Annotated in this window: 44 protein-coding genes and 1 pseudogene (1 of these 45 running past the window's edge); 42 read left to right on the forward strand and 3 right to left on the reverse strand. The window is 38.6% G+C overall.

All coding sequences use genetic code 11. The annotated features are described in order from the left end of the window. Positions 1-238: 238 nt before the first annotated feature. On the reverse strand, positions 239-1,063 hold the full coding sequence (locus tag AC6I5C_RS16145) for a universal stress protein (RefSeq protein WP_497906047.1): 825 nt from the start codon (positions 1,061-1,063) through the stop codon (positions 239-241). A 151-nt stretch (positions 1,064-1,214) separates the two neighbouring features. Here AC6I5C_RS16145 and rimP point away from each other — a divergent pair, with 151 nt between their 5' ends. From rimP to infB, 3 genes are read left to right on the forward strand one after another with little or no spacing between them, the layout of a single operon-like run. Next, on the forward strand, positions 1,215-1,679 hold the full coding sequence (gene rimP, locus AC6I5C_RS16150) for a ribosome assembly cofactor RimP (RefSeq protein ID WP_497906048.1): 465 nt from the start codon (positions 1,215-1,217) through the stop codon (positions 1,677-1,679). 12 nt (positions 1,680-1,691) lie between these two features. Beyond that, positions 1,692-2,924, forward strand: coding sequence for a transcription termination factor NusA (nusA, locus tag AC6I5C_RS16155; protein WP_053978104.1), 1,233 nt, complete (start codon positions 1,692-1,694; stop codon positions 2,922-2,924). A 29-nt stretch (positions 2,925-2,953) separates the two neighbouring features. Further along, entirely contained in the window at positions 2,954-5,824 is a 2,871-nt protein-coding gene (infB, locus tag AC6I5C_RS16160) for a translation initiation factor IF-2 (protein ID WP_497906049.1), read from the forward strand. Positions 5,825-5,897: 73 nt separating this feature from the next. Here infB and AC6I5C_RS16165 read toward each other — a convergent pair whose 3' ends face one another. After that, complete coding sequence (locus AC6I5C_RS16165) at positions 5,898-6,284, reverse strand: SPOR domain-containing protein (RefSeq protein ID WP_497906050.1); 387 nt, start codon at positions 6,282-6,284, stop codon at positions 5,898-5,900. Between the two features lie 294 nt (positions 6,285-6,578). Here AC6I5C_RS16165 and AC6I5C_RS16170 point away from each other — a divergent pair, with 294 nt between their 5' ends. From AC6I5C_RS16170 to tsaB, 39 genes and pseudogenes are all read left to right on the forward strand, one after another. After that, positions 6,579-7,871 carry a cytochrome c3 family protein gene (locus AC6I5C_RS16170; protein ID WP_497906051.1) on the forward strand — a complete coding sequence of 431 codons (1,293 nt, stop codon included), beginning with the start codon at positions 6,579-6,581 and terminating at the stop codon, positions 7,869-7,871. Between the two features lie 29 nt (positions 7,872-7,900). Then, positions 7,901-11,080, forward strand: a complete 3,180-nt coding sequence (locus AC6I5C_RS16175) for a TAT-variant-translocated molybdopterin oxidoreductase (protein ID WP_497906052.1) — start codon at positions 7,901-7,903, stop codon at positions 11,078-11,080. A 33-nt stretch (positions 11,081-11,113) separates the two neighbouring features. Next, a pseudogene (nrfD, locus tag AC6I5C_RS16180) lies at positions 11,114-12,535 on the forward strand (NrfD/PsrC family molybdoenzyme membrane anchor subunit); the annotation flags it as partial. A gap of 39 nt (positions 12,536-12,574) precedes the next feature. Beyond that, positions 12,575-13,114, forward strand: coding sequence for a DUF3341 domain-containing protein (locus AC6I5C_RS16185; RefSeq protein WP_053992935.1), 540 nt, complete (start codon positions 12,575-12,577; stop codon positions 13,112-13,114). A gap of 83 nt (positions 13,115-13,197) precedes the next feature. Further along, a complete protein-coding gene (locus AC6I5C_RS16190) occupies positions 13,198-13,755 on the forward strand; it encodes a c-type cytochrome (protein ID WP_307901289.1) in 558 nt (185 codons plus the stop codon). Positions 13,756-13,779: 24 nt separating this feature from the next. Then, entirely contained in the window at positions 13,780-15,141 is a 1,362-nt protein-coding gene (locus AC6I5C_RS16195) for a quinol:cytochrome C oxidoreductase (protein ID WP_076663080.1), read from the forward strand. Positions 15,142-15,169: 28 nt separating this feature from the next. Next, a complete protein-coding gene (locus AC6I5C_RS16200; RefSeq protein ID WP_053978112.1) occupies positions 15,170-16,240 on the forward strand; it encodes a cytochrome c oxidase subunit II in 1,071 nt (356 codons plus the stop codon). A gap of 24 nt (positions 16,241-16,264) precedes the next feature. Continuing rightward, positions 16,265-18,055: a cytochrome c oxidase subunit I gene (locus AC6I5C_RS16205; RefSeq protein WP_497906053.1), complete on the forward strand. Its 1,791-nt coding sequence runs from the start codon at positions 16,265-16,267 to the stop codon at positions 18,053-18,055. Positions 18,056-18,131: 76 nt separating this feature from the next. Next, complete coding sequence (gene ruvB, locus AC6I5C_RS16210) at positions 18,132-19,154, forward strand: Holliday junction branch migration DNA helicase RuvB (protein WP_053978114.1); 1,023 nt, start codon at positions 18,132-18,134, stop codon at positions 19,152-19,154. A 16-nt stretch (positions 19,155-19,170) separates the two neighbouring features. Next, positions 19,171-19,902, forward strand: coding sequence for a hypothetical protein (locus tag AC6I5C_RS16215; protein WP_497906054.1), 732 nt, complete (start codon positions 19,171-19,173; stop codon positions 19,900-19,902). Between the two features lie 57 nt (positions 19,903-19,959). Next, the gene (locus AC6I5C_RS16220) at positions 19,960-21,294 is read left to right on the forward strand and encodes a cytochrome P450 (RefSeq protein WP_497906055.1); all 1,335 of its coding nucleotides are present in this window, start codon (positions 19,960-19,962) and stop codon (positions 21,292-21,294) included. Positions 21,295-21,608: 314 nt separating this feature from the next. Continuing rightward, positions 21,609-22,133, forward strand: coding sequence for a hypothetical protein (locus AC6I5C_RS16225; RefSeq protein ID WP_497906056.1), 525 nt, complete (start codon positions 21,609-21,611; stop codon positions 22,131-22,133). 140 nt (positions 22,134-22,273) lie between these two features. Beyond that, on the forward strand, positions 22,274-26,260 hold the full coding sequence (locus AC6I5C_RS16230) for a hybrid sensor histidine kinase/response regulator transcription factor (RefSeq protein ID WP_497906057.1): 3,987 nt from the start codon (positions 22,274-22,276) through the stop codon (positions 26,258-26,260). 180 nt (positions 26,261-26,440) lie between these two features. Next, a complete protein-coding gene (locus AC6I5C_RS16235; protein WP_497906058.1) occupies positions 26,441-27,532 on the forward strand; it encodes a ScyD/ScyE family protein in 1,092 nt (363 codons plus the stop codon). Positions 27,533-27,625: 93 nt separating this feature from the next. Continuing rightward, positions 27,626-28,549 carry a tRNA epoxyqueuosine(34) reductase QueG gene (gene queG / locus AC6I5C_RS16240; RefSeq protein WP_497906059.1) on the forward strand — a complete coding sequence of 308 codons (924 nt, stop codon included), beginning with the start codon at positions 27,626-27,628 and terminating at the stop codon, positions 28,547-28,549. A gap of 53 nt (positions 28,550-28,602) precedes the next feature. After that, positions 28,603-30,906 (forward strand): NADP-dependent malic enzyme, encoded by a 2,304-nt coding sequence (locus AC6I5C_RS16245; protein WP_497906060.1) that lies wholly within the window; start codon positions 28,603-28,605, stop codon positions 30,904-30,906. Positions 30,907-30,963: 57 nt separating this feature from the next. Beyond that, a complete protein-coding gene (gene ruvA / locus AC6I5C_RS16250; protein ID WP_053978119.1) occupies positions 30,964-31,545 on the forward strand; it encodes a Holliday junction branch migration protein RuvA in 582 nt (193 codons plus the stop codon). A gap of 7 nt (positions 31,546-31,552) precedes the next feature. Beyond that, on the forward strand, positions 31,553-38,833 hold the full coding sequence (gene sov / locus AC6I5C_RS16255; protein WP_497906061.1) for a T9SS outer membrane translocon Sov/SprA: 7,281 nt from the start codon (positions 31,553-31,555) through the stop codon (positions 38,831-38,833). Positions 38,834-38,930: 97 nt separating this feature from the next. Next, complete coding sequence (gene gcvH / locus AC6I5C_RS16260) at positions 38,931-39,311, forward strand: glycine cleavage system protein GcvH (protein WP_497906062.1); 381 nt, start codon at positions 38,931-38,933, stop codon at positions 39,309-39,311. Between the two features lie 73 nt (positions 39,312-39,384). Then, positions 39,385-39,666: a VanZ family protein gene (locus tag AC6I5C_RS16265; RefSeq protein ID WP_497906063.1), complete on the forward strand. Its 282-nt coding sequence runs from the start codon at positions 39,385-39,387 to the stop codon at positions 39,664-39,666. Between the two features lie 62 nt (positions 39,667-39,728). Next, positions 39,729-40,454 carry an energy transducer TonB gene (locus tag AC6I5C_RS16270; RefSeq protein WP_497906064.1) on the forward strand — a complete coding sequence of 242 codons (726 nt, stop codon included), beginning with the start codon at positions 39,729-39,731 and terminating at the stop codon, positions 40,452-40,454. A gap of 110 nt (positions 40,455-40,564) precedes the next feature. After that, entirely contained in the window at positions 40,565-41,362 is a 798-nt protein-coding gene (locus AC6I5C_RS16275; RefSeq protein WP_497906065.1) for an energy transducer TonB, read from the forward strand. A 111-nt stretch (positions 41,363-41,473) separates the two neighbouring features. Next, entirely contained in the window at positions 41,474-43,585 is a 2,112-nt protein-coding gene (locus tag AC6I5C_RS16280) for a gliding motility protein RemB (protein WP_497906066.1), read from the forward strand. Positions 43,586-43,683: 98 nt separating this feature from the next. Next, a complete protein-coding gene (locus AC6I5C_RS16285; RefSeq protein WP_497906067.1) occupies positions 43,684-43,887 on the forward strand; it encodes a hypothetical protein in 204 nt (67 codons plus the stop codon). A gap of 123 nt (positions 43,888-44,010) precedes the next feature. Further along, on the forward strand, positions 44,011-44,898 hold the full coding sequence (gene cyoE, locus AC6I5C_RS16290; protein ID WP_497906082.1) for a heme o synthase: 888 nt from the start codon (positions 44,011-44,013) through the stop codon (positions 44,896-44,898). Further along, entirely contained in the window at positions 44,899-45,480 is a 582-nt protein-coding gene (locus tag AC6I5C_RS16295) for a cytochrome c oxidase subunit 3 (RefSeq protein ID WP_497906068.1), read from the forward strand. A gap of 137 nt (positions 45,481-45,617) precedes the next feature. Next, positions 45,618-46,598 carry a cytochrome c oxidase subunit 3 gene (locus tag AC6I5C_RS16300; protein ID WP_053978127.1) on the forward strand — a complete coding sequence of 327 codons (981 nt, stop codon included), beginning with the start codon at positions 45,618-45,620 and terminating at the stop codon, positions 46,596-46,598. A gap of 19 nt (positions 46,599-46,617) precedes the next feature. Continuing rightward, complete coding sequence (locus AC6I5C_RS16305; RefSeq protein WP_053978128.1) at positions 46,618-46,998, forward strand: cytochrome C oxidase subunit IV family protein; 381 nt, start codon at positions 46,618-46,620, stop codon at positions 46,996-46,998. Between the two features lie 69 nt (positions 46,999-47,067). Continuing rightward, on the forward strand, positions 47,068-47,784 hold the full coding sequence (locus AC6I5C_RS16310; protein WP_497906069.1) for a hypothetical protein: 717 nt from the start codon (positions 47,068-47,070) through the stop codon (positions 47,782-47,784). Next, a complete protein-coding gene (locus AC6I5C_RS16315; RefSeq protein WP_497906070.1) occupies positions 47,774-48,523 on the forward strand; it encodes an SCO family protein in 750 nt (249 codons plus the stop codon). Before AC6I5C_RS16310 ends, AC6I5C_RS16315 begins: the two co-directional genes overlap by 11 nt. 30 nt (positions 48,524-48,553) lie before the next feature. Further along, positions 48,554-49,099 (forward strand): DUF420 domain-containing protein, encoded by a 546-nt coding sequence (locus AC6I5C_RS16320; protein WP_497906071.1) that lies wholly within the window; start codon positions 48,554-48,556, stop codon positions 49,097-49,099. 2 nt (positions 49,100-49,101) lie between these two features. Continuing rightward, positions 49,102-49,326: a hypothetical protein gene (locus AC6I5C_RS16325; protein WP_497906072.1), complete on the forward strand. Its 225-nt coding sequence runs from the start codon at positions 49,102-49,104 to the stop codon at positions 49,324-49,326. Between the two features lie 132 nt (positions 49,327-49,458). After that, a complete protein-coding gene (locus tag AC6I5C_RS16330) occupies positions 49,459-50,160 on the forward strand; it encodes an ABC transporter ATP-binding protein (RefSeq protein ID WP_053978133.1) in 702 nt (233 codons plus the stop codon). Further along, positions 50,153-51,397 (forward strand): ABC transporter permease, encoded by a 1,245-nt coding sequence (locus AC6I5C_RS16335; protein WP_076663097.1) that lies wholly within the window; start codon positions 50,153-50,155, stop codon positions 51,395-51,397. Before AC6I5C_RS16330 ends, AC6I5C_RS16335 begins: the two co-directional genes overlap by 8 nt. A 1-nt stretch (position 51,398) precedes the next feature. Further along, positions 51,399-52,658 (forward strand): ABC transporter permease, encoded by a 1,260-nt coding sequence (locus AC6I5C_RS16340; RefSeq protein ID WP_053978135.1) that lies wholly within the window; start codon positions 51,399-51,401, stop codon positions 52,656-52,658. A gap of 44 nt (positions 52,659-52,702) precedes the next feature. After that, entirely contained in the window at positions 52,703-53,863 is a 1,161-nt protein-coding gene (locus AC6I5C_RS16345) for an efflux RND transporter periplasmic adaptor subunit (RefSeq protein ID WP_497906073.1), read from the forward strand. A gap of 50 nt (positions 53,864-53,913) precedes the next feature. Then, on the forward strand, positions 53,914-55,254 hold the full coding sequence (locus AC6I5C_RS16350) for a TolC family protein (RefSeq protein WP_497906074.1): 1,341 nt from the start codon (positions 53,914-53,916) through the stop codon (positions 55,252-55,254). A 5-nt stretch (positions 55,255-55,259) separates the two neighbouring features. After that, entirely contained in the window at positions 55,260-56,540 is a 1,281-nt protein-coding gene (locus AC6I5C_RS16355) for an efflux RND transporter periplasmic adaptor subunit (protein ID WP_497906075.1), read from the forward strand. Positions 56,541-56,554: 14 nt separating this feature from the next. Further along, complete coding sequence (tsaB, locus tag AC6I5C_RS16360) at positions 56,555-57,226, forward strand: tRNA (adenosine(37)-N6)-threonylcarbamoyltransferase complex dimerization subunit type 1 TsaB (RefSeq protein WP_497906076.1); 672 nt, start codon at positions 56,555-56,557, stop codon at positions 57,224-57,226. Positions 57,227-57,228: 2 nt separating this feature from the next. Here the strand turns inward: tsaB and AC6I5C_RS16365 are convergent, their stop codons facing one another. Continuing rightward, positions 57,229-57,671 carry the 3' portion of a mechanosensitive ion channel family protein gene (locus AC6I5C_RS16365; protein ID WP_497906077.1) on the reverse strand. It continues 370 nt past the right edge of the window, so only the last 443 of its 813 coding nucleotides appear in the window; its start codon lies beyond the right edge, outside the window; the stop codon is at positions 57,229-57,231.

Consider the following 57,671-nt stretch of genomic DNA (forward strand, 5'->3'; position numbering starts at 1 on the left):
CATTGAATTGCTGGGGGCTTTTTGTTTTTGGGTACCTCGCCAAAACAATACCCTTCAAATAATACAAAACCCCTACTGTTAAAGTTTGGGTTTTGCATTGAACGTCTTTATTGCTTTAAAGGTGATTTTAATGTGCTTTTGAAGGCTTTAATATAACTAAGGGTATTTCTCTTCTATAGACAAATAAAAACTTCAACGAATATTCAGTTTAGATAACTCCTTAAATAGGGCTGCCTATTTATATTTTGAAAGTAATTACGGGACGTTTTGCGTGGTTGACCAAATCTTCACTTATCGAACCATTAAAGAAATGGGCAATTCCTTGTCTGCCGTGTGTGCTGATTCCAATTAAGTCGGCATTGATTTCCTTGGAGAAATTAAGAATGCCATTTTCTACTGAGGAGTCGTTGTAGATGTTCAAGGTGTAATTATCGAATTCATAATCTTTGATGAAATCCAGGATACGCTGTCTGGCTTCAGATGTGGGTATGAAATTGTTTGCGGTATTCACCATTAACAAATGCATTTTTGCATTAAATTCTTTTGCAAATGTTACCGCTTGCTTGTAGGTTTCTTTGTTGTCATTTTTAAAATCCGAAGCGAAAACAAAATTTTCCACCATGAAGTTGTCATGATTATTTTTAATGACCAAGACAGGAATGTCTGAAGTACGTACCACTTTTTCTGCATTAGAGCCTATAAACATCTCTTTAATGCCTGAAGTACCATGGGATCCCATAATGATTAAATCGGCATTAAACTCATGCCCTTTGTCTACTAAATTGCTAAATGTGCCATCGGTTTGGACGTTTTCATAAACTGTTATGCCTTCTAGGTAATCTTTTGAAAGAAGTTCCTCAAATTTTTGGTGCGCCAATTTCATAAAAAACATGGCTTCCGGGAGCTCACTAGGGGTATTCATAACGTCTACTTGTTGCAATGGAAGCTCAAGCATATGGAGCAAATAAATTTCGCCATCTCGGCGTCGGGCCAATTGGGCTGCGACTTTCAAGGCGTTTTCGGCTTCGGAAGAAAAGTCGGTAGGGACAAGTATTTTTTTCATTGTTAGCATGTTAGTTGTTCTTCCTATAAAATTAAGAATAAAATTCGACATGCTATAGGTTGTGAAAATCAATATAAATGTTGTATATTTGCCGCGTTGTATGAGAAAGAATTAACGAGGGGACAAGGGGTCCCCTCTTTTTATACTGAAAATGTTTAAAGACACTGTAAAGGAATTATTGGACAAGGCATTTCAAGAACGCGAGGACTTGTTTTTGATTGATTTTGATATTGTTGGTGACAACAACATCAAGGTTGTGATTGATGGCGATGAAGGGGTTCTTGTTGAAGATTGCATTTTTGTGAGCAGAGCTGTAGAGCATAATTTGGACCGTGAGGAGCAGGATTTCTCGCTGGAAGTGACCTCGGCAGGGGCTACTTCTCCTTTTGTGCACAAGAGGCAGTACAATAAGAATGTTGGAAGAATTTTGGAAGTTAAAACCAAGGAAGGTCAAAAGTTGGAGGGCACGCTTGCAGATGTGGATTCAGAAGGGATCACCTTGGAATGGAAAGAAAGAGAAGCTAAGGCTGTTGGAAAAGGAAAAGTAACAGTTAAAAATGAAGCTCAACTAAAATTTGACGATATTTTAGAGGCAAAAGTTATTATAAAATTTTAATTCATAGAAGTTATGGAAAATGTTGCGTTAATTGATTCTTTTTCAGAATTTAAAGACGACAAATTAATTGATCGTGTAACGTTGATGGCGATTTTGGAGGATGTGTTGAGAAATGCGTTAAAGAAGAAGTATGGTGACGATGACAACTTTGATATAATTATAAACCCAGATAAAGGAGATTTAGAGATTTGGAGAAACCGTGTGGTAGTGGCCGATGAGGATGTTGAGGATCCAAACCAAGAAATTGCTCTTTCAGAAGCTCGTAAAATTGAACCAGACTTTGAAGTAGGTGAAGATGTTGCCGAAGAAGTTAAGTTGATTGACTTAGGAAGACGTTCAATTTTGGCCTTGAGACAAAATCTTATCTCTAAAATTCACGAGCACGATAACACTAATATCTATAAGCAGTTCAAGGAATTGGAAGGCGAAATCTATACGGCTGAAGTGCATCATATCCGTCATAGAGCAATTATTCTTTTGGATGACGAAGGAAATGAGATAATTTTGCCAAAAGAAAAGCAAATTCCATCTGATTTCTTCCGTAAAGGAGAAAACGTTCGTGGAATTATTGAAAGCGTGGAATTGAAAGGTAACAAACCTGCCATTATCATGTCTAGAACGGCGCCTGTATTCTTGGAAAAACTGTTTGAACAAGAAATTCCTGAGGTATTTGACGGTTTGATTACTGTTAAAAACGTAGTGAGAATTCCTGGTGAAAAGGCTAAAGTGGCAGTTGATTCTTATGATGATAGAATTGACCCAGTTGGAGCTTGTGTAGGGATGAAGGGATCAAGAATCCACGGTATCGTTAGAGAATTAGGGAACGAAAACATCGATGTAATCAACTATACCAACAACATTCAATTGTTTATCACCAGAGCGTTGAGCCCTGCGAAAGTAACTTCAATTAAAGTAAACGAAGAGACTAAGCATGCTGAAGTTTTGTTGAAACCAGAAGAAGTAAGCAAGGCAATTGGACGTGGTGGCCACAACATTCGTTTGGCAGGTCAATTAACAGGTTATGAGATTGATGTGTACAGAGAAGGAGCAGAGGAAGATGTGGAGTTGTCAGAATTCTCAGATGAAATCGAAGGATGGATCATTGAAGAATTCAGCAAAGCGGGATTGGATACTGCTAAGAGTGTCTTAGAAGAAGATGTTCAAGACTTAGTGAAGAGAACAGATTTAGAAGAAGAAACAATTCTAGAAGTAATCAGAATTCTTAAGGAAGAATTTGAAGAATAAAAGATATAAGTTTATATTACAGGCAATTTATGGCTCAAACAATTAGATTAAATAAAGTATTACGAGAACTCAATATTTCTATTGACCGTGCAGTTGATTTTTTGGAATCGAAGAACGTAGACATAGAGAAGAGTCCGAATACGAAAATTTCAGAAGAAGTCTATGCAATCCTTTCCAGCGAGTTTCAAACGGATGCTAGTAAAAAAGTGGCATCTAAAGAAGTAAGCGAGGCAAAGCTGAAGGAAAAAGAAGAACTCCGTGAAATACGTGAGCGCGAGTTGGAAGAGAAGGCTAGAAAGGCGGAGGAAAGTAGACAACAAGTGGTTAAGGCACGAGTAGAACTAAGCGGTCCAAAGCAAGTAGGGAAAATAGATTTGGACGCTCCGAAGCAGGAGGTACAACCAGAGGAACCTAAACCAGAGGAAGCTCCTAAAAAAGAGGAAGAAGCACCTAAGGTTGAAGCTCCAAAAGTGGAAGAGCCTAAAGTGGAAGCGCCAAAGGTCGAAACTCCAAAAGTGGAAGAAACCCCTAAGGAGGAAGTAAAGGCTGCAACGCCACCTCCGGCACCAACTCCAACGCCAACTCCAACTGAAGCAGTAGCTCCTATAAAAGAGGAAAAAATATCCAAACCTGAGCCAAAAAAGGATATTCAACCTAAAAAAGAGCCTGTAAAAGAGAAGAAGCAAGTACAAGCTGATAAGCCAAAAGAATTCCCAGAAGGACGTGTTGAAACCAAATATCAAAAACTTACAGGTCCTAAAATTGCCGGTGAAAAGATAGACTTATCTCAATTTGAGAAGCCTAAAAAGAAAAAAGAAGATAAAAAGCCTGCTGCAGCTTCACAAGATGCGAACAAGAAAAAAAGACGTCGCATCAGTAAAACTGGAACAGACACAAGACCAAATAACTTCCAAAATAACCGTGGAGCCAACCAAAAACCAGGTGGAGGCTTTAAAGGCAAAGGAAAGCGACCTACCGTTGTAAAGGAAGAGCCTAGCGAAGCAGAAGTTCAAAAGCAAATTCGTGAAACTCTTGAAAAACTTCAAGGGAAATCAACGAAAGGTAAGGGTGCCAAGTATCGTAGAGAGAAAAGGGAGCACCATAGGGAGCAGACCGAGAAGAGTCTTGAACAACAACAAGCAGAAAGCAAAATCCTTAAAGTAACTGAATTTGTTACGGCAAGTGAGGTTGCCACGATGATGGATGTTTCTGTTACTCAAATTATTTCTGCATGTATGTCTCTTGGTATGATGGTAACCATGAACCAACGTTTGGATGCTGAAACTTTATCGGTTGTAGCGGACGAATTTGGATACCAAGTAGAATTTGTTACTGCAGATATCGAGGAATCTATCGAAGAAGAAGCAGATAGACCAGAAGACTTGAAGCCACGTGCTCCAATTGTAACAGTAATGGGACACGTTGATCACGGTAAGACCTCTTTATTGGATTACATCCGTGAGGAAAACGTGATTGCGGGAGAGTCTGGAGGAATTACACAGCACATCGGAGCTTATGGTGTAACCTTAGATAGTGGACAAAAAATCGCATTTTTGGATACTCCAGGTCACGAGGCCTTTACGGCAATGCGTGCTCGTGGAGCGCAGATTACAGATATCGCGATTATCGTGATTGCTGCGGATGATGATATCATGCCACAAACCAAAGAGGCCATTGCCCACGCACAAGCGGCTAATGTGCCAATTGTGTTTGCAATCAATAAAGTTGATAAGCCAACAGCTAACCCAGACAAGATTAAAGAAGGTCTTGCCAATATGAATTTATTGGTGGAAGATTGGGGTGGGAAAATCCAATCGCATGATATTTCTGCTAAAACAGGTCTTGGAGTTAAGGAATTATTGGAAAAAGTATTGCTTGAAGCCGAATTGCTAGAGCTTCAGGCTAACCCTAACAAAAATGCTACCGGTACTGTAGTGGAGGCATTCTTGGATAAAGGTAGAGGATATGTATCTACTATTTTGGTGCAAACGGGAACCTTGAAAATTGGAGATTATGTATTAGCAGGTCGCCATAGTGGTAAGGTGAAGGCAATGCACGATGAAAGAGGAAAAGATGTAGTGGAAGCGGGACCATCAACCCCAGTATCTATTCTTGGTTTGGATGGAGCGCCTCAGGCAGGGGATAAATTCAACGTATTTGAGGACGAAAGAGAAGCTAAGCAAATTGCAGCAAAACGTACTCAATTACAGCGTGAACAATCTGTAAGAACTCAACGTCATATTACTCTTGATGAAATTGGACGTCGTATTGCTCTTGGAGACTTCCAGGAATTGAACATCATCTTAAAAGGAGACGTGGATGGTTCTGTAGAAGCCTTAACGGATTCGTTCCAAAAATTGTCTACTGAAGAAATTCAAGTGAATATCATACATAAAGGTGTTGGAGCCATTACAGAAAGTGACGTGTTATTGGCAAGTGCTTCAGATGCGATCATTATAGGATTTAACGTTCGCCCAATGGGTAACGCTAGACAGATTGCTGATAAGGAAGAAATCGACATCAGAATGTACTCGATCATTTATGATGCCATCAATGATCTTAAGGATGCAATGGAAGGTATGTTGTCTCCAGAGCTTAAAGAAGAGATTACAGGTACCGCCGAAATTAGAGAACTGTTCAAAGTTTCTAAAGTGGGAACTATTGCAGGATGTATGGTAACCAACGGAAAAATCTTGAGAAATGCAGGTGTGCGTTTAATTAGAGATGGCGTGGTGGTTTACACTGGAGAATTGGCTTCCTTGAAACGTTTCAAAGATGACGTTAAAGAAGTAAGCAAAGGATACGATTGTGGTATGCAGGTTAAAAACTATAACGACATTAGAGAAGGGGACATTATAGAAGCATTCCAAGAAGTAGAAGTGAAGAAGAAATTGAAGTAAAATTCAATTTGAAATTATATAGAAATAAAAAAGCGACCAAATGGTCGCTTTTTTATTATCGTGTGTTTTGAGATTATTTAATCTCGCTTTTTGGTTGGAAAATAAAAGCATTGGGGTAGTTAGCCTTTACTTTTATAAGGGCCTTATCAGCTTCCAAACGGCTTCTAAATGCACCTACCTGGATTTTGTAATGTGGAGTGTCATATTCCATACTTACTGGGATATCTTCATAAGTATCGTGAAACTCTGATCTTGCTTTCTCCGCACCTGCACGGTTACCCGAAAATATTTGAATTTTATACAGCTTAACGGTGTTAACATCCTTTTTGAATTCCAAAAGTTTGGTAATTTCATTGCTCTTGTCCACCGTTACAATTCCTTGTTGTGCATGTATGTAGGAAACAGCTCCTAAAAATAAGCAGAAACCTAGTAGTGCTTTTTTCGTATTTTTGTGAGTCATGATTCTAAAATAGTTTAAAATGAATGGTTTATTTGGGTGTAAATGATTTAGTATTATGGATTTACTTGCGGCTAAAATATGAAAATATTTTCTAGAAACAGGTCGTCTTATACATTATTATACATGGGTAATTTAGCTTATTTAGAATGCGTATAAATTATCAGTTAACACTTCTGTAACATTTTTAGAATCCACTTTAAATGTTACTTTTGTGCGAGATTTTTATAACTGTATTTTTTTCTTTTTTAAATGAAAAAATCATACCAAAGTTTGGAAGATAATTCAACTATTAATATGAAACAGGTGATATACCGTAAATTGACCTCAAAGATTATTCGATTAGGGTTTCTTGTTCTACTCACACTTTCAGCCTCTTTAAGGGCGCAAGAAGGAGACCCTGCAAAGGGGAAATCCTTGTTCAATACTAACTGTGCAGCTTGTCATAATTTAGACAAGCAAATGACAGGGCCGGCCTTGAGACACGTTGAAACTAGATTGGCTGATGAGCAAGGTTTGGACCGTGAGTGGCTTAGTGCTTGGATACGTAACAGTGCTGGATTGATTAAGTCTGGAGATGCATATGCTAATCAAATTTTTGCAGAATTCAACAATACGCCTATGACGGCGTTCGCTACTTTAAGCGATCAAGATATAGCAGATATCTTAGCGTATACCGCGCAAGAGAAGGCGCCTGCTGCTGGTGGGCAAGATGGTTCCGTTCAGGTGCAGGTGCAGCCAGCTGAGCCAGGTATTTCAAATGAAATTATTTTAGGTGCTTTAGCATTGTTGTTTGCCTTGTTGGCAATGGCTTTGATTTTGGTAAGACAGACCTTAAATAAGTTTGCTGAAGCTAAAGGTGTAGATGTAACTGGTGGAGAAACTAGATTGCCATTATGGAAAGCGTTTGTTAAAAACCAATTCTTGGTTTTGGTAACTGCTATCTTTTTATTGTTGGCTAGTGCTTACTTTGTGTACGGTTACTTAATGCAGGTAGGGGTAGATCAAGGATACCAGCCAGTGCAGCCAATACACTTCTCGCACAAAATTCACGCAGGTGATAACGGTATCGATTGTAAATACTGTCACTCTTCTGCTCGTGTAAGTAAAACTTCAGGGATTCCATCTCTAAACGTTTGTATGAATTGTCACAAGTCTATCTACGAATATAACGGGGAAACTACTGTAGAACACAGCAAAGAGTTTTACGATGGTGAAATCCAAAAACTATATGCAGCTGCAGGATGGAGTGATGCTGACCAAAAATATACTGGTGAGTCACAACCTGTAAAATGGGTGAGAATTCACAATCTACCAGATTTTGCATATTTCAACCACTCGCAACACGTTTCTGTTGGAGGAATCCAATGTCAAACTTGTCACGGACCAGTTGAAGAAATGGAAGTAATGTACCAACATGCTCCTTTAACAATGGGTTGGTGTATCAACTGTCACAGAGAGACAGAGGTGAAAGTTCAGGATAATGAGTACTATGCTAAAATTCATGAGCAATTGTCTAAAAAGTACGGAGTGGAAAAACTTACTGCTGCTCAAATGGGTGGTCTAGAATGTGGTAAGTGTCATTATTAATTTATTAAGAAGTAATTCAATTATATAATATGTCATCAAACAAGAAATACTGGAAAAGTGTTGAAGAGCTTAACGAGAATAGCTCTATTGTTGAGACGCTAAAACAAAACGAATTTGTTGAAGAGATCCCGACTGATGAGTTTTTAGGAGATAAGGCCTCCTTGGAGAGTTCTTCTACAACACGTCGTGATTTCTTAAAATACGTTGGCTTTAGTACAGCTGCTGCTTCATTGGCAGCTTGTGAAGGGCCGGTAATTAAGTCTATCCCTTATGTAGTGCAACCAGAGGAAATCATTCCTGGTGTTGCCAACTACTATGCAACTACCATTGCAGATGGATATGACTTTGCAAGCGTTTTAGTTAAAACCCGTGAAGGTCGTCCAATTAAAATCGAAAACAATGCTTTAGCTGCTGTAAATGGTAGTGCCAATGCAAGAGTGAACGCATCTGTTTTAGGATTGTACGATAGTTTAAGGGTGCAAGGACCAATGAAAGGTGATGCTGCGATCACTTGGAATGAATTTGATGCGCAAACAAATCAAAAACTTAATGAAGTTAAAGCTTCTGGAAAACAAATTGTGTTATTGACTCAAACGTTTGCCAGTCCTTCTACTTCTGCGTTGATTGCTGAGTTTGCTGCCAAGTTTGGAAACGTTAAGCACGTACAATACGATGCGGTTTCTGAATCTGCTGCATTAGATGCTTACCAAGCTAAATACGGTGAAAGAGGTCTTGCTAACTACGATTTTTCCAAAGCGTCAACTATTGTTTCAATAGGTGCGGATTTCTTGGGAGATTGGCAAGGTGGAGGATTTGATTCTGGATATGCAAAAGGACGTGTACCTAACCACGGTAAAATGTCTAGACATATTCAATTTGAATCTAACATGTCGTTAACTGGTGCCAACGCTGACAAGCGTGTACCATTAACACCTACACAACAAAAACAAGCTTTAGCAAAACTTTATACATTAGTGGTTGGTGGCTCTGTATCTGCAGACTTACCAGAAGCCGTTGCTCAAGCAGTTGCAAATGCTGCTGCTCAAATTAAGAGCGCTGGTGCTAATGCTGTAGTTGTAACAGGACTTCAAGATGTAAATGCTCAAACTGTAGTATTGGAAATCAATAGCCACTTGAAGAGTAAAGCATTCGATCCTAAAACAACTATCAAAACTAGACAAGGTAGCGATAAGGCAGTAGCTGCTTTGGTAGCAGATATGAAAGCTGGTAAAGTTGGAGCTATCATCATGAGTGGTGTAAACCCAATGTATACCTTACCTAATGCTGCTGATTTTGCTGAAGGATTAAAACAAACAGATTTGTCAATTGCATTCTCTTTGAAGAAAGATGAAACGTCTGCGTTGACACAATATATCGCTGCAGCACCTCACTATTTGGAGTCTTGGGGTGATGTAGAAATGAAGAAGGGACACTACGGGTTAACACAGCCTACTATTCGTCCTTTGTTCGACACAAGACAATTCCAAGAAGCTTTATTGAAGTGGAATGGAAGTGCAACAACTTACCACGACTATATCAAGCAAACCTGGAATACGAGTGTATTGGGAGGAGCTTCTTTCAGTCAAGCATTGCATGATGGTGTGTTTACTACTAACCACAGTGTTGTAGTGGAAACTCCAAAAGGTGCTCACCATGAAGACAAAACGTTCGTTGGAGGTATTATTGAAGATGTTGCTGAAGGATTAGGTCTTAAGAAAGAAGAAGAAGGTACTGCAGAAACTACTACAGCTACTTCTGGAGCTGCCGCAGCAAGGGCTTTGGCAGGTGCATCTTCTCAAGGAATGGAATTGGTATTCTATTCTAAAACTGGAATGGGAGACGGTCAACAGGCCAACAACCCTTGGTTGCAAGAGTTCCCAGATCCTATTTCTCGTGTGTCTTGGGATAACTACCTAACGGTATCTAAGGCAGATGCAGAAAGCTTAAACTTGAAAAACGTACACGTAGCTACTGGAGCTTTGGATGGTAGTTATGCAGATGTAACCGTAAACGGAACTACCTTGAAGAACGTTCCTGTGTTGATCCAACCAGGACAAGCTAAAGGAACTGTTGGTTTGGCATTTGGTTACGGTAGATCTGAAGGATTGAAAGAAGAAATGAAGACTGGTGTTAATGCCTTTACTTTGTACCAAGATTTCAATACTGTTCAAAATGTAACGATTGCCGCAGCTGCAGGAATGCATGAGTTTGCATGTATCCAGTTGCACAATACTTTGATGGGACGTGGAGACATTGTTAAGGAAACTACCTTAGAGATTTTCAATACGAAAGATAAATCTCATTGGAATGCCATTCCTATGGTGTCTTTGAACCACGAAGAAACGCCTGTAACATCTCCAGATGTTGATTTATGGGATGAGTTCGATCGTTCTATTGGGCATCACTTTAACCTTTCTATCGATTTGAACGCTTGTACAGGGTGTGGGGCTTGTGTAATTGCATGTCACGCTGAAAACAACGTTCCTGTGGTAGGTAAAGAAGAAGTACGTCGTAGCCGTGATATGCACTGGTTACGTATCGATAGATACTATTCTTCTGAAGACTCTTTCGAAGGGGATAATGAGAAGAAAGACAATATCGCTGGACTTGGAAGTTCATTGACAGGATTTGGAGAAATGGAGCATCCAGCCGACAATCCTCAAGTTGCTTTCCAGCCAGTAATGTGTCAGCACTGTAACCACGCACCTTGTGAAACTGTATGTCCTGTTGCGGCAACATCACACGGTCGTCAAGGACAAAACCACATGGCTTATAACCGTTGTGTAGGTACTCGTTACTGTGCAAACAACTGTCCTTATAAAGTACGTCGATTCAACTGGTTCCTTTACAATGGAAACGATGAATTCGATTATCATATGAATGACGATTTAGGTCGTATGGTATTGAACCCAGACGTAGTGGTACGTTCTCGTGGTGTTATGGAAAAATGTTCTATGTGTATCCAAATGACACAAAAAACTGTTCTTGACGCTAAACGTGATGGACGTGTGATTAAGGATGGTGAATTCCAAACAGCATGTTCTGCAGCGTGTAGCAGTGGCGCTATGGTATTTGGAGATATCAATGATAAGGATAGTAAAGTAGCCCACCTTAAAGCGGATAACCGTATGTATCACTTGTTAGAGCACATTGGAACAAAACCAAACGTGATCTACCAAACTAAGGTGAGAAACACAACAGAAGCATAATAAAACAAACTAAGAAATAATTATAAAAGGATTATGGCGTCTCATTACGAAGCACCTATTAGAAGACCTTTAGTTACAGGCGAGAAATCATACCACGATGTAACCGTGGATATCGCCAAGCCAATTGAAGGTAAAGCAAACAAACAATGGTGGATAGTTTTTAGTATTTCACTTGTGGCTTTCCTTTGGGGAATCGGGTGTATTTTATATACAGTATCCACAGGTATTGGTACTTGGGGATTAAACAAAACTGTGGGCTGGGCCTGGGATATTACCAACTTCGTTTGGTGGGTAGGTATTGGTCACGCAGGAACTCTGATCTCTGCAGTATTATTGTTATTCCGTCAAAAATGGAGAATGGCAATTAACCGTTCTGCAGAGGCGATGACTATCTTCTCGGTAGTTCAGGCGGGATTGTTCCCAATCATTCACATGGGACGTCCATGGTTAGGATACTGGGTATTGCCAATCCCAAACCAATTTGGATCGCTATGGGTTAACTTTAACTCTCCGCTTCTTTGGGACGTATTCGCGATTTCAACGTATTTATCGGTATCATTGGTATTCTGGTGGACTGGTTTATTACCTGACTTCGCAATGATCCGTGACCGTGCGGTGAAGCCTTTCCAAAAGAAAATTTATTCATTATTAAGTTTTGGATGGACAGGTAGAGCTAAAGACTGGCAACGTTTTGAAGAAGTATCTTTGGTATTGGCTGGTTTGGCAACACCACTTGTACTTTCTGTACACACCATCGTATCGTTTGACTTTGCAACATCGGTGATTCCTGGATGGCACACCACCATCTTCCCTCCGTATTTCGTTGCGGGTGCGATTTTCTCTGGATTCGCGATGGTAAATACCCTTCTTATCATCATGAGAAAGGTATGTAACCTTGAAGATTATATTACTGTACAGCACATCGAATTGATGAACATCGTAATCATGATTACGGGCTCAATCGTAGGTGTGGCTTATATTACTGAGTTATTTATTGCATGGTATTCTGGAGTGGAGTATGAGCAATATGCTTTTTTGAACAGAGCTACAGGTCCTTACGCTTGGGCATACTGGATGATGATGTCTTGTAACGTATTCTCTCCACAGTTCATGTGGTTCAAGAAACTTAGAACAAGCATCATGTTCTCTTTCTTTATCTCTATTGTGGTGAACATAGGAATGTGGTTTGAGCGTTTCGTAATTATCGTTACCTCATTGCACAGAGATTACCTTCCGTCTTCTTGGACGATGTTCTCACCAACATTTGTGGACATAGGGATCTTTATTGGAACTATTGGATTCTTCTTTGTATTGTTCTTGTTATACTCTAGAACATTCCCAGTAATTGCGCAGGCAGAGGTTAAGACAATCATGAAGTCATCTGGTGAGCGTTACAAGAAGATAAGAGAAGCAGGTGAAAGCCTAGTAGGAACAGGAGCGGACGCACGTACTTCTGGAAGTCAAGTTAACAACTCTAAAAACTAATTGCAGCATATGGAATCTTCATCAAAAGTAATTCACGCAATATATACCGACGACGATGTGTTGATGTCGGCAGTGAAGAAGGTAAGAGCTGAGAAACATCATATAGAAGAAGTTTATACGCCATTTCCGGTTCACGGACTAGACAAGGCGATGGGATTGGCACCAACTCGTATAGCTATTGCAGCGTTTATTTACGGATGTATTGGTTTAACGGTAGCCATCACTATGATGAACTTCATCATGATCGAGGACTGGCCACAAAACATTGGTGGTAAACCTAGTTTTAGTTATATAGAAAACATGCCGGCATTTGTGCCTATCATGTTTGAGTTGACCGTATTTTTTGCAGCTCACTTAATGGTAATCACGTTTTACCTACGCAGTAGAATGTGGCCATTCAAGAATGCTGAGAACCCGGATCCAAGAACTACAGATGACCATTTCTTAATGGAAATCCCAGTTCACGGTAATGAAGCTGAATTGGAGCAACTACTTAAGGAAACCGGTGCAGTAGAAATTAATATAGTTAACAAAGACGAAGCACATTAATATGAAATGAACAGAGCGTTTTGGAAGTTTCTTAAACGCTTTGTGAGTTGCATCTGAGGACAATAAAAAACAGAAATTTACAGATGAAAGGCTTAATAAAAATAACAGTTTTATCAATTATAGCAGTGGCGTTTGTGTCTTGTAAGAAAGATTCAAGACCAAACTACCAGTTTATGCCAAACATGTACGAGTCGGTAGGATATGAGACCTATTCAGAGTCTGATGCCTTTGCAAACGGAGTGGAAGCTCAAGTTCCTGCAGAAGGAACCGTGGCAAGAGGTTACTTACCATTCGACTTTGACAACACTGCGGAAGGCTATGCCCTAGCAAAAACTAATTTAATGAGTCCTTTGGATTCTACTCAAGTAGATTTGGCTAAAGGAAAAGAACTATACGACATCTACTGCGGAATCTGTCATGGTAATAAAGGAGATGGCCAAGGTAACTTGGTAAAGCGTGAAAAGATATTGGGTATCCCTAGATACGACGATGCTGGACGCGCCATCACAGAAGGTAGTATCTACCATACTATTTACTACGGTAAAAATGCGATGGGTTCATATGCCAATCAGTTAAGTGAGGAAGAGCGTTGGCATGTAGTTGCTTACGTTTTAGACCTAAAAGCGAAATTAGAAAAATAAGATTGATAAAGATTATATAAAGACATGTACACATTCTCAAATAGATTAAAGACATTCTCTATCGCATTAATGATTATCGGAGCGATAGGAGTTGTTATTGGTTTTATGACATCTCATAAATCTTTTGAAGAGGTAGAAGCCATAGTTGCTGCTGAAAGTGCCCACCACGGTGGAGGACATGATGCCGAAGCAGCTCATGTAGCACCTGCAGCTTCACATGACACACATGCAGCTGAAGGACATGCCGGTGAAGAAGTTCACCATGAAGATGCACATAAAAAGCATATAGAGCATGTGCAACACCAAATTGCCAACAGACCTTGGTCTGCGCTTTACGTAGCAGCATTCTTCTTTATGATGATTGCACTTGGAGCTTTGGCGTTTTATGCTATCCAGTTTGCGGCTCAAGCAGGTTGGTCTCCAGTATTGTTCAGAGTGATGGAAGGTATAACTGCCTATCTATTGCCTGGAGCAATAATCGTAGTATTGATTGGTGTAGCCTCTGGAACTATTGGACATTACAATCTATTTGTATGGATGGATCCTGAAGTTGTAGCTCACGATAAATTAATCCAAGGTAAAGCTGGATGGTTGAACACATGGGGCTTTGCTATTAGAGGATTTATCTTTATTGCAGGATGGTCTTTATACCGTCACTTTGCACGTAAATTCTCTATTGCTCAGGATAATGCCGATGATAACAAAAACTTCAAAAAGTCCTTCCGTATTTCGGCAGCGTTCTTAGTATTCTACATTTACACAGAATCTATGATGTCTTGGGATTGGATCATGAGTGTTGACCCACACTGGTTCTCTACATTATTTGGATGGTATGTGTTTGCTAGTATGTTTGTAAGTGCGATTACCGTAATTGCTATGATTACACTTTATCTTAAAAACAAAGGGTTATTACCATTTGTAAATGATAGCCACTTGCATGACTTAGCTAAATTCATGTTCGGTATTTCTATTTTCTGGACGTATTTATGGTTCTCTCAGTTCATGTTGATTTGGTATTCTAACATTCCAGAAGAGGTAACTTACTTTGTAACTCGTTTAGAGGATTACAAATTACCATTCTTAGGTATGGTTGCCATGAACTTCTTGTTCCCATTATTATTGTTAATGAACAGCGATTACAAACGTATTCCTTGGTTTGTTGTTATGGCTGGTGTAGTTATCCTTGCAGGTCACTACCTAGATATTTTCAACATGATCATGCCAGCAACTGTGGGTGACAGATGGTTTATTGGAATTCCAGAAATTGGTTCAATATTGTTATTTGGTGGATTGTTCATCTTTGTGGTATTTACCGCCTTGACAAAAGCACCTTTATTGGCCAAAGGAAATCCATACATAAAAGAGAGTGAACATTTCCATTATTAATATAACTAAATAAAGAAGAGAAACGACAATGACTGCTTTTTTAACAATTATAATAGTACTATTTATAGCTATTGCAATTTGGCAAATGGTGAAGATATTTGATTTGGCCCAAGTGGGTGCTTCAAATTCTCAAATTGCCGATGATAAGGACAACAAACTTAATGGCTATTTAATGATAGGTTTCTTAGTCTTCATTTATGTTATAACGATCGTGAGTATCGTTAAATGGGGAGACTTACCATTATTGTCCAATTCTGCCTCAGAACACGGACCACAAATCGATAACTTAATGACCATTTCATTGGTAATTATCTTTATCGTACAAACCATTACTCAGTTCTTATTACACTACTTTGCCTTTAAATACAAAGGTGAAAAAGGAAGAAAGGCTTTATTCTATGCCGATAACAACAAATTGGAAGCTATCTGGACTATTATTCCTGTAATTACTTTGGCAGGTTTGATTATCTACGGTTTGTTCACTTGGACAAGCATTATGAATGTAGATGAAGATGCCGATCCTTTAGTAGTAGAACTATATGCACAACAGTTTAACTGGAAAGCACGTTACGCTGGTCAAGACAATGTATTGGGTATGGCTAACGTAAGATTGATTGATAACGACCGTGCCAACATCCTTGGTTTGGATGAAGCAGATCCAAACGCTCAAGATGATGTAATCACTACAGAATTGCACTTACCGGTTGGAAAACCTGTATTGTTTAAAATGCGTTCTCAGGATGTATTGCACTCTGCCTACATGCCACACTTTAGAGCACAAATGAACTGTGTTCCAGGTATGATTACTCAGTTTGCATTCACTCCAACAATCACGACTGCTGAAATGCGTCAAAACCCAGATATCGTTGATAAAGTGAAAAACATCAACGACATTAGAACAGAGAAAAGTAAAGAGTTAGTTGCTGGTGGCGATGAAGCTTTAGATCCTTATGAATTTGATTATTTGCTATTGTGTAACAAGATTTGTGGAAAATCTCATTACAATATGCAAATGAAGATCATTGTTGAAACACAAGAGGAATATGACGCTTGGATTAAGGAGCAAGCAACTTTTAAGAATACTATAACAGCTAACTAAAAAAGATTAAAACGATATAAGATTATGTCAGCACACGCAGATACTCACGCTCACGACGATCACGGGCATCATCATAAAGAGACTTTCGTAACTAAGTACATCTTTAGTATGGACCATAAGATGATTGCCAAGCAGTACTTGATTACAGGTACTATCATGGGAATTATCGGAATTGTTATGTCGCTTATGTTCCGTATGCAAATTGCATGGCCGGAAGAACCTAATGTGCTTTTTGAAGCATTATTAGGAAAATGGGCACCTAATGGTGTTATGGATGCCGATATTTATTTGGCTTTGGTTACTATTCACGGAACCATCATGGTATTCTTTGTATTAACTGCTGGTTTGAGTGGTACGTTCAGTAACTTGTTAATTCCATTGCAAATTGGAGCAAGAGATATGGCCTCAGGATTCCTTAACATGGTATCTTACTGGTTGTTCTTCTTGTCAAGTGTTATCATGGTATTGTCTTTGTTTGTTGAAGCTGGACCAGCTGCAGCAGGATGGACTATCTACCCGCCACTTTCTGCTTTACCAATGGCGCAAGGAGGTTCTGGAGCAGGTATGACACTTTGGTTGGTAGCTATGGCTATTTTCATTGCATCTTCTTTGTTAGGATCTTTGAACTATGTGGTAACTGTTATCAACTTGCGTACAAAAGGAATGTCTATGACACGTTTACCGTTGACTATTTGGGCATTCTTTGTAACTGCTATCATCGGTATTATTTCATTCCCTGTATTATTATCTGCAGCTTTGTTATTGATCATGGATAGAAGTTTTGGAACATCATTCTTCTTATCTGATATCTTTATCCAAGGTGAAGTATTGCATTACCAAGGAGGTTCTCCAGTATTGTTTGAGCACTTGTTCTGGTTCTTAGGTCACCCTGAGGTATACATCGTATTATTGCCTGCATTGGGGATCACTTCTGAAATTATCTCTACCAACTCACGCAAGCCTATCTTTGGTTACCGAGCGATGGTAGTATCAATCTTGGCAATTGCATTCTTATCGACTATCGTATGGGGTCACCACATGTTCGTATCAGGTATGAACCCATTCTTAGGGTCTGTATTTACCTTTACAACATTATTGATTGCAATTCCATCGGCTGTAAAAGCATTCAACTATATCACAACGCTTTGGAAGGGTAACTTGCAAATGAACCCGGCAATGTTGTTCTCTATTGGTTTGGTATCTACGTTCATCACTGGAGGTCTTACCGGAATCATCTTAGGGGATAGTGCTTTGGATATTAACGTTCACGATACATATTTCGTAGTGGCTCACTTCCACTTGGTAATGGGGATCTCTGCATTGTACGGAATGTTTGCTGGTATCTACCACTGGTATCCAAAAATGTTCGGACGGATGATGAACAAAAACTTGGGTTATATCCATTTCTGGATTACTGCTATCTGTGCTTACGGAGTATTTTTCCCAATGCACTTTATTGGAATGGCAGGTTTACCAAGACGTTACTATACTAACTCTAACTTCCCATTGTTTGACGATTTGGCAAACGTAAACGTAGTAATTACTGTGTTTGCTTTAATTGGTGGAGCGTTCCAGTTGGTATTCTTGTACAACTTCTTTAGCAGCATGTTCTTTGGTAAGAAAGCTGAACAAAACCCATGGAAATCCAACACCCTTGAATGGACTACTCCAGTAGAGCACGTTCACGGAAACTGGCCAGGGGAAATTCCTCACGTACACCGTTGGGCATACGATTACAGTAAGCCAGGTCACGATTTGGATTTCGTACCTCAAAACGTTCCATTAATGGACGGAGAAGAAGAATTACAACACTAAGAGAATTCAATTCTTATAAATCATATCAAGCCTTTCTGAGTTTTCAGAAAGGCTTTTTGTTTATCTTTGCTTTTGTATGAATGACAATTTAAACCCCTCCAATGAACACTTTTCCCCAGAGGAAATGGATGTTGAAAAGGCCTTGCGCCCCTTGTCCTTTGATGACTTTACAGGACAGGATCAAGTATTGGAAAACCTCAAGATTTTTGTAAAGGCAGCGAACCTTAGAGGTGATGCTTTAGACCATACCTTGTTTCATGGCCCTCCCGGACTTGGTAAAACGACCTTGGCACATATTTTGGCCAATGAACTTGGGGTAAGCATCAAAGTAACTTCTGGCCCTGTTTTGGACAAGCCTGGAGATCTTGCTGGCTTGTTGACCAACTTGGATGAGAGGGATGTATTGTTTATTGATGAAATCCACCGTTTGAGTCCTATTGTGGAAGAGTATCTGTACTCGGCCATGGAGGATTATAAAATTGATATCATGATTGAATCTGGCCCTAATGCCAGAACCGTTCAAATCAACTTAAATCCGTTTACACTTATAGGTGCCACTACAAGATCTGGATTATTGACATCGCCCATGCGTGCCCGTTTTGGTATTAGCAGTAGACTTCAATATTATTCTACGGAATTGTTATCTACCATTGTTGAACGTAGTGCCAATATCTTAAATGTGCCAATTTCCATGGAAGCAGCTATAGAGATTGCGGGGAGAAGTAGAGGAACACCTCGTATTGCCAACGCATTGCTGCGTAGGGTACGTGATTTTGCCCAAATAAAGGGAAATGGTAGGATTGATATAGAAATTGCCAAATTCAGCTTAAAAGCCCTTAATGTGGATGCCCACGGACTCGATGAAATGGATAACAAGATCTTGACCACCATTATCGATAAGTTTAAAGGCGGCCCTGTTGGAATTACCACTTTGGCAACGGCTGTAAGTGAAAGTGGAGAAACTATTGAAGAGGTCTATGAACCATTTTTGATTCAGCAAGGATTTATCATTCGAACCCCAAGAGGGAGAGAAGTCACCGAATTGGCCTATAAACATCTTGGAAGAGTTAAAGGTGGTATTCAAGGGGGATTATTTTAAAAGATTAGAACGGAGGATGCAAAAACCTGATAAGTTCTTTCTAATTCTTGCTCTGATTTTAGTAGTTAGTTGCTCACCTAATGGAAAAGAGACAAGAATCTTGCAGTTCAATGCTATTTTAGGAAAAGAAAATGTTTCTACTTTAGATTTTTTGGTTTCCGATTTTGAAAATGATTTTCTGCGGAGGCAATATCCTAATCTTAAAACAGAAAAAGCCTACCGACAGTTTTTGACTGAATTACGCGATAACAAAACTGTGGAATGGAAGAGTGTGTCTCAAATTGCAAAGGCTAAATTTGATTCAGGTGATTTAAGACTTGAGATTTATGAATTTCCTGACTCGGTCTGGATCCTAGATAATAGTTCTTTTGACAAAATTGGGTCCGATTCAATAGCTTATTTAGAAAGTTCTTTGCCATATATTAAATCAAGGTTTAAGTTCACTGATGAAGAAGGGAGAACTGAATATACTTATTCAAGAACTTACGGTGAGATATCTCCAAATTCAAATTATGACTCAATCATTAAAAGAGAAATTAATAGCCCTAGATTTAACTATACAGGTAAATACTTTCAAGCATTAGAATTAATAAAAAACACGAGTGATTTTCAAGGGAAATTGTTTGAAGTCAAGGAAAGTGTAGGTATTATGGATGCAAGTGAAATGGCAAAAATGATGTTGAGCTATGACATTGATTTAAACGACGAATTGAATAAAAGATTAATAATACTTGAATTGGCATATTAAGAAAGGCATCGTCATAATACAATAAATAAATTATTTGCTTTACTCAAATTGATTTCCATGACTAAGTACACATATCCCAATAGAGTTTCTTTTTTAAAGTTTGTGTTGAAGTCATCGGAAATTGCCAAGAATCCAATTCCATTTCATAAGAAAATGTTTGCCGCTAGTGGAGAATCTTTCAGCATTAAAACGCCTTTCAATCCACCAATTATCTTGACTAAAGATGCAAAGATCGCCAAGCATATTCTTCAAAAGCAGCACAAACTGTATGAGAAGTCCAAACTGCAAACCCAGTTTTTGTCGAAATATGTGGGGTATGGACTTTTAACGTCTACGGGAAGTTATTGGCTCAAGCAACGTCGGCTAATTCAACCTGCATTCCATAAAGATAAATTAAAACAGTTGGTGGCCATTATTGATACCACCATCAATGAGCAGGTCAACAGTTTTCCAACGGATAGGATGGAAGAATTATACCCGTTGATGAATACTTTGGCTTTTGAGGTGGTTGCCAAATCACTTTTTAATTTTTCTGCCGATCAAAATACCCTAAACCGACTTCAGTTTATAATTGCCGAACTTCAAAACTTCATTGTTAAGGAAATACGCCAACCCCATAAACGTTTGTGGTATCACTTAAAAGGGGAGATGAAATATCACCAGAAGTTGGTTAAAGAGAGTAGGGAGATCATTGAAAATATAATTATCCAACGAAGAGCGTCAAAGGAACAGCATGATGACTTGTTGGACATGTTGTTAAAGGCAGAATATGAAGATGGCTCACACATGAGCAACAACCAACTGATTGATGAAATATTGATTTTGTTTGTGGCTGGCCATGAAACTACTGCCAATGCTTTGACTTTTACATTGTTTTTATTGGCGACAAATCCTAACGTATTGGAAACGGCAAAAGCCAATTCAATGCCTATTCCTGAGGCTGTCCAAGCTTTTGATGCCCTTCCGAAACTTACATACATTAAACAATGTATTGAGGAGAGCATGCGTTTATACCCATCAGCTTGGATTACCGATAGGGTAGCTTTGCAAGATGATACTTTAGGAGAATTTCATATCAAAAAAGGAACCTTGCTAGGCGTTTCTATCTATGAAATGCACCGAAACCCAATGTATTGGGATACTCCAGAAGTGTTCAATCCTGATAGGTTTTCAGAGGAGAATAAAAAGGCAACAGCCTTGGCGTATATGCCTTTTGGTGCTGGTCCACGTTTGTGCATTGGGAACAATTTTGCCATGTTTGAAATGATGTTGGCCATTAATGCCATCCTTCAAAAATTTGAAATCTCTACGACTCAAACGGAGGTTAAAATCAATCCACTTATCACCTTAAAACCTGTGGATGTTGAAATGGCGTTTCAGCCGATTCATTGAAAAGCTTAATTAGCGAAGCTATATTTCCACACGACTATAGATTTTCAATTAAATGATTGAAAATTACAATTTATTGAAGATTTTATCATAGTCAATTCCCAAGCTTGATTGTAATTTTATCTTAGAAAATGGCTAGTAAAGCTTAACGGCTTTTTCGGTGTTATTTCTTCCTAGGCACAGCATTATTACATTGCTAATCATCATAATATTGCATTTTAGGTTTGTTTAAGCCGATAATGTTTTAATCCTTTTTTAGGTGTAATTGTTAAGAATCATCAATCAAAATAAATCATTCAATCAAAAAACGAACAATTATGAAAAAAATCATTATCGGCTTAATGTTTATTGGTTTCGCCCACCAAATGAATGCCCAATTTGACGAAGGAGTGCATGGCATTCACCTAAAACAAGTGGAGATATCCACAATCAATGCAGATTATACTAAAAAGGTTATTGACAACAATGCGGCAAAAGCCGTAATCAACCTTCAGAAAGAAGTTGCCAGGTTTGATATTGCTAGCTCAGAATTCTATGGAAAAGGATACGATATCTATCAATTGAAGTTTGAAGACCAAGAGTACCGAAAGGGAAAAATTTATGCCACTTTTGATGAAGATGGAAAAATTCTAAGATCATTTGAAAAATTTAAGAACATCTTATTGCCTTTATCGGTAAGGAGTACAGTTCATGAACTGTATCCAGAATGGGAGCTTAAAAAAACGTCTTATGAAGTATCCTATTATTATAATGCGGAGGCAGAAAGAACCTATTACGTACAAATCATGAAGGATAAACAGAAAAAAATACTTCGACTAGACACGTCTGGAAGATTATTTTAATTTGTGATTAGCTTGAAAAATCGCCTTGTTTGCTTGGCGATTTTTCTTTGTGAGTTCATTGTTAAAAGTGAATGTTCAATATTTTGTATATTTAGTAGTTGCCCCTTTTAGTTTTTTAAGACGATAAAAATGTATGGATAATGTGGGCTAAACGAAAAACTTTCCTTGTAATTCTGATTACCGCAATTTGGTTTCAGGTTAGGGCTCAAACGGTTAAAAATGATTTTGAGTCCACTTATTTTGAAATTGAAAATGAACCTTGGGCATATGTTCATGATATGTTTAAAGGCCAAGATGAATTTTTGTGGTTGGCCACTTCACTAGGACTTTACAGATTTGATGGAAGAGAGTACAAGCGGTATGCACAAAATACCCACAATCCCAATGCTATCCCAAGTAATTTTATTTATGCTGTTTGTGAAGACAAAAATGACCGTATTTGGGTAGCCGGTTTTGATTTTGACTTAGCTTATTTGGATAAAGGTAGTGATGCTTTCACAAAAGTAGAACTGGAGGGCTTTAAGGAATTAGGAGGGCAGGTTTGTAAAATTATTGCTACTAAAGAACATCAATTGTTGCTTCTTACCAGGGGAGCAGGCTTGATAGAATTTACCAATATTGGCACTCCGGAAAGTTCATTGCATTATTACTTTAAAGACATTAATTTTCTTTCAGTCAAAATTGATGAAGAAGGTAAAATTTGGCTAGGTACGGGTCAAGGGTTGTACTCTATTTCAAATTCCAATGACATTGAAAGAACTTTTAAGCAAGAACTGGATCTTAAAGGAGGAATTCATTCTATAGAAATTGAACAGGATAAGTTGCTCTTGGGAACAAATACAGGCTTCTTCATCTACAATCAACAAACTTCTACCCTAAAAGAAATTGAACTGCCATTTTATCAAAATAGCCCAGGTATTGTAAGAAATGGAATTGTTCATATTAGTGACAGTAAATTTTGGATTTCCATTGGTTGTAAAATTTTGGAGTTCGATGCCAAGACAGAGAGTTTTAAGGATAATATTACCACAAAGAGTAACAACTTACCCTTCGCAGGTTATGGTAAGTTGTTAAATTTTGGAAATAATCAAATTGTATCTGTGTTTCGAAAGGGGGTGTATTTGTTTGATTTGAACCAATCCTTTTTTGGAAATATTGGAATTTATGACCTCAATGATGAATTCTCAGAATGGGGGGCCTTACTTTCTGTATTGGGAGATTCTGGTGATCTATGGTATGGAAAATTTGAGGGAGGATTGAGCTTAAGGCGTGATGGGGAGGAATACTATTTTAGTCTAGATGAAGTACATGGCAAACAGCAAAGGGGATATCCCCAAGTAATGTGCTTGGCTAAGGATCTTACTACCAACAGGATATGGTTTGGAGGAAATTTTGGATTGGGATATATAGATTTGCATACATTTAATCCTGAATTTCCTAAACTGCATATTTTTTCGTCTTCGAGTAAGGGGATGTTTTATCTCCCTGTTTATAGAGTTACCTGTATTCAGGTAGATTCAAATGGGGTAGTTTGGATTGGTGCTTCGGGGCAAGGTGTTTACAATATCCTTGAAATAGGTAAAGAGAAATTTGAATTTAATCACCTAGATGCAACTTCAGAATCCATAAAAAATGCACATACCAATTTCCCTACGTCACTTTTGGTGCAAGATAATGCTGTTTGGGTAGGTACTTTAGGAGGGGGACTCTTGTATTTGGAAAGATCACCTGATTATAAATCGGCCAAAATAGTCAATCATTATACAAAAAGTGAAAATCAAAATTCCATTTGTTCCGATTATATTTTGGATATGGGGCAGGATAATGAAGGCGCTATATGGATTTCTACTTATGGTGGGCTCAGTAAATATTTGGGAGGTGACAAGTTTAAGTCCTGGACAGAAATCCCCAATGTGAATAATGTTGTTTTTCCAAGCTTGTTAAGCGACAATCAAAACAATATTTGGCTGACAACCTATGGAGAAGGATTGATTAAATACAATCCCAAAACAGATACATTTCAGCAATACAGCGCTACAGAGGGAATCAAAAATTTTGATTGGTCTAAAGGAAGATTTAAAAGCCCAGACGGCCGATTGTATTTTGCAGGAGATTTTGGGGTTACTTATTTTTATCCAGAAAAAGAGCTAGAGAATAGTGTGTATAAGGATATTTATTTGTCAAATGTCAAGGTAGGACAGGGAGAAGAACAGGTGACATTCCATAATGACGGAACGACGCCTAACATAAAACTTAAATATGATGAATTTCCCTTGCAGTTGCATTTTTCAACACTAGGATATTCTTTAGAAGCCTTGGGAAATCTATATTATCGTATCAATCCAGGAACTGAGGGTTGGAGTAAAATGGTAGGCACCGATTTACAACTTATAGACTTGCCTGCAGGAAGCTATTCCTTGGAAGTTAATGGAAGTGATTTTAATGGCCTGTGGGATAAACCTCCTTTTACAATACACATGGATATTGCCGGGCCTTGGTGGAGTTCAAATTTGGCAAAGGTTGTTTATTTTTTACTTTTTATTTCTGGCATTTTTTGGTTGTATCGATTCTTACTCTCAAGAAAATTGGCCCTAGAGGAATCTAGAAGATTGAAGGAGGTCAATGATTCCATGGCACATTTCTATTCTGGGATTACCCATGATTTTAGAACGCCTATCACGGTAATTTTGGGGATTACAAAATATTTGAAAGAGATGATTCCTAAGGCACACACGTCCAATTTGAATTTGATAGAAAAAAGCGCTTCCAATTTGGTACATATGGTAGATAATATTATCGAACTATCAAGAAATGAAAAGGGTTTGATGGACCAGCAAATGGTTCAGGGAGATATAATTCCTTATATACTTTATCTTTCCTCCAGTTACCAAACTTTGGCAGAATTGAAGCATATCAATTTCGACGTAGAAATAAAGCAGCAATCCATTGTCATGGATTTTGATAAAAACTATATCAAAAGCATTTTGGGAAATCTTTTATCCAATGCTATAAAATTTACACCCAATGCAGGGAAGGTGTCTTTAGTTTTAGCAAGACAAATTAATAAGTTGAATATTACTATTACTGATTCTGGAATAGGAATCCCTTTCGAGGAACAGAGCAAGATTTTTGAAAAATATTACCAATCCAAAAATGCATATAAAATATCAGAAAAAGGTTCTGGAATTGGATTGTCATTAACAAAACAATATGTTGGAATTTTAAAAGGGACTATTAATTTGGAAAGTTTGCCAGGTGTTGGAACGAAGGTGGAATTGTCGCTTCCAATTCATAATACAGCCCAGCATATTCATGAACCTTTGGAATGCAGTGAAATTCAACATAGAAACGAAAATTTAAAACAGTTCCAGGAATTGGATAGGCAAAAGCCAAATATTTTAGTAATTGAGGATCATGAAGATGTAAGGAGTTATTTGCGGTTAATTTTGAATAAAACATATGATGTAATCATGGCCATCGATGGAGAAGAAGGAATTGAGTTGGCAACTAGCTATATTCCAGATCTTATCATCTGTGATGTTATGCTGCCAGATATAGATGGTTTCCAGGTTACCGAAAATTTAAAAGAAGGAACCAAAACAGATCATATTCCAATTGTCATACTTACAGCAAAGGCAGGTCATTCCAGCAAATTGAATGGTTTTCATAGAGGGGCAGATGCCTATTTAACGAAGCCATTTGATGAAAAGGAGCTTTTTGCTGTTATAGAAGGCCTTATTAAAACAAGAGAATGTTTGGAGAATAAGACTGTTGGTTTAATGCCTTCTCAAAAAAATGGACCTTTGGGAAACTCACATCTTAATTTTGTGGAAGAGGTTAACCAAACCTTGTTAAGCAATTATCAAGATACCCAGTTTGGACCTAAGGAATTGGCTGAACATTTGGCCATGAGCGATTCGCAATTGTATCGAAAAATAAAGTCGGCCTTCAAGGTGTCTCCTGTGCAATACATTCGTTCCTATAGACTTAAACAAGCCAAAATGTTGTTGGGAAATACCAGTAAGTCAATTACGGAAATATCATATGAAGTTGGCTTTAATGATGCGTCCTATTTCTCCAAGGTTTTCAAGAATGAATTCGGTGAAACGCCTACAAAATTTCAGTGAGCAAGATTGAAAAGTAGGGCCTTTCATAAAACTATTCATGAAAGTTGAATGATTCGTACTAATAATTGAATGAAATTTCCAATTTAAGGAAAGGGGCAAAATGTATCTTTAGTACAATTTCTCTCTAAGGTCTTTAGGTAATGATTGATAGCAATAAGTATAACTTTAAAACGTATCATTATGTTAACCAAATGCCTTTCATTAAAAGCTCCAACTGATTTTTTTAAGAACACTATCCTGACTGTTACCAAGCTTATCTCTTTTTTGGTGCTAGTTGGATTGTTGTTTTCGTGCAGTTCCAATGAACTAACAGATGAGGAACCTGAATCGGTTTTGTCTGCTTCTTCAGCTAAAGCTTCTTCTTCCCCAGGTGTTCCCCAATTGATGTATGAGGGAATTGTGGGTGGTGCAGGAAGTGCCATTGGACCCGGTGGCGATTTATTCGTAACTGAAACCGTTACGGGAGAAATCTCTCGTTTTAACTTAAAGACTTGGGAAAAAACAACATTTGCCAGTGGCTTGCCCACCATGATACCTGCCGTTGGTATAGGAGGTGCCATGGACATTGCCTTTATTGGAGGAACAGGCTACGTGATAGTATCTTTAGTAGGACCTTTTTTCGGGACTCCCGATGTGGTTGGAATTTACAGAATCGATGGCCCAAATAGTTTTACGGTGATTGCAGACCTTGGAGCATTTTCCGAAGCAAATCCACCAAACACAAGCTACTTTTTGCCAATGGGTGTTCAATATGCTATCGACACTTTTCAAGGGGGGCTTTTAGTAACCGATGGCCACCATAACCGCGTATTGCATGTCACCACCGATGGAGAGATTACGGTAATGCGGGCCTTTCCTAATATTGTTCCTACAGGCTTGGCAGTTTCTGGCAACAAAATTTATATGGCAGAGACTGGCCCAGTGCCTCATTATCCTGAAGATGGCAAGGTGGTTTATTTCACGGAAAATTCCACTTATGCACCGCCGGTAGCTTCAGGTTCTTCAATGTTGGTAGATGTAGAGTTTGGACTTGGCCAAAGTTTGTTTGCTCTCTCTCAGGGAACCTGGAATGGTCTTGGAGAAGGTTCCGAGGCTTTTGAAAATACGGGAGCTTTGGTTAAAGCTAATCAAGATGGAACGTTTAGCGAAATAGCCACAGGTTTAGATAGGCCAACATCTCTAGAAATTGTAAAAAATACAGCTTACATGATAACTCGCGATGGAGAAATTTGGTCTGTTGAAGATATCGCAAGTGGACCTTATGGTAATTAGAATGAGTTAATACAGATAGACTTTTCAATAATAAATGATATTGCCGACTTATGTCGGCTTTATTGTTTAGTTTTTTCGCTGTACATTGGCTAAATGAAATCCCTGCAATCCTATACAAAAAGTATTAAAGACGAAGCCAAACGACTTGGTTTCTTGTCCTGTGGCATTAGTAGGGCTGGGTTTTTGGAAGACGAAGCTCCTCGATTGGAACAATGGCTTAACAGTAACATGCAAGGTGAAATGCGTTATATGGAAAACCATTTCGATAAGCGCTTGGATCCTACAAAACTGGTTGAAGGAAGTAAAAGTGTCATTTCCTTACTGTTGAATTATTTCCCCGAAAAAACACAGGAAGATACCTCCTTTAAGTTATCCAAATATGCTTACGGAACCGATTATCATTTTGTCATCAAGGATAAATTAAAACAATTACTTGAGTTTTTAAATGAAGAGATTGGCGAAGTCAATGGACGTGCTTTTGTAGATTCTGCTCCAGTCCTTGATAAGGCCTGGGCCGCCAAATCTGGGTTGGGATGGATTGGAAAAAATAGCAACCTCCTCACCAAACAAGTTGGATCCTTCTATTTTGTTGCAGAACTGATTGTAGACCTTGAGTTGGAATATGACGCGCCAACAACCGATCATTGCGGAAGTTGTACCGCTTGTATCGATGCCTGTCCTACGGAAGCCATTGTCAATCCCTACGTGGTAGATGGCAGTAAATGCATTTCCTATTTCACTATCGAACTTAAAGACAACATTCCTACAGAATTCAAAGGCAAATTTGACCATTGGATGTTTGGTTGTGACGTTTGCCAAGACGTATGTCCTTGGAACCGATTTTCAAAACCTCACAGTGAGCCGCTTTTCAATCCACATCCAGATTTACTATCCATGACCAAAAAAGATTGGGAAGAAATCACTGAAGAAACCTTCAACAAAGTCTTTAAAAAGTCTGCAGTTAAGCGTACTAAGTTGACTGGATTAAAAAGAAATATTCAGTTTCTAAAAGATTAGAGTTTCATCTACAGGATTATTACATTTGTAATTCATATTAATCCAAATTTTATATGAGTAAACAAAGCAAACGCCGTGAGGCTTTGGTGTATCATGCCAAGCCAACTCCTGGGAAAATTCAAGTAGTTCCTACAAAAAAATACGCCAGTCAAAGAGATTTGTCCTTGGCCTATTCACCTGGAGTAGCGGAACCATGTTTAGAGATCGCTAAAAAAACAGATAACGTTTATAAATATACCGCCAAAGGAAATTTGGTAGCCGTAATTTCCAATGGAACAGCCGTTTTGGGACTAGGTAATATTGGCCCAGAAGCTTCCAAACCCGTGATGGAAGGTAAAGGATTGTTGTTTAAAATATTTGCTGATATCGATGTGTTCGATATTGAGGTAAACACTGAAAATATTGACGAATTTATCCAAACCGTAAAAAATATTGCGCCTACTTTTGGAGGAATCAACCTTGAAGACATCAAAGCGCCAGAAGCTTTTGAAATAGAGCGTCGCCTAAAGGAAGAGTTGGATATTCCAGTGATGCACGATGACCAGCATGGAACGGCAATTATTTCTGCAGCAGCATTAATCAATGCCTTGGAATTGGCAGAGAAAAAAATAGAGGAAGTTAAGATTGTAATCAGTGGAGCTGGAGCAGCTGCTATTTCCTGTTCTAGATTGTATCAGGCCTGTGGAGCTAAACTTGAAAACATGGTGATGTTGGATAGTAAAGGTGTGATCAGAAAAGACCGCTCAAATTTAACTCCTGAAAAGGCCGAATTCGCGACACATAGAGCCATTGATACTCTTGACGAAGCTATGGTAGATGCCGATGTGTTTATAGGACTTTCTACTGCCGATATTGTTTCGCCAGAGATGTTGAAATCAATGTCAAGCGATCCTATTGTGTTTGCTATGGCCAACCCAGATCCTGAAATTGCTTATGATTTGGCCATTGATACACGAGACGATATTATCATGGCCACAGGACGTAGTGACCATCCTAACCAAGTAAACAATGTGCTTGGGTTTCCATTTATTTTTAGAGGAGCTTTGGATGTGCGTGCCACAAAAATAAACGAAGAAATGAAAATGGCTGCCGTAGTGGCTTTGGCAAAATTGGCCAAAGAACCGGTGCCAGAACAAGTAAATATAGCCTATGGCGAGACTCGTTTGGCTTTTGGTAGGGAATATATTATTCCAAAGCCATTCGATCCAAGATTAATTGCAGAAGTACCGCCAGCCGTGGCAAAAGCCGCGATGGAGAGTGGTGTTGCCAAAGAACCTATTATCGATTGGGATAAATATAAGGAATCCCTAATGGAGCGTTTAGGTTCGGATAATAAAGTGGTTCGATTATTATTGAATCGCGCCAAAATGAATCCGAAGCGTGTGGTATTTGCAGAGGCAGATCAACTGGATGTGTTGAAAGCAGCACAAATTGCCCACGAAGAAGGGATTGCCTTTCCAATACTTTTAGGGCGTAGGGAAGAAATTGAAAAGTTAAAGCTAGAGATCGATTTTGATGCAGACGTGCCAATCATCGATCCAAAGTCGGATGAGGAGTTAGACCGCCTAAACAAATATGCCGAGGTCTATTGGCAACAGCGCAAACGTAGAGGGGTGACTTTGTATTCTGCTCAAAAAGTAATGCGCGAACGCAATTATTTTGCGGCTATGATGGTAAACGAAGGCGATGCCGATGCCCTTATTTCTGGGTATTCACGTAGTTATCCTTCGGTTGTGAAGCCTATGCTGGAACTTATTGGAATGGCCAAAGGCGCTACCCGCGTTGCTACTACCAACTTGATGATGACACGCCGTGGCCCAATGTTTTTGAGTGATACCGCAATCAATATGGATCCATCTTCAAAAGATTTGGCGAAGATTGCCCAAATGACGGCTAAAATTGTGAAAATGTTTGGAATGGAGCCAGTAATGGCCATGATTTCCTATGCCAACTTTGGTTCTTCCAAAAATGAACGTACCACCAAGGTAAGGGATGCCGTAGAGTATCTTCATAAATATTACCCAGATTTAATTGTTGACGGGGAATTGCAGACGGATTTTGCTCTTAACAGTGAAATGTTGCAGGATATATTTCCGTTTTCAAAATTAGCTGGTAAAAAGGTAAATACACTTATTTTTCCAAATCTTGAAGCGGCCAACATTACCTATAAACTTTTGAAAGAGCTGAACCAAGCAGATTCCATTGGGCCTATCATGATGGGGATGCGTAAACCAGTGCACATTTTGCAATTGGAGGCCAGTGTGGATGAGATTGTCAATATGACGGCCATAGCAGTTATCGATGCCCAGCAAAAAGAAAAAAGGGAGCAGGAACTCAAGGCATCAGAAGAAAAGTAACCTCCTCTCATTGTAAATAATTTTATTACATTTGAGAGGTTTAAATGATGCTATTTAATGATTACACATATTCAGGGGAAACTTGTTGAAAAGAATCCAACCGATGTCACCATAGATTGTAATGGAGTGGGCTACCTACTCCATATTTCTTTACATACCTATTCAAAAATTCCAGATCAAGAAAATTTGAAGTTATATACCCATTTGCAGGTAAGGGAAGATGCCCATACCCTTTATGGGTTTTCTTCTATTTCTGAAAGAGAGATTTTTCGTTTGTTGATCTCTGTAAGCGGGATTGGAGCCAATACAGCAAGGACCATGTTATCTTCCTTAACACCCAAACAAGTAAGGGAGGGAATCGCTACTGGAGATGTAGCCTTGATTCAGTCGATTAAGGGAATTGGAGCCAAAACAGCACAACGAGTTATTTTGGACTTGAAAGATAAAATTTTGAAAGTCTATGATATTGATGAACTTTCGGCGCCTCAAAGCAATACCAACAAGGATGAAGCGTTATCAGCATTAGAAGTTCTAGGATTTAATAAGAAGCAGGCTGAAAAGGTCGTAGACAAGATCATTTCAGACCAACCAGATGCGAGTGTGGAAAGCCTTATCAAGGAAGCTTTAAAAAAATTATAATAGAGATTTGAGTACAAATAACCCGATTTATACTATTTCAACCCGATCATACCTGCTTTTTAGTATCGTAATGCTCTTTAGCCTTTTCGGTTTTGCGCAGGAACCAGAAGAACAAGATACAACCAAAACAGGTTTTTCCATGGGAAGGATGACGCTTCCCAATCCCAATAGCATTGTTTCAAAATATACTTATGACCCTGTAACAGACCGTTACATCTACACTGAAAAAGTGGGGAAATTCAACATTAATTACCCCATTATATTAACGCCTGCGGAATATTATAAGTTGGTGTTGCAGGAACAGCAAAAGGGATATTACAAACAGAAAATTGATGCGGCAGAAGGTAAAAAAGAGGGAAGTGAAGAAGAACAAAAAAATCTCTTGCCAGAATTTTATGTGAATTCGGGCTTTTTTGAATCGGTGTTTGGAGGAAATACTATTGAAGTAGTGCCTCAAGGATCGGTAGAAATGGATTTGGGGGTACTCTACACAAAGCAGGACAACCCAACGTTTTCGCCAAGGAACAGAAGCAACTTTACTTTTGATTTTGACCAAAGGATCAGTTTGAGTTTATTGGGTAAAGTGGGGACAAGACTTCAAGTTACAGCCAATTATGACACCGAGTCTACCTTTGATTTCCAGAACTTGATAAAATTGGAATACACGCCTACCGAGGATGATATCATCAGAAAAATTGAGGTTGGTAATGTGAGCATGCCTTTAAACAGTTCCTTGATTACGGGAGCGCAGAGTTTATTTGGGGTAAAAACCGAATTGCAATTTGGGAAAACTACCGTAACCGCTGTATTCTCTGAGCAAAAATCACAATCTCAGTCCGTAGTGGCACAAGGGGGAGGTACTTTGGAAGAATTTGAATTCTTTGCAAGGGACTATGATGAAAATCGCCACTTCTTCTTGTCTCAATATTTTAGGGAACACTACGATGAGGCTTTAAATAGATATCCTTACATCAACAACAATATCCAAATTACAAGAATAGAAGTTTGGGTAACCAACAGAAGTAATCAAACGGATAATGTTAGGAATATTGTGGCCTTCCAGGATTTGGGAGAGTCGGATGTTATAGGGCTTGCTTCGCCACCTGCGGGATTTGTGAATGTGCCTGGAGGGGCATATCCGGATAATGGAAACAACGATTTTGATCCTTTGAATATTGGAGGTGCGGGGTCTCAGTTAACGGATGCGGTAAGGGATATCACCACGGTTGAACAAGGTATTTTAACACCTGCCAATGAAGGTTTCGATTTTGGTAAATTGGAAAATGCCAAGAAACTTCAGCAGGGGTCTGACTATATTTTGAATACACAATTGGGGTACATTTCCTTAAACCAAAGATTGCTTAATGATGAAGTGTTGGCAGTCGCTTTCCAATATACAGTGGGAGGACAGGTGTATCAAGTAGGGGAATTTGCCAACGATGGAGTAGAAGCTACAGATGTTACCCAGGATGCAAACTCAGAAAACCAAATAGTAAATAACAACAGTTTGGTGTTGAAAATGTTGAAGAGTGCCATTACTAGTGTAGAGCAGCCTATTTGGGACTTGATGATGAAAAACATCTACGATACTGGAGCATATCAATTGAGTCAGGAAGATTTTAAACTGAACATTTTTTACACGGAAGCTTCTCCAGTCAACTACATTTTACCGGTGGACGGAACTACTTTCCCTCCATTCCATAACAACACGACAGATCCAACAGACGATACGGCAATAAGTGAAACCCCTTTAATTAGGTTATTCCATTTAGACCGATTGAATTACAATAATGATCCACAACTGGATGGGGATGGGTTCTTCGATTTTGTGCCAGGGCTAACCGTATTGACACAAAATGGAAAAATCATCTTCACCAAAGTAGAGCCTTTTGGACGCTACCTATTTGATGTCTTGGATGATGATAACAATCCAAACAACAACGATGCAGATTACGAACAGGATACATACACAAACCCTAACCAAGAGAAATATGTATACGATATTCTCTATAAGCAAACCAAAACGGCTGCCTTGGACGAGTCTGAAAAGAACAAGTTCCAACTTAAAGGACGATTTAAATCTTCCGGCGGGGATGGTATTCCATTAGGAGCTTTCAATGTGCCAAGAGGTTCGGTAGTGGTAACTGCAGGTGGACGTGTGTTAGTGGAAGGAATCGATTATACGGTGAACTATCAATTGGGGCGTGTTCAAATTTTGGACGAAGCCTTAAAAGCGTCGAATACGCCTATTAATGTGTCCGTTGAAAACAATGCGGTTTTTGGACAACAGACAAGACGTTTTGCAGGGGTGAATGTAGAACATCAATTTAATGAGAATTTTGTCTTGGGAGGAACATTCTTGAATTTAAGTGAGCGCCCAATTACACAAAAGGCAAATTACAATACAGAGCCTATTAACAATACTATTTTGGGACTAAATGGAAACTATTCTACAGAAGTGCCATTTTTAACTAGAATGGTAAATAAGTTGCCAAACATAGATACCGATGTGCCATCCAATATGTCGGTTAGGGGAGAATTTGCTTACTTGTTGCCAGGGGCTCCAAAAGGCACCGATTTCAATAATGAAGCCACTTCATATGTAGATGATTTTGAAGGGACACAAGGTGCCATCGATTTATTGTCGCCGTTGACATGGTACTTGTCGAGTAGACCTGTTGGACTAGGACGCAATTATCCCGGATTTGGTGGAGAAGATGACAATGGGTTACAAAATGGTTTTGACCGTGCCTTTTTGAACTGGTATACCATTGACCCTATTTTCTATAGTACACAGAGACCTACCGGAATTAACGATGACGATATCTCTAACCTTTATACGAGAAGGGTATTTATAGATGAGGTATTCCCTCAGGTAGATTTGGTACAGGGCCAAAGTACGGTAATCTATACCTTGGATTTGGCTTACTATCCTTCGGAAAGAGGGCCATATAACTTTGAAGCTTCTGCTGCCGATGGTGAATTGGACAATCCAATTAATTCTTGGGCGGGGATTACTAGACAGATTACCTCTACCGATTTTGAGCAGGCGAACGTTGAATACATCGAATTCTGGGTTCAGGATCCTTTCTTGGACAATCCTTCAAACCCAGGAGGAACCTTAAGTATCAACCTTGGGAATATTTCTGAGGATATTCTTAAGGACGGTAAAAAGCAATTTGAGAATGGCTTACCGGAAGATGGAAATATAGATTTTCTTCAAAATAACTTGTCAGTTGACAAGCCATACGTCGTTCCGCAGAACCAATCCTTGATCTACACATTTGCCACAACAGGTCAGGAGCGTACCAACCAAGATGTTGGGTATGACGGTTACGACGATATTGAAGAAGCCCAAATGTTAAGTGAGTTGGGTGTAGCTGGAAACTTTGGGGAAGACCCTGCGAAGGATAACTATACTTACTTCCTAAATACGGATGGAGATATTTTTGAGCGCTATAAAAAGTATAATGGTACCGAAGGGAATTCACCGGAAACGTTTACTGATACCAATAGAGGTTCAACAACCCAACCAGATGTAGAGGATATCAACAGGGATAATACCATGAACACGATCAATAGTTATTTTGAGTATAACATTGATATCAAGCCTTCCACCTTAAACGAGAACAACGAAAAAATCAACGATATCAAAACCCGTGAAGTAACCTTGCCTAATGGTGAAACTAGAGAAGTGGTTTGGTATCAATTTAGAATTCCAATCAATGCTTCTGATAGAGTTGCCGTAGGAGGAATTACCGATATTAGATCGGTGCGTTTTGCTCGTATGTATTTAAAGGAATTTACCCAACCAACGGTATTGCGTTTCGCAACTTTGGATTTGGTACGTAGCGATTGGCGTCGTTTTACAGGAGATTTGGATAATGACCCTACCAATGAAAGCCCGAACTTAGAATTCAGTACAGGTGTTGTTGGACTTCAAGAAAATGAAGGGAATTATGTGTTGCCTCCTGGTGTGGAATTGGAAGAGTTGAACAACAACAATAATATCGTTCGCCAAAATGAGCAATCTCTAGTTGTAAAGACTTGTCAATTGGAAGCTACAGATTCCAAAGGGGTATTCAAAAACATTAATATAGACATGCGTCAGTATAAAAAACTGAGAATGTTTATGCATGCTGAAAATGGGGAGTCTGGTACCTTGAATGATAACGATTTGGTCGGATTTATTAGAATGGGTAACGACTTCACCGACAACTTCTATCAAATTGAAGTACCATTACAGGTGTCTTCTGGAGGAATTTCTGCAACTGCAGTATGGCCAGAGGAAAACGAAATCAACTTGCCATTGGAGTTATTGCAACAAATCAAGTCTAAAGGAATTTTTGACGGAACTTTAAGTAATGACGATCCAACATTCTATGACGTTATTGATGGTTCGGTGAGTGAAAACCCAGTGTCTGAATTTTCAGAATATACATCTGGACAACAGCGTATCGCCATAAAAGGTAACCCTAATTTCGGAGACATTAGAGTGTTGATGGTAGGTTTAAAAAATATTACATCGGCCCAAACAGGAGGTTCAGGTTATGATGTGTGTGGAGAGGTTTGGTTTAATGAATTGCGTCTATCCGACTTGCATAATGAAGGTGGTTGGGCTGCCGTGGTAGGTGTAGATGGTAACGTGGCAGATTTTGCCAATGTAAGTGCTACGGGTAGACAAAGTACTTCTGGTTTTGGTTCGGTAGAGCAAAGACCAAATGAAAGAAGTAGGGAAGATGTTCAGCAGTACAATGTAGTGACCAATGTAAATCTTGGGCAATTGTTACCTAAGAAATGGGGTATTCAAGTACCGTTCAACTATGGGCAGGAAGAGGAATTGATTACACCAAAATACGATCAGTACTATAATGACCTTACTTTGGAATCACGATTGGATGCGGCCACTTCAGAAGAGGAGAAAAAACAGATAAGAGAGCAATCTGAAGATTACACAAGGCGTAAGAGCATCAATTTTATTGGTGTGAAAAAGCAAAGGGCAGCCGAGGCGAAACCGCATGTGTATGATCCGGAGAACTTGACTTTCAACTATTCTTATAATAAAGTTGAACACCGCGACTTTGAGATTGAGAATTCCTTAGACCAAAGAGTAAGGGCTGGGGTGAACTATAATTATAATTTTACGCCTAAGAAAGTGGAGCCTTTCAAAAAGAACGATTCCTTGTTTACTGGGAAATATTGGAAGATACTGAAGGATTTCAACCTAAATATGATGCCTACCAGTTTCTCGGTGAATACAGATATCATTCGCCAGTTCAACAAACAAAAATTTAGGGAAGTTGAACTTACTGGAAACAATATTGGTATTGATGAACTTTATCGAAGAAACTATACCTTCGATTTTCAGTATGCCTTAAATTATGCTGTGACCGATAATTTGAGTTTCAATTTTAATGCTTCCAATAACAATATTGTTAGGAATTACTTTATCGATGATCAAATAAACGGAAGGCAAGATCCAACTTTAAATGTTTGGGATGGCTTCTTTGAATTGGGAGATCCGAACATTCAGAACCAACAGTTCCAGTTGAACTATGAAATTCCGTTGAACAAAATTCCAACCCTGAGTTTCTTGAATGCCACGTATTCCTATACGGGAGATTTCCAATGGCAAAAAGGATCTGATTTGAATACCAATTTTGAGTATACCGATGAAGATGGCGTGACTAGCTATTACGATTTGGGGAACTCTATCCAAAATGCCAATACCCATGCTCTCAATTCTTCGCTTAATATGGAGAAGCTTTATAGCTACTTAGGTTTGGTGAAGAAAAAATCTAGGCGTACAACTAGACAGCCGCAAACTAGAGATAAGGATGGTAAGCGTGTGGTAAATGGCGCCGATGCCCGTAACCAGTCCAACAAGAAGCAAAGTAAAGTAGTAGGTGCTGCCGTGGATGTATTGACCATGGTGAAAAGAGTTCAGATAAATTATTCTGAAAATAATGGTACCTATTTGCCGGGATATACGAGAACCCCTGGATTTATAGGAACCACCAAGCCTACTTTTGGATATACTTTTGGAAGCCAAAGAGACATTAGGGATATGGCCGCCCGAAATGGTTGGTTAACCGTATTCCCTAACTTCAACCAACAGTATACCGAATTGACCAATCAAACTTTGGATTATTCTGCCAATGTAGAATTGATACCAGATTTAAAGATTGATATCACTGGGGGGAGATTGTATTCTGAAAACATGACCGAGAACTTTAGGGTTGAAGATATGGACGCTGATGGAGAATTGGATTATAACTCTTTAATCCAAAATTCCTATGGAAATTTCAACATTACTACCTCACTTATTAAAACAGCCTTTAGTACCAGTGATGAAACTCAGTCGGATGCCTTTAACGATTTTAGAGCAAACCGTATGGTGATTGCCCACAGATTGGCGCAGGAGTTTTATGGTAACAATACGTATGAATTGGATGCAGAAGGCTATCCATTAGGTTTTGGTAAGAACAGTCAGGCAGTATTATTGCCGGCCTTTGTGTCTGCCTACACAGGATCCAATCCAGATAATGTAAAACTATCGGCGTTTAGGGATTTCCCAATTCCAAACTGGCAGTTGAAGTATACCGGGTTTATGAAGATGAAGTGGTTCAAAAAGAACTTCAAACGTTTCTCAATTACCCATGGTTACCGTTCCAGTTATACAATTAACCAGTTCCGCACCAATCTAGATTATGTGGCTGCCGATCCAACCTTGGATTATGATAGTCAGGATCCAGATGTGTTCAATCAGTCGGGCAACTTTAAGAGCAGAACCTTATATAGTAACATCAACTTGGAAGAGCAGTTCAGTCCGCTTGTGCGTATTGATTTTGAAATGAAAAATTCGGTGAAGATTCTTGGAGAAATTAAGAAAGATAGAATTTTATCTCTGAGTTTCGACAATAATTTGATGACCGAAATCCAAGGGAAGGAATATATTGTGGGGCTAGGGTACCGCTTTAAGGATGTGCGTATTCGTTCCAAACTTGCAGGTCCGCAACAAATCATTAAGAGTGATTTAAACATGTCCTTGGATGTGTCGGTAAGGGACAACAAGACTATTATAAGGTATTTGGATTTGGACAATAATCAAGTTACCTCTGGACAAACTTTGTGGGGCGTGAAGTATAAGGCCGATTATGCCTTCAGTAAATACTTAACAGGAATTTTCTATTTCGATTATTCGTTCTCAGACTACGCGATTTCAACAGCCTTCCCACAAACAACCATTAGGTCTGGAATCACGCTGAGGTATAATTTCGGAAATTAATCCAGCGAAGCCGCTTTCTATTGAAAAAAATCAGATAAAATTAGGAGATTCAGGTTTTAAAAAATTATTTTTGTGCCAATTAATTATTACACACAAAATGAATATACCGGCAGATTTAAAGTACACTAAAGACCACGAATGGGTTAAAGTAGAAGGCGATGTTGTAACTGTAGGAATTACAGATTTCGCGCAAGGCGAATTGGGAGATATTGTTTACGTAGAAGTTGAGACATTGGACGAAACTTTGGAGGCAGAAGAAGTTTTTGGAACTGTAGAAGCCGTTAAAACTGTATCTGATTTGTTTTTGCCAGTATCTGGTGAAATCATCGAATTTAACGATGCCTTGGAAGATGCTCCTGAGTTGGTAAACAGTGATCCTTATGGAGAAGGATGGATGATCAAGGTAAAATGTTCAGACCTTTCGCAATTGGAAGGATTGATGACTGCTGACGATTATAAAGCGCTCATCGGTGCCTAAGCCCATTGCGTTAATACTACTGCTTGCTTATGTGGTAGCATTAACTTCTTTGAGCCTGGTAAACATTCACAAAATGCCAAGTCTGGGCTCATCCTTTGATGATAAGTTGTATCACCTTGGAGCGTATACCGTTTTTATGTTGTTGGGGTTTAACTTTTTTAGGCAAACCCAAGTGAAACATAAAATTTTAATTTCAGGGACAATAATTGTGCTTTATGGCATTATTATTGAGGTATTACAACAAACATTGTCAACTACAAGAACCTTAGATGCCTACGATATGTTGGCCAATTTTGTAGGGGTTGTAGTGGGCATAATCATCATAAAGCTTATGGTGAACCTTAAGTTAAATTAAAATAATCGCTTGCTTTTTTAACTATTAATTGGTTATTTTAGCATTCTTAAATGTTTTAAGATATGGAACCGAAAAAAACTACCAAGGCCGACGTAGGCAGAAATAGCTCGATTTATTTCGCAGTGGGCTTGGCTTTAATGTTGTTGCTAACCAATTTGGCAATTAACTACAAAACGTACGACAAGGCTGCAATTGACATAGGTCAGTTGACCATGGACGAGGAATTGGAGGAAGAAATCCCAATTACCGATCAGCTTAAAACACCACCGCCACCACCGCCACCACCACCAGCAGCTCCTGAAGTTATTGAGGTAGTAGAGGATGAAGTGGAAGTTGAGGAAACTGTAATCGAATCTTCTGAGACTAGTCAAGAAGAAGAAATCGTAGAAGTTGAAGAGGTAGTTGTAGAAGAGGTAGAAGAAGAAATCGAGGTTCCTTTTGCTGTAATTGAAAACGTACCAGTTTTCCCTGGATGTGAAAAAGAAAAGGGGAACAATGCTAAGAAGGCATGTATGTCTGAAAAAATCAGCCAGTTTGTAAACAAGAAATTCAACACAGATTTGGCGAGTGAACTTGGTCTTTCAGGAAGACAACGTATCAACGTAATTTTCAAGATTGACAAAAATGGTGAGATTACCAATGTTATGGCGAGAGCACCGCACCCAGGTTTGGAAAAAGAAGCAAAACGTGTTATCGGTTTGCTTCCTAAAATGAAACCAGGTATGCAAAGAGGTAAGGCGGTAACTGTACCATACTCGTTACCAATCTTGTTCCAAGTTCAGGATTAAGAAGAGAAATTTCATAATATTAAAAATCCCGTCTAAGTTTTAGGCGGGATTTTTGTTTTTGGTATGCTTCTTGTGTTTTGGCATAATATTAACATCTTAAATTCAATATTATGAAAAATCTTAACAAAGAACGTTGTCTTGCTGGCCAGAGCAAAACAACCGTGACAAAATCACAAAAGCATGAGGTAAATTTACAAAAAAACTCTACCCTATATTTTCAGATAGGGTTAATTCTATGCCTTTTGGGCGTGTATGGTCTTTTTGAAATGGAATTTGAAACCAAGATTCCAGGGTATGAAAAGGCTATGGTTGATGAGGAGGCCCCGATTGAATTCGTGATGCAGAAATTTAAAGTTTATGAAGAACCTGTACCACAAAAAGACGAGAAGTCAAAAGTGAAATCTAAATTGATTACAGAACCTCCTAAATTAGTTGATGATTCAACTGTTGATCTTCCGGTTCAAAATGTTATAACTTCAGATCAGAATGTAAGTGATAAGATTTTTGATCCAGGAGCTATTGATGTAGTTAAGATTGATAAAAACGTTGTTATTCCTTTTGGTAAAATCGAGGATGTGCCTGTGTATCCTGGGTGTGAAAAAGCTAAAGGAAATGATGCCCGTAAAAAGTGTATGTCTGAGAAAATTGCCAAATTAGTAAATAGAAAGTTTTCACCAAATATTGCTGAAGAGTTGGGGCTTCACGGCATACAAAGGATTTACGTTGAATTTAAGATTGATAAAACTGGACAGGTAAATGGTATTAGGGCAAGAGCGCCTAGGCCAGAATTGGAGGATGAAGCCAAGAGAGTGATTAATAAAATTCCTTTGATGACTCCTGGTAAGCAAAGAAACCAACCTGTAGATGTGTTATATTCTTTACCTATCACATTTAAGGTTCAAGATTAAATTGTTGTTGTTTTGTTTATTCAACCGTTACTCTTTGTTGGGTAACGGTTTTTTAATGGGCTTTTTTTGAAAAAGTAGTATATTTCGGCCATCAAAGGCCGACCGAATTTTATGAAGCGCATCACTCTATGTTTTTTTATGTTTTTCTGTGTATATGGATTTTCCCAAAATACAGAAAGCTATCAAAAATCCCCTGTTTTTCCTGGATGTGAAACCGAATCCATAGACAATCTCAAAGTTTGTTTCAACAATAAAATCAACCAGTATATTTTCGATAATTTTCAGGTTCCGGATATAGTACAGGAAGAGAACTATCAAGGGGACATTAAAATTTTATTTGAAGTGGATGCCAAAGGGGTTTTCAAAGTATTGTATGTAGATGCTGTGTATGAAAGTTTAGAGGCTGAAGTGAAACGTATATTTGGCGAACTGCCAAAAATTGCTCCAGGGACTCATAATGGTAATCCAACCTATTTTCAATATTCTATATCGGTAAAAATTCCTTTGGTCAATCCTCAGAAAATTTCTAATGAGGCTTATGCCTCGGCAGAACCGGTGCATAGCATCACCGATTTAAATGAAACCGTTTCCAAAGAATACGATAGTATCAATAATGACATTGTACCCTACGAAAAGCTGGAATACAGCAGTCAGTTAAACATTCCTTTTACGCATACCTATTATGCCCGTTTTGATGGACAAATGAATGTCTTGGGAACTAACAGCCATACGGCAGCTAAGCCTTTTGTGTATGCTGAGGTAGCTCCGTATTATGATTTTAAGGCTGAGAAGGAATCCTTGGCCAAAGGAAGTGATGGTTGGTGGGGTAGAAAACTATGGGATGAGCATTTGGTTCAGGTACAGGGAAAGGACTATTGGTTTATTATCGATCCTATTTTTGACCTACAAGTTGGTAAGGACACTGAGGCCGATTTCAATTCTACTTATAACAATACACGTGGATTGATTGTGCAGGGAGGTTTAGGGAAGACCTTGAACTTTTCAACTTCAGTTTATGAAAGTCAAGGGCGGTTTGCGCAATATTTTAATGATTATGCCGAAAGCTTAAAAGCTTTTGGGCCCGATCCTGCTATTGTTCCAGGAAGAGGTATTGGAAAAGCGTTTAAGGATGGTGGTTATGATTACCCTGTGGCCGAAGCTTACTTGTCCTATGCCCCTGCAAAGTTCATTAATATACAGTTTGGGCATGGAAAGAATTTTATAGGAGATGGGTATCGCTCCCTTTTCCAAAGTGATGTGGCGAGTCCGCATACCTTTTTTAAGCTGAATACGAAGTTTTGGAAAATAAAGTATACCAATACTTGGATGTGGTTAAGGGATGTGCGACCAGAGATTATTGAGGACAAATCCTTTTTGACCAAATACATGGCCAACCACTATTTGAGTTGGAATGTTTCCAAACGATTGAACCTAGGTTTTTTTGAATCTGTATTATGGACCGATACCAACGGACGTGGATTTGATATCAATTATCTTAACCCAATTATCTTTTTCAGGGCACTTGAATTTGAATCTGGTCAAGGAGCAGGTAATGCTATTGTAGGGGCTTCGGCTAAATATAAATGGAACAATAAGGTGAATCTTTACAGTCAGTTTATTTTGGACGAATTCTCCTTAGGAGCGGTGAAAGGCGGAAACAAAAGTTGGAAAAACAAATTCGGATATCAAATTGGGATAAAATATTTCAATGCCTTCAAAGTGGATAATTTAATGCTGCAGTTGGAGTATAATAGAGTAAGGCCTTATACCTATTCGCACAACACCATAGTATTGAACTATGGACATAACAATCAATCTATGGCCCACCTTTGGGGCGCCAATTTTAGTGAGCTTGTCGTTATAGGTCGTTATAATTACAGACGTTGGTTTGCCGATGCGAAATTCATCATTGGAAAACGCGGGTTCGATTACAATACAGAGGAAGACAGTTTTAGCTACGGAGGCGATATCTATCGTAATTACAATGAGCGTCCATTTGATACAGGGGTGGAAGTAGGGCAGGGGATTACAACCAATAGTTTCAATGCTGAATTGCAAACAGGATACATTATCAATCCAGTGAGTAATTTGAAGTTGTTCACCAATATTACTTTTAGAAACTTCAATCCAGAAACCAATTCAGCGGATTTGGCCAATAGGGATACCTTTTGGTTTAGCTTAGGCGTGAGAACAGATTTGTTCAATTGGTATTACGATTTCTAATTTTTTTTGTATCCTTGAAAAAGTAATTTTATTCTCTTATGATAAAACTAACCAACGCTTCCTCCTCAACGCTGAAAAAGCTAATTTTCGGCGTCGTTATGTTTAATATTCTTGTGGTGTCTCCTTCCAATTTTGAAGAAGGCAATTCAAAGCTCATCATTTCGTTTCTGTCTTTAGTATTTGTATTGGGTATTTCTGCTCTTTTGATAAAGCGAGGTGAGCTCCCTAAAGCTAGATTGAAGCCAATGCTTGTTTTTGTTGGTTTTTCTTTTATGTTGATGATGACAAAAATGTGGTTATAGAACCTTCCGATTCGCCATTCTAAAGGCTTCAAAATAAACCAAAGAACGGCATTGTCCAATAAGAATTAATAAAGTATCTTTGCCCACGCAAAAATTACAGCGACAAATTTTACGGGTTTGAGTATTAAAAATTCTTCAGTTTCAATAAGTTCAGTATTTTCTGATTTTAAGGAAATCACTAAAATAAGACTTTCGGTTAGTGTTGTTTTTTCTTCCATAGCAGGGTACTTGTTGGGTGCCGAAAGTATAGAATTGACCACTTTGATACTTCTGGCCTTTGGCGGGTATTTTATGGTGGGAGCTTCCAATGCGTTCAACCAGATTATTGAGCGCGATTTGGACGCCAAGATGGACCGTACTAAAAACAGGCCGATTCCTGCGGGACGTATGTCGGTAAATACAGGGTTTGCAATTGCGGTGTTGTTTACCATTTTGGGAATAATCACCTTATATATTATCAATCCAAGAACGGCCATGTATGGGGCCATTTCCATTTTTTTATACACCAGTGTTTACACGCCATTAAAAACCAAAACACCATTGTCGGTTTTTGTTGGGGCAATTCCTGGGGCCATTCCTTTTATGTTGGGGTGGGTAGCCGCTAGAAATCACTTTGGAATTGAGCCAGGTACTTTATTTGCCTTGCAATTCTTTTGGCAGTTTCCACACTTTTGGGCTATTGGTTGGTTCTTGTTTGACGATTACAAAAAGGGAGGCTTTTTTATGTTGCCAACAGGAAAACGCGATAAAGGAACTGCAGTGCAGATCATTATGTATTCCATCTGGACTATTTTGGTGTCGATTATTCCGGTGTTTGGATTTACAGGCGATTTAAAACTTTCCGTTGTAGCCGCAATTATTGTATTTCTGTTAGGCGGTCTAATGTTGTATTATGCCTTGGATCTATTTAAGAAAAGAACCGTCCAAGCAGCCAGACAATTGATGTTGGCCAGTGTATCATACATTACTTTATTACAGATAGTATACGTTTTAGATAAATTTTTGAGATAAATGGATTTAACCGAAGGAACCTTTCAGGAGAAAAACGCAAGAGCTAAAAAAATGATGCTATGGTTTGGTATCATTTCATTGTTTATGTCTTTTGCAGGATTAACCAGTGCCGTAATTGTTAGTAAAAGTCGCCCGGATTGGCTGAATGATTTTCAGTTGCCGAGTGCTTTTATAGTGAGTACAGTGGTTATCGTGTTAAGCAGTATCTCTTTTGTTTTAGCAAAGCGAGCCTTAAAACAAGACAATAGAAGTCTCGCGACTCTGTTTTTATGTTTAACATTTGTCCTTGGAGTGGTGTTTATTTACAGTCAATTTTTAGGTTTTTCCCAAATTATTGGCTTGGGGTATAATTTTACAGGTCCTACCAGCAATGTTACCATGAGCTTTGTGTACATCATTGCCGCAGCTCACATTGCGCACGTAGTGGCTGGCTTACTTTCAATTTTGGTGGTAATTTATAACCATTTTAAACAAAAGTATTCTTCAAAGGAAATGCTAGGGGTGGAACTGTCTGCAACTTTCTGGCATTTTGTAGATATCTTGTGGATATTCCTATTTTTATTTTTAAATTATATAGGATAGTATATATTTGACTTTTATCCCGTTTTAGGAATTCCCTTTCTTTATCAAGCATTTGTTTTGAAAATATGAAAGCGAAGTTTCGTTAGATGGATAAAATGATTATTTTTGTGCAAATTTTAACAAAATAAACGCTTAATATGAATACTACAGTAGTGAATACTGGTACAGAAGGCAAAACTTGGGGAGGTGGAAATGAGCCTCTTAAGGCAAGTTATGGTAAAATGATGATGTGGTTTTTCATCGTTTCGGATGCTTTAACTTTTTCTGGATTTTTGGCAGCTTATGGATTTTCAAGATTCAAATTCATCGGAACTTGGCCTATAGCGGATGAGGTTTTTACCCACGTTCCGTTTTTACACGGGCAAGAATTGCCTATGATTTACGTTGCTTTCATGACCTTTGTTTTGATTATGTCTTCCGTGACTATGGTATTGGCTGTAGATGCAGGTCACCACATGAAGAAGTCTAAGGTGACTTTCTATATGTTCTTGACCATTATTGGTGGTTTGATCTTCGTTGGATCTCAAGCTTGGGAATGGGCTACCTTTATTCAAGGAGACTATGGAGCAGTTCAAACTAAAGGAGGAAACATTCTTCAATTTGTAAATGCTGAAGGAGAGCGTGTAGCATTGCGTGACTTTGTGGTGGCTGAACACTCTGAGCGTACAACTCATGAAAATAAAAATGGACTTTGGTTTGTTGGAGAATCTTCTTTGCCTACCTATACTGTAGAAGAAGTAGTAAAAGGATTGGAGTCTCACAGTGATATTTTGGTAAGAACCCAAACACTTGATGAACACGGACACAAGACAGTGTTGACAAGAGAGGAGTCTTTAAAAGCGCTTAAAACTAATGGTAAAATGGTGGTTGAAGGTGCTAACTTGCACGTAAATGAGTACGGGTCACCGTTATTTGCTGATTTCTTCTTCTTTATTACAGGATTCCACGGTTTTCACGTATTCTCTGGAGTGGTTCTTAACATCATTATTTTCTTCAATGTTATATTGGGAACTTATGAGAGAAGAGGAAGCTACGAAATGGTGGAGAAAGTTGGACTTTACTGGCACTTTGTAGATTTAGTTTGGGTATTTGTATTTACATTCTTCTACCTAGTTTAATTTAGATAAAATAGTTACAATGGCACACGCACATAAATTAGAGATTTTAAGAGGATTAGTTAAGTTTAAATCCAACACTCAAAAAATTTGGGGAGTATTGGTGTTACTTTCCATTATTACAGCTGTTGAAGTTGTTTTAGGTATCTATAAGCCAGAAATGTTTATGGGGAAAGTAATCGGGATGAAATTACTAAACTGGATTTTCATCATCTTGACACTTGTAAAGGCTTATTACATTACTTGGGACTTCATGCACATGAGAGATGAAACTTCAGGTTTGAGAAGAGCTGTGGTATGGACAGGAGTATTCTTGATTTGCTACTTAGCGTTCATTCTTTTAACCGAAGGTGATTATATTCAAGGGGTATATTCATCAGGGTATATCAAAAGTGATTTTTAAGAACGTTGCTTAACGTTAAATAGATACAAAAAAGGCGGTTATTCAACCGTCTTTTTTATTTTTGCACCCATGAAAAACAATCAAGTAAAGCGTAATCTGGTATTGGGAATTCTCTTCTTGCTGCCAGTAATGTTTGTTCTGGTTTTATCGCTTTCAAACGATAATTACAATACTTTGGAAATCGTTCATGAGAATGTTCAGGATTTACCGCAAAGAAGCGATTCCGACATCCAATTGAAGGATCATTTAACGGTTTTGGGATTCTTTGGAAAGCATCCAAAGGAACAATCTACGCCAGCCTTAAACCTGAAGGAATTGATCTATGACAAATTCAAAGGTTTTAAGAAGTTTCAAATTGTCATATTGGTAACGCCAGAGGCCAAAACTGAAGCAGAAGAATTGTTCAAGGAAATTGCCAGTTATGAAGACATGCGCTTTTGGCATTTCATAACACTTGATGAAGCAAGTATCCAAACTGTTTTCCAAAGTTTGAAATCGGATATGGGATTGAATGAAAACCTTTCTACGGAGCAAGTATTCATTGTAGATACCGATTTGAAACAACGTGGAAGGACTGACGATCGTGAAGATTGGGAAAAGAAAAAGAATTTAGCACCCTACCCGTTATACTCATACAGTGCCATTGAAGTTGCTGAGTTGAAAAATAAGTTAAGTGCCGAAGATTTACGAATTTTGTTTACTGAATACCGTGAGCGCAGAAAGGGGAACTACGATTCTACCCAAAGACGTGCCAACGATTTAAAAGAACATAAAGATGAGCAATAAAACAAACTATTCATACGTAGGGATTGCCTTTATCATTTTGGTTTTTGGAATCATTTTTGTTCCAAAAATTGTCGATAGGATTACAAATGAAGATATCACTAGAAACGAAAGTAGAAGTGATCAGACCAAAACCAAAGAGAAGGAGGTTGCAACTTCCGAATTGGCTTTTTTGAACATTAATGGCGAGCCTAAAAAAGTGCCAGATTTCAGTTTTGTCGATCAAAATGGAAATCAAATTACCAATAAGGATTACGAAGGAAAGGTGTATGTAGTAGAATTTTTCTTTACAACTTGCCCGTCCATATGTCCAAAAATGAACAAAAACTTGGTTCAGATTCAAAATGAATTCAAGGAATTTGAAGATTTTGGCGTTGCATCTTTTACCATCAATCCAGAGCACGATACTTCTGAAGTTTTGAAGGCTTATGCCGATAATTATGGCATCACAAATCCTAACTGGCATTTAATGACAGGCGATAAAGATGCTATTTACGAGTTGGCGAATGTAGGCTTCAACCTGTATACCGGGGAAAATGAAGAAGTAGCCGGTGGTTTTGAACATTCTGGGAATTTTGCCTTAATCGACAAAAATGGATTTATCCGTTCAAGAGTGGTTGCTGGAAATCCTTTGATTTTTTACAACGGGATAATTTCTGAAGCAGAACAAAAAGACGATGAAGGCCAAGAGCAACAAATTACAATGCTTAAGGAAGACATTGCACAATTATTGAAGGAGTAAATAAATATAGCTATCAATTACGAAATAGATATGAGTAATCAACAAGTCTTGGAAGAGAAAAAATATAATAAGTGGATTGTTATTTTATCGGTTGCAATTCCGTTGGCTGTGGCGGCCCTTTTTGGTGTGAACCTTCGAAAAATGGGCTTTGATGTTGAGCCTTTAACCTTTTTGCCTCCTATTTACGCAGCTATCAATGCGGTAACCGCTTTGGTTTTGGTGTTAGCATTTTTGGCCATTAAAAATAAAAAGGTAAGCTTGCATGAAGGTTTAATGAAGTTTGCCATTATTCTTTCCGTACTGTTTTTGGTAATGTATGTAGCCTATCATATGACGAGTGATTCTACAAAATTTGGAGGGGAAGGAGTTATAGCTTATGTCTACTATTTCATTCTAATAACCCATATTATTCTTTCAATAGTGATCATCCCTTTTGTGTTGATTACCTATGTTCGAGCTATTACCAATAATATTGAAAGGCATAAGAAAATTGCAAAAATCACGTTTCCTATGTGGTTATATGTGGCTGTTACAGGAGTCGTGGTATATATAATGATTTCACCTTATTACGCGTAGTTATGAAGTCTAGATGGACCATCCTCTGTATCGCTTTTTTGTTGTCATTGAACTCTTTTGCGCAATGTGCGATGTGTCGCGCTGTTTTGGAGAGTGAAGAGGGGCAATCGACTGCAGAAGGTGTGAATAATGGGATTGTGTACCTTATGGCCATTCCATATATTTTGATTGGAGGTATTGGAGTTATTATCTATTACAAGTTCTTTCGGGCAGAAAAATCAAAATAGTTCCATTTTAGTGTAACATTTTTTAATCATTTCAGTCTTAATAGTATACCTAGTTAAGTAATTCTTAACAGTTTGTTAGTATAAAAGGTTTTAACTTTTATGTAACATTGTATAGGCTATAACTATCTATTTATGATTGAAATAAAGAATATTCACAAGTCTTACCATATGGGGAGTAATAGTCTCCATGTGTTGAAGGGAATTAACTTTAATGTAAAAGAAGGTGAGCTTGTTTCTATTATGGGCTCTTCTGGTTCTGGCAAGTCTACCTTATTAAATATTTTGGGCATGCTGGACGAAGCCGATTCCGGTGAATATGTTTTGGATGGTTTCCCTATTCAAAATCTCAACGAGAAAATTGCCGCGAAATATAGAAATGAATTCTTAGGCTTTATTTTTCAATCTTTCAACTTAATAAATTACAAAAGCGCTTTAGATAATGTGGCTTTGCCTTTATACTATCAAGGAATCAAGCGTAAGGAACGCATTGATAAGGCAAGGCATTATTTGGAAAAGGTGGGTTTAGGGCCTTGGTCCAACCATTTGCCAAGTGAACTTTCGGGAGGGCAAAAGCAAAGGGTAGCCATTGCTAGGGCTTTGGCAAGTGACCCAAAGGTACTGTTGGCCGATGAGCCTACTGGGGCATTGGACACGGCGACTTCCTATGAAGTGATGGAATTGATTCAAGGGATTAACGATGAAGGTAAAACCATTTTGGTAGTGACTCACGAGCACGATATCGCCAATATGACAAAGCGAATCGTAAACCTTAAGGATGGGGTAATTATTGATGATAGTTTAGTAGAACAAGTAAGGGCTTCCCAATATGTTTGATATTGAACGATGGCAGGAAATCTTTGAAACGCTCCGAAAAAATAAACTTCGAACGTTTTTAACCGGGCTTTCGGTAGCTTCGGGGATTTTTATTCTTGTCATTTTGTTAGGCTTCAGTAAAGGCATCGAAAATGGCGTGACTTCACAATTTCAGCGGGATGCCACAAACATGATAACCGTTTGGACCAATAGAACTACAAAAGAATACAAAGGTCTTAACCCTGGTCGCTATGTCCAACTAAAGAACGGTGATTTTGATATGGTTTCTACCAAGTATAAAGATTACTTGGAGTATGAATCGTCTCTTCATGGAATGTGGGGAGTGACCATGACTTATGGAAACCAAACAGGAAGTTACCGCATTAGGGGAGTGATGCCCGATCATCAGTTTATTGAAAATGCGGATATTTTAAAAGGACGGTTTTTAAATCAGGCAGACCTTGATGAAGCCAAAAAGGTGGCCGTTATAGGGAACAAACTGAAACGGGACTTGTTTAAGGATGAAGATGCCATAGACAAGAACATCCTAATGTATGGCATGAATTTTAAGGTGATTGGTGTGTTTTCTGATCCTGGAGGTGACAGGGAAGAAGATCAAGCCTATATACCCATATCTACATCACAAAAGGTATTTAATATTGGGGACAATATTCGAAACATGTTGTTCACAGTGGAGATGTCCGATAATTTCTCAGATGCGGTTACCTTATCGCAAAATATTTCCACAGAAATTGAATCCCAAATCAAGCAAATGCATACAGTAGCTCCAGATGATACTGGGGCAGTTAGAGTTTATAACACCCTTGAGGAAGCTAAAAAAATATATAAGCTTATTGATACTATTAAAGCCGTGTTTTGGTTTGTAGGGATTGGAACGATTATCGCAGGAATTGTGGGAGTTGGAAACATCATGCTCATTATTGTAAAAGAACGTACCAAAGAGATTGGAATTAGAAAGGCTTTAGGAGCGCTACCATGGTCTATAATCGGCATGATCATCCAGGAAGCTGTTTTTGTAACTATGTTTTCAGGATTATTTGGTTTGATATCTGGATTGGCATTATTGGAAGCCGTCGGCCCTCAAGTAGAAAGTGATTTTATAAAATACCCGCAAGTTGATTTCAACATTGCCATAACCACAGTATTTATTTTAGTATTTGCAGGAGCATTGGCTGGGTTTATTCCGGCATATAGAGCTGCAAAAATTAAGCCTATCGAGGCATTAAGGGACGAATAATATGTTTAATAAAGATCGTTGGGACGAAATATTACAGGCACTTGCTACCAATAAATTCAGAACCTTTTTAACGGCTTTCGGGGTTTTTTGGGGTATCTTTATATTGGTATTGTTGCTGGCTCTAACCAATGGACTAAAAAATGGGGTCACCGCCGATTTTGGCGACTTTGCCACTAATTCCATGTTTATGTGGACCCAAAGAACTTCCATGCCCTATAAAGGAATGCCTAAAGGACGCAACTTCAGTTATAAATTGGACGATGTAGAAGCTATCAAGGCTCAGGTGCCCAATCTAAAATATGTGTCTCCCAGAAATCAATTGGGGGGATTCATGGGTTCCAACAATGTTACAAGAGGAACCAAAACAGGAGCCTTTGAAATTTATGGCGATTATCCGGAGTATATTAACCAGCAGCCCATGGACATTCTACAAGGAAGGTTCATTAGCTATTCCGATATCAATACCAAACGCAAGGTGTGTGTTATTGGGACGGATGTTGTAAAGGGGCTTTATGATAAAGGGGAGGAGGTTATGGGGTCTTATATCAAGATTAATGGTGTAAACTTTATGGTAGTGGGCACTTTTAAGATGAGCAACAGCCAAGGAGATCGCGAACAGGATGCCAATACCGTATACATTCCATTTACAACATTTGGAAATGCTTTCAATAGAGGGGATAATGTAGGTTGGATGGCTATTACAGCAGTTGATGATGTGACCATTACTTCTGTAAAACAACAAATTTTCGATTTAATGAAATCGCGGCATAAAGTAGCTCCGGAAGATGATCGAGCCATTGGTCACTGGGATTTGTCCGAGCAGTTTGAACGTGTTAATGGCCTATTTACTATTTTAACCATTGTGGGATATTTTGTGGGGGCTTTGGTACTCATGTCTGGAATTATTGGAATCAGTAACATCATGCTCATTGTGGTTAAGGAACGAACCAAGGAGATAGGTGTGCGCAGAGCTTTGGGGGCAAGTCCTTGGACGATTAAAGGACAAATCCTACAGGAAAGTTTGTTGTTGACCATTCTGTCTGGAATGGTGGGGATTTCCTTTTCGGCTTTCATGATTTGGCTACTGAATTACCTATTGGACAGTAGTGGCCCTGTTGAGAATTTTGCGAATCCAAGTGTAAACATGACCGTGGTGTTTACTGCATTGATCATATTGGTGGTATCTGGCTTGTTGGCAGGGTTGATACCTGCAAATAGCGCCACAAAAATGAAACCCGTTGATGCCTTGCGAATAGAATAAAAATGAAATACATCCTAACAAACCAAATTTAAATAGCATTACAGATGAGAAGGACAAAAACCGTAATTATTCTTGCCTTTATAGTTGTTGCGTTTTCTGCAGCATTATATTACTTATGGCAAAAAAATCAGGAAGATCCTATAAAGTATACTACTGAAGTGCCAAGCGAACAAACCATTGTTGTGAAAACGGTGGCTACGGGTAGCATTGTGCCAAAGGAAGAAGTTCTAATAAAGCCAAATATTTCTGGAGTTATAGAAGAGATTTTTATTGAAGCAGGAGAATATGTAAAGTCGGGTGATTTGATAGCCCAAATTCGGGTCATTCCAAATGTGTCTTCTTTAACAAGTGCCAAAAACAGCATTGCAACTAACCAAACCGCATTGCAAACGGCACAAATTAATTTAGAAACCCAACAGGCAAATTACGATAGGCAGAAAGCTTTGTTTGATAAAGGAGTGATTTCAGCCAATGATTTTGAGAGTATCAAAAATACTTATTTGCAGACGAAACAAAGTGTAGAACAGGCCAAGATCAATTTAAACTCCGCTAAACAGAACTACGACATCATCAAAACAGGAACTACCAGTGGTTTGGGCAATATCGCGCAAACTCAGGTAAGAGCGACGGTTTCTGGGATGGTATTGGATGTGCCTGTGAAAGTGGGGAATCAAGTTATTGAAGCCAACAACTTTAATGAAGGGACCTCCATAGCTTCTTTGGCAGATGTCAAGAAAATGATATTTGAAGGAAAAGTTGATGAGAGCGAAGTTGGAAAAATTAAAGAAGGTTTGCCATTGGAAATTACTGTGGGGGCTATCGAGAACAAAGAATTTGATGCGGTCTTAGACTATATCGCTCCTAAAGGTGTGGAGGAAAATGGTGCTATCCAATTTGAAATAAAAGGAACGCTTACCAAAATGGATACGACTTTTATTAGGGCAGGTTTGAGTGCCAATGCAGCCATTATTTTGGATAAAGCCGAAAAGGTATTGGCTATTAAGGAAGCCTTGGTGCAATATGACAAAGAAACCAAATTGCCTTACGTAGAAATTGAAACAGGAGACCAGAAGTTTGAGCGTAAAGATGTGGAGTTGGGCATTAGTGATGGTATATATGTTGAAGTAAAAAATGGTGTGACAAAAGATGATAAAATTAAGGTGTGGAACCAGCTACAGGGAGCGCCTCAATATGCTCAAAATTAATTCATGAATTTTGTAACACTTTAACATTTCCTCAGACTTATATATCGATTATGAAAAAACAATTTTTCCTATTAATAGCGCTTGTCTCCTTTGCATCCCAAGCCCAAGAAAAAAAGTGGACATTGATTGAATGTGTCGATTATGCTTTGGAGCATAATATTTCAATTCAACAATCTGAGTTGGATTCCGAGCTGGCAGATATCGACAAAAATCAGGCGGTTTCAGATTTTTTTCCGAACCTAAGTGCATCGGCATCCTATAATATAAATACAGGAGCAAATATTAACCCAGCCACCAACCAGTTCGAAAATGAGACCTTTAAATCGGCTTCCGGTGGGGTGAGCTCAGGGGTTAATATATTTGCTGGGTTAAGGAACTGGAAAAGTCTTCAAAGAGCAAAATTGAACCAGTTATCCTCTCAATATGCATTGGATAAAATGAAGGATGACATATCGTTGTATGTTGCGAATGCCTTTTTGCAAATTTTGTTTAATAAAGAACAACTTAAAGTGCTTCAGGCCCAAAATGTGATTACACAAGAAAATTTGGAGCGTACTCAAGAAATGGTAAACGCTGGGACTTTACCGGAAGGCGACCTTTTAGAGATTAAGGCCACCGATGCTACCCAGAAGCAGGAAATTATTGCTGCAGAAAACACATTGTTTATATCAAAACTGGGACTAGCGCAATTGTTGCAGATTAAAGACTATCAGAATTTTGATATTGTAGACGATGAGTACGATATTATCTCTGAAGACATTTTGAATGAAAATGCGCAAACTATTGCCGACAAAGCAAAGGTGGAATTGAACGACATTAATATTGCTGAAACAAGTTTGTTAATTGCCGAGAAGGATTTGTCCTTGGCGCGTTCAAATTATTTTCCAACACTGTCTGGTTTTTTAAGTTATAATACACGTTGGTCTAGTACTCAAATAGACCCATTTACTGGAGAAGAAATTGTATTTTTGGACCAGTTGTATATTTTCGATGGTACTGCAATTGGGTTTCAATTGAACATTCCAATTTTCAACAGGTTTACCACTAGGAATAACGTTAATAGAGGTAAGGTAAATGTTGAAAGGGCGAAGTACCAATTGGAGCAAGCAGAATTGGATTTAGAAAGTAATGTGTATCAAGCATACAATGATGCCAAGAATGCTAAAAAAGCTTACGAAGCCGCTGAAAAAACAGAGGAAGCAAGACAGTTGGCTTTTGAGTATTCTAAGGAACGTTACAATGTGGGATTGTCTAACGCTTTTGATTTTAACCAATCGCGTACCCAATATGAAAATTCACAATCACAGGTTATTAGAACAAAATACGATTACATATTTAAACTCAAAGTTCTGGAGTTCTATTTTGGAATTCCAATCACCCAAATTAATTAGATTTTATGAGTAAAAAAGGACTCATTGCTCTTCTCGCAATCATAGCTTTGGCTGTAGTTTTAATTTTAGGAAAAAAACTTGGCTGGTTTGGTAAGCAAGGGAATTTTAAAGTAGTAGAAACTCAAAAAATTGCCTTAATGGATATTGTGGAAACCGTTTCGGCAACAGGAAAAATCCAACCAGAAATAGAAGTGAAATTATCCAGTGAGGTTTCTGGAGAAATTATTGAGTTACCAATTGTAGAAGGTCAGCAAGTGAAAAAAGGAGACCTTTTGGTGCGTGTCAATCCAGATATTTATCAGTCTAATTTAAACCGATCGCAAGCAACCTTGCAAAATTCAAGAGCTGGTTTAAGTCAGGCAGAAGCTTCATTAAAAGAGGCCAAGGCCAACTACGACAGGAACAAAGTGCTTTTCGAAAAAGGCATCATTTCAAAGTCAGATTGGGATAAGGCTATTTCAACATATGAAGTTGCCCAAGCTAGTAAGGAGTCAGCCTTTTTTAATGTGCAAAGTGCAGCCGCTACAGTGAATGAGTCGAGAGACAATTTAAATAGAACTACGATTTATGCACCTATGAGCGGTACCATTTCAAGATTGGATGTAGAATTGGGAGAGCGCGTTGTAGGAACCCAACAAATGGCCGGTACCGAAATTATGAGAGTGGCCAATTTAAGCAATATGGAAGTTGAGGTTGATGTGAATGAAAATGATATTGTTAAAGTGCAAATTGGGGACTCTGCCATAGTGGAAGTAGATGCTTATCTAAAGAAGGAATTTAGAGGCCTTGTTACTGAAATAGCCAATTCGGCTGAAGGTGATTTAACCGCAGACCAAGTGACCAATTTTAAGGTGAAGGTGAGAATTTTGGAAGAATCCTATAAAGATTTAACAGAAGGGAAGCCTGAGCATTATTCCCCTTTTAGACCAGGGATGACCGCCACGGTAGACATTATTACCACTACAAAAAATAAGGTTGTTGGGGTGCCAATTAGTGCTATTGTAATCAAAACGGATACAAGTTCAACGAAAGGTCCAAGTGCTCCAAAAATGGGAAGCAGTATTCTAGATGAAAAGTTTGAATGTGTATTTGTTAGAAACAACGATGAGGCCAAGTTGAAAGTTGTAAAAACCGGTATTCAGGATGACTCCAATATCGAAATAGTTTCGGGACTTACAGAGGGAGAAGAAATCATTACCGGGCCATATAATATTGTTTCCAAAACATTAAAGCCTGGAGATAAAATTGAAATACAAACAGGAGAAGGTAAGCCTGTAGAAGAATAGATTACCATAGAATTATGGCGTTGATTTTAAGTATAGAGACTACAACCACCAATTGTTCGGTGGCAATTTCCAAGAATGGGGAAACGTTGGTTTTAAAGGAAGATAATGGTGAAGGATATTCTCATGCCGAATCCCTGCATGTGTTTATTGATGAGGTAGTGAAATCTGCCAATATAAAACCTGCAGAATTGGATGCTATTGCAATCAGTAAAGGGCCAGGGTCTTATACTGGTTTGAGAATTGGGGTTTCTGCCGCTAAAGGCTTATGTTTTTCTTTGGATAAACCATTGATTTCGGTGTCTACTTTGGAAGCGTTGGCGAGGCAGGTAAACGCTGATGAATGTATCATAATTCCAATGTTGGATGCCAGAAGATTAGAAGTGTATTCAGCTATTTTAGATAAAGATTACCAAGTTATTCGAGAAGTACAAGCCGAAATTTTGAATGCCGATTCCTATGCTGAATATTTGGAACAAGGACCAATTTACTTTGTAGGGAATGGGGTTGCCAAAACAAAAGAATTGATTGCTCATCCAAACGCTGTTTTTGTGGAAGGGAAGTTGCCTTCTGCAAAAGAAATGGGGGCATTGGCTTATGATAAGCTCAAAAAAAACGACATCGAAGATGTCGCTTATTTTGAGCCTTTTTATTTGAAGGACTTTATTGCTTTAAAGCCTAAATCTTAAGTTTAGCCTTCTTTGTGAATTTCCACACTGTGTGGGTAAGGAATTTCAATACCGGCAGCATCAAGCGCTTCTTTGGTACTTTCCATAATGTCGAAGTATACTGTCCAATAATCGTCGGTTTTACACCAAGGTCTTACAGCAAAATTCACCGAGCTATCCGCCAATTCCAAAACGGTAACAGATGGCGCTGGGTCTTTTAAAACCTTAGGGTGCGAAGTCAATTGCTTCATCAAGACTTCTTTGGTGGCTTTAATATCGGCATCATAGCTCACACCAAAAACTAAATCCACACGTCTTGTGCCTAAAGAAGTGTAGTTGATAATGTTTCCATTGGATAAGGAACCGTTCGGAATAATGATTTCCTTGTTAGAAAGCCCTGTTAGTTTGGTGGTGAAGATTTCAATTTCCTTCACAACTCCCATTTCTCCTTGGGCTTCAATTAAAT

The organism is Mangrovimonas sp. sgz306409 (assembly GCF_059735265.1).

Coding starts and splice junctions, on each gene's coding strand:
- AC6I5C_RS16340 (WP_053978135.1), top strand. CDS start 51,399: ATGTTTAATAAAGATCGTTGGGACGAAATATTACAGGCACTTGCTACC.
- AC6I5C_RS16215 (WP_497906054.1), top strand. CDS start 19,171: ATGCAAAAACCTGATAAGTTCTTTCTAATTCTTGCTCTGATTTTAGTA.
- nusA (WP_053978104.1), top strand. CDS start 1,692: ATGGAAAATGTTGCGTTAATTGATTCTTTTTCAGAATTTAAAGACGAC.
- AC6I5C_RS16230 (WP_497906057.1), top strand. CDS start 22,274: ATGTGGGCTAAACGAAAAACTTTCCTTGTAATTCTGATTACCGCAATT.
- AC6I5C_RS16185 (WP_053992935.1), top strand. CDS start 12,575: ATGGAATCTTCATCAAAAGTAATTCACGCAATATATACCGACGACGAT.
- AC6I5C_RS16305 (WP_053978128.1), top strand. CDS start 46,618: ATGGCACACGCACATAAATTAGAGATTTTAAGAGGATTAGTTAAGTTT.
- AC6I5C_RS16170 (WP_497906051.1), top strand. CDS start 6,579: ATGAAACAGGTGATATACCGTAAATTGACCTCAAAGATTATTCGATTA.
- AC6I5C_RS16300 (WP_053978127.1), top strand. CDS start 45,618: ATGAATACTACAGTAGTGAATACTGGTACAGAAGGCAAAACTTGGGGA.
- AC6I5C_RS16315 (WP_497906070.1), top strand. CDS start 47,774: ATGAGCAATAAAACAAACTATTCATACGTAGGGATTGCCTTTATCATT.
- AC6I5C_RS16345 (WP_497906073.1), top strand. CDS start 52,703: ATGAGAAGGACAAAAACCGTAATTATTCTTGCCTTTATAGTTGTTGCG.
- AC6I5C_RS16165 (WP_497906050.1), bottom strand. CDS start 6,284: ATGACTCACAAAAATACGAAAAAAGCACTACTAGGTTTCTGCTTATTT.
- AC6I5C_RS16205 (WP_497906053.1), top strand. CDS start 16,265: ATGTCAGCACACGCAGATACTCACGCTCACGACGATCACGGGCATCAT.
- tsaB (WP_497906076.1), top strand. CDS start 56,555: ATGGCGTTGATTTTAAGTATAGAGACTACAACCACCAATTGTTCGGTG.
- AC6I5C_RS16200 (WP_053978112.1), top strand. CDS start 15,170: ATGACTGCTTTTTTAACAATTATAATAGTACTATTTATAGCTATTGCA.
- AC6I5C_RS16355 (WP_497906075.1), top strand. CDS start 55,260: ATGAGTAAAAAAGGACTCATTGCTCTTCTCGCAATCATAGCTTTGGCT.
- gcvH (WP_497906062.1), top strand. CDS start 38,931: ATGAATATACCGGCAGATTTAAAGTACACTAAAGACCACGAATGGGTT.
- rimP (WP_497906048.1), top strand. CDS start 1,215: ATGTTTAAAGACACTGTAAAGGAATTATTGGACAAGGCATTTCAAGAA.
- queG (WP_497906059.1), top strand. CDS start 27,626: ATGAAATCCCTGCAATCCTATACAAAAAGTATTAAAGACGAAGCCAAA.
- AC6I5C_RS16245 (WP_497906060.1), top strand. CDS start 28,603: ATGAGTAAACAAAGCAAACGCCGTGAGGCTTTGGTGTATCATGCCAAG.
- AC6I5C_RS16350 (WP_497906074.1), top strand. CDS start 53,914: ATGAAAAAACAATTTTTCCTATTAATAGCGCTTGTCTCCTTTGCATCC.
- AC6I5C_RS16295 (WP_497906068.1), top strand. CDS start 44,899: ATGGATTTAACCGAAGGAACCTTTCAGGAGAAAAACGCAAGAGCTAAA.
- ruvA (WP_053978119.1), top strand. CDS start 30,964: ATGATTACACATATTCAGGGGAAACTTGTTGAAAAGAATCCAACCGAT.
- AC6I5C_RS16265 (WP_497906063.1), top strand. CDS start 39,385: ATGCCAAGTCTGGGCTCATCCTTTGATGATAAGTTGTATCACCTTGGA.
- AC6I5C_RS16275 (WP_497906065.1), top strand. CDS start 40,565: ATGAAAAATCTTAACAAAGAACGTTGTCTTGCTGGCCAGAGCAAAACA.
- AC6I5C_RS16330 (WP_053978133.1), top strand. CDS start 49,459: ATGATTGAAATAAAGAATATTCACAAGTCTTACCATATGGGGAGTAAT.
- AC6I5C_RS16235 (WP_497906058.1), top strand. CDS start 26,441: ATGTTAACCAAATGCCTTTCATTAAAAGCTCCAACTGATTTTTTTAAG.
- AC6I5C_RS16280 (WP_497906066.1), top strand. CDS start 41,474: ATGAAGCGCATCACTCTATGTTTTTTTATGTTTTTCTGTGTATATGGA.
- AC6I5C_RS16145 (WP_497906047.1), bottom strand. CDS start 1,063: ATGAAAAAAATACTTGTCCCTACCGACTTTTCTTCCGAAGCCGAAAAC.
- AC6I5C_RS16310 (WP_497906069.1), top strand. CDS start 47,068: ATGAAAAACAATCAAGTAAAGCGTAATCTGGTATTGGGAATTCTCTTC.
- AC6I5C_RS16190 (WP_307901289.1), top strand. CDS start 13,198: ATGAAAGGCTTAATAAAAATAACAGTTTTATCAATTATAGCAGTGGCG.
- AC6I5C_RS16225 (WP_497906056.1), top strand. CDS start 21,609: ATGAAAAAAATCATTATCGGCTTAATGTTTATTGGTTTCGCCCACCAA.
- AC6I5C_RS16320 (WP_497906071.1), top strand. CDS start 48,554: ATGAGTAATCAACAAGTCTTGGAAGAGAAAAAATATAATAAGTGGATT.
- AC6I5C_RS16195 (WP_076663080.1), top strand. CDS start 13,780: ATGTACACATTCTCAAATAGATTAAAGACATTCTCTATCGCATTAATG.
- AC6I5C_RS16335 (WP_076663097.1), top strand. CDS start 50,153: ATGTTTGATATTGAACGATGGCAGGAAATCTTTGAAACGCTCCGAAAA.
- infB (WP_497906049.1), top strand. CDS start 2,954: ATGGCTCAAACAATTAGATTAAATAAAGTATTACGAGAACTCAATATT.
- AC6I5C_RS16220 (WP_497906055.1), top strand. CDS start 19,960: ATGACTAAGTACACATATCCCAATAGAGTTTCTTTTTTAAAGTTTGTG.
- AC6I5C_RS16270 (WP_497906064.1), top strand. CDS start 39,729: ATGGAACCGAAAAAAACTACCAAGGCCGACGTAGGCAGAAATAGCTCG.
- AC6I5C_RS16285 (WP_497906067.1), top strand. CDS start 43,684: ATGTTTAATATTCTTGTGGTGTCTCCTTCCAATTTTGAAGAAGGCAAT.
- ruvB (WP_053978114.1), top strand. CDS start 18,132: ATGAATGACAATTTAAACCCCTCCAATGAACACTTTTCCCCAGAGGAA.
- AC6I5C_RS16325 (WP_497906072.1), top strand. CDS start 49,102: ATGAAGTCTAGATGGACCATCCTCTGTATCGCTTTTTTGTTGTCATTG.
- AC6I5C_RS16175 (WP_497906052.1), top strand. CDS start 7,901: ATGTCATCAAACAAGAAATACTGGAAAAGTGTTGAAGAGCTTAACGAG.